The organism is Streptomyces kunmingensis, assembly GCF_039533535.1.
Taxonomy (GTDB): Bacteria; Actinomycetota; Actinomycetes; order Streptomycetales; family Streptomycetaceae; genus Streptomyces; species Streptomyces kunmingensis.
In genome coordinates, this window is record NZ_BAAATS010000022.1 from 226,944 (window position 1) to 282,077 (window position 55,134).

General features: G+C 68.4%; 56 protein-coding genes and 6 pseudogenes (2 of these 62 running past the window's edge). 25 read left to right on the forward strand and 37 right to left on the reverse strand.

All coding sequences use genetic code 11. The annotated features are described in order from the left end of the window. Window positions 1-52: the end of an SDR family oxidoreductase gene (locus ABD366_RS27125; protein ID WP_324765706.1), read on the forward strand. The gene continues 788 nt to the left of window position 1, outside the view; only the last 52 of its 840 coding nucleotides appear in the window; the start codon falls outside the window, past its left edge; the stop codon is at window positions 50-52. 492 nt (window positions 53-544) lie between these two features. Here ABD366_RS27125 and ABD366_RS27130 read toward each other — a convergent pair whose 3' ends face one another. Continuing rightward, on the reverse strand, window positions 545-1,708 hold the full coding sequence (locus tag ABD366_RS27130; protein WP_324765705.1) for a LeuA family protein: 1,164 nt from the start codon (window positions 1,706-1,708) through the stop codon (window positions 545-547). A 643-nt stretch (window positions 1,709-2,351) separates the two neighbouring features. Beyond that, the gene (locus tag ABD366_RS27135) at window positions 2,352-3,335 is read right to left on the reverse strand and encodes a TauD/TfdA family dioxygenase (protein ID WP_324765919.1); all 984 of its coding nucleotides are present in this window, start codon (window positions 3,333-3,335) and stop codon (window positions 2,352-2,354) included. A 468-nt stretch (window positions 3,336-3,803) separates the two neighbouring features. Here ABD366_RS27135 and ABD366_RS27140 point away from each other — a divergent pair, with 468 nt between their 5' ends. After that, window positions 3,804-4,079: a hypothetical protein gene (locus ABD366_RS27140; protein ID WP_324765704.1), complete on the forward strand. Its 276-nt coding sequence runs from the start codon at window positions 3,804-3,806 to the stop codon at window positions 4,077-4,079. Window positions 4,080-4,559: 480 nt separating this feature from the next. Continuing rightward, window positions 4,560-5,318: a dienelactone hydrolase family protein gene (locus ABD366_RS27145; RefSeq protein ID WP_324765703.1), complete on the forward strand. Its 759-nt coding sequence runs from the start codon at window positions 4,560-4,562 to the stop codon at window positions 5,316-5,318. Here ABD366_RS27145 and ABD366_RS27150 read toward each other — a convergent pair. Then, on the reverse strand, window positions 5,216-5,578 hold the full coding sequence (locus ABD366_RS27150) for a CbrC family protein (protein WP_344442625.1): 363 nt from the start codon (window positions 5,576-5,578) through the stop codon (window positions 5,216-5,218). The genes ABD366_RS27145 and ABD366_RS27150 overlap by 103 nt on opposite strands. Window positions 5,579-6,335: 757 nt before the next feature. After that, the gene (locus tag ABD366_RS27155; protein ID WP_324765701.1) at window positions 6,336-6,944 is read right to left on the reverse strand and encodes a TetR/AcrR family transcriptional regulator; all 609 of its coding nucleotides are present in this window, start codon (window positions 6,942-6,944) and stop codon (window positions 6,336-6,338) included. Between the two features lie 92 nt (window positions 6,945-7,036). On the opposite strand from ABD366_RS27155, the gene ABD366_RS27160 reads away from it, so the two are divergent. Then, window positions 7,037-7,783, forward strand: coding sequence for an SDR family oxidoreductase (locus ABD366_RS27160; RefSeq protein WP_324765700.1), 747 nt, complete (start codon window positions 7,037-7,039; stop codon window positions 7,781-7,783). A 566-nt stretch (window positions 7,784-8,349) separates the two neighbouring features. Here the strand turns inward: ABD366_RS27160 and ABD366_RS27165 are convergent. Beyond that, window positions 8,350-8,874 (reverse strand): DUF6584 family protein, encoded by a 525-nt coding sequence (locus tag ABD366_RS27165; RefSeq protein ID WP_324765699.1) that lies wholly within the window; start codon window positions 8,872-8,874, stop codon window positions 8,350-8,352. A 299-nt stretch (window positions 8,875-9,173) separates the two neighbouring features. On the opposite strand from ABD366_RS27165, the gene ABD366_RS27170 reads away from it, so the two are divergent. Further along, window positions 9,174-9,695, forward strand: coding sequence for a hypothetical protein (locus ABD366_RS27170; RefSeq protein WP_324765698.1), 522 nt, complete (start codon window positions 9,174-9,176; stop codon window positions 9,693-9,695). 536 nt (window positions 9,696-10,231) lie between these two features. On the opposite strand, the gene ABD366_RS27175 is transcribed toward ABD366_RS27170, so the two are convergent. The 4 genes from ABD366_RS27175 to ABD366_RS27190 form a co-directional block, all read right to left on the reverse strand. Further along, entirely contained in the window at window positions 10,232-10,570 is a 339-nt protein-coding gene (locus ABD366_RS27175) for a pentapeptide repeat-containing protein (protein WP_344442660.1), read from the reverse strand. Further along, window positions 10,564-11,508 (reverse strand): CU044_5270 family protein, encoded by a 945-nt coding sequence (locus tag ABD366_RS27180; RefSeq protein ID WP_324765697.1) that lies wholly within the window; start codon window positions 11,506-11,508, stop codon window positions 10,564-10,566. Before ABD366_RS27180 ends, ABD366_RS27175 begins: the two co-directional genes overlap by 7 nt. A 2-nt stretch (window positions 11,509-11,510) precedes the next feature. Continuing rightward, window positions 11,511-12,113: an RNA polymerase sigma factor gene (locus ABD366_RS27185; protein WP_324765696.1), complete on the reverse strand. Its 603-nt coding sequence runs from the start codon at window positions 12,111-12,113 to the stop codon at window positions 11,511-11,513. A gap of 349 nt (window positions 12,114-12,462) precedes the next feature. Beyond that, complete coding sequence (locus ABD366_RS27190; protein ID WP_324765695.1) at window positions 12,463-13,059, reverse strand: GH25 family lysozyme; 597 nt, start codon at window positions 13,057-13,059, stop codon at window positions 12,463-12,465. 363 nt (window positions 13,060-13,422) lie between these two features. On the opposite strand from ABD366_RS27190, the pseudogene ABD366_RS43510 reads away from it, so the two are divergent. The 3 genes and pseudogenes from ABD366_RS43510 to ABD366_RS27200 all read left to right on the forward strand — a co-directional run. Then, window positions 13,423-13,608, forward strand: a pseudogene (locus ABD366_RS43510) (SUKH-3 domain-containing protein); the annotation flags it as partial. Between the two features lie 74 nt (window positions 13,609-13,682). After that, window positions 13,683-13,820: a hypothetical protein gene (locus ABD366_RS43515; RefSeq protein ID WP_411293599.1), complete on the forward strand. Its 138-nt coding sequence runs from the start codon at window positions 13,683-13,685 to the stop codon at window positions 13,818-13,820. A gap of 19 nt (window positions 13,821-13,839) precedes the next feature. Beyond that, a complete protein-coding gene (locus ABD366_RS27200) occupies window positions 13,840-14,490 on the forward strand; it encodes an SMI1/KNR4 family protein (protein ID WP_324765694.1) in 651 nt (216 codons plus the stop codon). A 28-nt stretch (window positions 14,491-14,518) separates the two neighbouring features. Here ABD366_RS27200 and ABD366_RS27205 read toward each other — a convergent pair whose 3' ends face one another. Continuing rightward, the gene (locus ABD366_RS27205; protein WP_324765693.1) at window positions 14,519-15,460 is read right to left on the reverse strand and encodes an oxidoreductase; all 942 of its coding nucleotides are present in this window, start codon (window positions 15,458-15,460) and stop codon (window positions 14,519-14,521) included. Between the two features lie 425 nt (window positions 15,461-15,885). On the opposite strand from ABD366_RS27205, the gene ABD366_RS27210 reads away from it, so the two are divergent. Beyond that, on the forward strand, window positions 15,886-16,560 hold the full coding sequence (locus ABD366_RS27210; RefSeq protein ID WP_324765692.1) for a TetR/AcrR family transcriptional regulator: 675 nt from the start codon (window positions 15,886-15,888) through the stop codon (window positions 16,558-16,560). Window positions 16,561-17,255: 695 nt separating this feature from the next. Here the strand turns inward: ABD366_RS27210 and ABD366_RS27215 are convergent. The 3 genes from ABD366_RS27215 to thpR all read right to left on the reverse strand — a co-directional run bounded on the left by ABD366_RS27215 (window position 17,256) and on the right by thpR (window position 19,497). Beyond that, window positions 17,256-17,771 (reverse strand): hypothetical protein, encoded by a 516-nt coding sequence (locus ABD366_RS27215; protein ID WP_324765691.1) that lies wholly within the window; start codon window positions 17,769-17,771, stop codon window positions 17,256-17,258. Window positions 17,772-18,242: 471 nt separating this feature from the next. Beyond that, window positions 18,243-18,509, reverse strand: coding sequence for a hypothetical protein (locus ABD366_RS27220; protein ID WP_324765690.1), 267 nt, complete (start codon window positions 18,507-18,509; stop codon window positions 18,243-18,245). Window positions 18,510-18,825: 316 nt separating this feature from the next. Then, window positions 18,826-19,497 (reverse strand): RNA 2',3'-cyclic phosphodiesterase, encoded by a 672-nt coding sequence (thpR, locus tag ABD366_RS27225; protein ID WP_324765689.1) that lies wholly within the window; start codon window positions 19,495-19,497, stop codon window positions 18,826-18,828. Between the two features lie 155 nt (window positions 19,498-19,652). On the opposite strand from thpR, the gene ABD366_RS27230 reads away from it, so the two are divergent. Next, window positions 19,653-20,078 carry a pyridoxamine 5'-phosphate oxidase family protein gene (locus tag ABD366_RS27230; RefSeq protein ID WP_324765688.1) on the forward strand — a complete coding sequence of 142 codons (426 nt, stop codon included), beginning with the start codon at window positions 19,653-19,655 and terminating at the stop codon, window positions 20,076-20,078. A 230-nt stretch (window positions 20,079-20,308) separates the two neighbouring features. Here the strand turns inward: ABD366_RS27230 and ABD366_RS27235 are convergent, their stop codons facing one another. The 4 genes and pseudogenes from ABD366_RS27235 to ABD366_RS27250 all read right to left on the reverse strand — a co-directional run. Further along, window positions 20,309-20,689 (reverse strand): GntR family transcriptional regulator, encoded by a 381-nt coding sequence (locus ABD366_RS27235; RefSeq protein WP_324765687.1) that lies wholly within the window; start codon window positions 20,687-20,689, stop codon window positions 20,309-20,311. Continuing rightward, a complete protein-coding gene (locus ABD366_RS27240) occupies window positions 20,686-21,372 on the reverse strand; it encodes a hypothetical protein (RefSeq protein ID WP_324765686.1) in 687 nt (228 codons plus the stop codon). Before ABD366_RS27240 ends, ABD366_RS27235 begins: the two co-directional genes overlap by 4 nt. Window positions 21,373-21,886: 514 nt before the next feature. Continuing rightward, the gene (locus tag ABD366_RS27245; RefSeq protein WP_324765925.1) at window positions 21,887-22,081 is read right to left on the reverse strand and encodes a hypothetical protein; all 195 of its coding nucleotides are present in this window, start codon (window positions 22,079-22,081) and stop codon (window positions 21,887-21,889) included. Window positions 22,082-22,338: 257 nt separating this feature from the next. After that, a pseudogene (locus ABD366_RS27250) lies at window positions 22,339-22,458 on the reverse strand (transposase); the annotation flags it as partial. Between the two features lie 234 nt (window positions 22,459-22,692). Here ABD366_RS27250 and ABD366_RS27255 point away from each other — a divergent pair. Then, window positions 22,693-23,583, forward strand: coding sequence for a hypothetical protein (locus tag ABD366_RS27255; protein WP_324765685.1), 891 nt, complete (start codon window positions 22,693-22,695; stop codon window positions 23,581-23,583). A 221-nt stretch (window positions 23,584-23,804) separates the two neighbouring features. Here ABD366_RS27255 and ABD366_RS27260 read toward each other — a convergent pair whose 3' ends face one another. Further along, a complete protein-coding gene (locus tag ABD366_RS27260) occupies window positions 23,805-24,122 on the reverse strand; it encodes a response regulator (RefSeq protein WP_324765684.1) in 318 nt (105 codons plus the stop codon). A 104-nt stretch (window positions 24,123-24,226) separates the two neighbouring features. Continuing rightward, entirely contained in the window at window positions 24,227-25,060 is an 834-nt protein-coding gene (locus ABD366_RS27265; protein WP_324765683.1) for a DUF4184 family protein, read from the reverse strand. 177 nt (window positions 25,061-25,237) lie between these two features. On the opposite strand from ABD366_RS27265, the gene ABD366_RS27270 reads away from it, so the two are divergent. Both ABD366_RS27270 and ABD366_RS27275 read left to right on the forward strand, forming a co-directional pair. Beyond that, on the forward strand, window positions 25,238-25,582 hold the full coding sequence (locus ABD366_RS27270; RefSeq protein ID WP_324765682.1) for a PadR family transcriptional regulator: 345 nt from the start codon (window positions 25,238-25,240) through the stop codon (window positions 25,580-25,582). Next, window positions 25,579-26,484 carry a hypothetical protein gene (locus tag ABD366_RS27275; protein WP_324765681.1) on the forward strand — a complete coding sequence of 302 codons (906 nt, stop codon included), beginning with the start codon at window positions 25,579-25,581 and terminating at the stop codon, window positions 26,482-26,484. Before ABD366_RS27270 ends, ABD366_RS27275 begins: the two co-directional genes overlap by 4 nt. Window positions 26,485-26,592: 108 nt before the next feature. On the opposite strand, the gene ABD366_RS27280 is transcribed toward ABD366_RS27275, so the two are convergent. The 3 genes from ABD366_RS27280 to ABD366_RS27290 all read right to left on the reverse strand — a co-directional run bounded on the left by ABD366_RS27280 (window position 26,593) and on the right by ABD366_RS27290 (window position 28,957). Further along, complete coding sequence (locus ABD366_RS27280; protein WP_344442632.1) at window positions 26,593-27,381, reverse strand: glycoside hydrolase family 113 protein; 789 nt, start codon at window positions 27,379-27,381, stop codon at window positions 26,593-26,595. 328 nt (window positions 27,382-27,709) lie between these two features. Beyond that, window positions 27,710-28,258 (reverse strand): GNAT family N-acetyltransferase, encoded by a 549-nt coding sequence (locus ABD366_RS27285; RefSeq protein WP_324765679.1) that lies wholly within the window; start codon window positions 28,256-28,258, stop codon window positions 27,710-27,712. Window positions 28,259-28,630: 372 nt separating this feature from the next. Further along, window positions 28,631-28,957: an ArsR/SmtB family transcription factor gene (locus ABD366_RS27290; protein ID WP_324765678.1), complete on the reverse strand. Its 327-nt coding sequence runs from the start codon at window positions 28,955-28,957 to the stop codon at window positions 28,631-28,633. A gap of 150 nt (window positions 28,958-29,107) precedes the next feature. Between ABD366_RS27290 and ABD366_RS27295 the strand changes: the two genes are divergently transcribed. Continuing rightward, window positions 29,108-30,292: an MFS transporter gene (locus ABD366_RS27295; RefSeq protein WP_324765677.1), complete on the forward strand. Its 1,185-nt coding sequence runs from the start codon at window positions 29,108-29,110 to the stop codon at window positions 30,290-30,292. A gap of 373 nt (window positions 30,293-30,665) precedes the next feature. Further along, the gene (locus ABD366_RS27300) at window positions 30,666-31,085 is read left to right on the forward strand and encodes a hypothetical protein (protein ID WP_324765676.1); all 420 of its coding nucleotides are present in this window, start codon (window positions 30,666-30,668) and stop codon (window positions 31,083-31,085) included. Between the two features lie 260 nt (window positions 31,086-31,345). On the opposite strand, the gene ABD366_RS27305 is transcribed toward ABD366_RS27300, so the two are convergent. The 4 genes and pseudogenes from ABD366_RS27305 to ABD366_RS27320 all read right to left on the reverse strand — a co-directional run. After that, window positions 31,346-33,004, reverse strand: coding sequence for an amidohydrolase (locus tag ABD366_RS27305; RefSeq protein ID WP_324765675.1), 1,659 nt, complete (start codon window positions 33,002-33,004; stop codon window positions 31,346-31,348). 51 nt (window positions 33,005-33,055) lie between these two features. Beyond that, window positions 33,056-33,898, reverse strand: coding sequence for a mycofactocin-coupled SDR family oxidoreductase (locus tag ABD366_RS27310; RefSeq protein WP_324765674.1), 843 nt, complete (start codon window positions 33,896-33,898; stop codon window positions 33,056-33,058). Window positions 33,899-34,466: 568 nt separating this feature from the next. Next, window positions 34,467-36,308 carry a protein kinase domain-containing protein gene (locus ABD366_RS27315; RefSeq protein WP_324765673.1) on the reverse strand — a complete coding sequence of 614 codons (1,842 nt, stop codon included), beginning with the start codon at window positions 36,306-36,308 and terminating at the stop codon, window positions 34,467-34,469. Between the two features lie 717 nt (window positions 36,309-37,025). Beyond that, a pseudogene (locus ABD366_RS27320) lies at window positions 37,026-37,642 on the reverse strand (transposase); the annotation flags it as partial. 385 nt (window positions 37,643-38,027) lie between these two features. Here ABD366_RS27320 and ABD366_RS27325 point away from each other — a divergent pair. The 4 genes from ABD366_RS27325 (at window position 38,028) to ABD366_RS27340 (ending at window position 42,640) form a co-directional block, all read left to right on the forward strand. Continuing rightward, window positions 38,028-39,038: an iron-containing redox enzyme family protein gene (locus ABD366_RS27325; RefSeq protein ID WP_324765672.1), complete on the forward strand. Its 1,011-nt coding sequence runs from the start codon at window positions 38,028-38,030 to the stop codon at window positions 39,036-39,038. After that, on the forward strand, window positions 39,035-40,297 hold the full coding sequence (locus ABD366_RS27330) for an MFS transporter (RefSeq protein ID WP_324765671.1): 1,263 nt from the start codon (window positions 39,035-39,037) through the stop codon (window positions 40,295-40,297). Before ABD366_RS27325 ends, ABD366_RS27330 begins: the two co-directional genes overlap by 4 nt. Window positions 40,298-40,377: 80 nt before the next feature. Beyond that, window positions 40,378-41,313, forward strand: coding sequence for an ornithine cyclodeaminase family protein (locus tag ABD366_RS27335; protein ID WP_344442636.1), 936 nt, complete (start codon window positions 40,378-40,380; stop codon window positions 41,311-41,313). Between the two features lie 169 nt (window positions 41,314-41,482). Beyond that, entirely contained in the window at window positions 41,483-42,640 is a 1,158-nt protein-coding gene (locus ABD366_RS27340) for a hypothetical protein (protein WP_324765669.1), read from the forward strand. On the opposite strand, the gene ABD366_RS27345 is transcribed toward ABD366_RS27340, so the two are convergent. Further along, window positions 42,616-42,951, reverse strand: a complete 336-nt coding sequence (locus ABD366_RS27345) for a hypothetical protein (RefSeq protein WP_324765668.1) — start codon at window positions 42,949-42,951, stop codon at window positions 42,616-42,618. The genes ABD366_RS27340 and ABD366_RS27345 overlap by 25 nt on opposite strands. Window positions 42,952-43,251: 300 nt before the next feature. Next, complete coding sequence (locus tag ABD366_RS27350; RefSeq protein ID WP_324765667.1) at window positions 43,252-43,887, reverse strand: TetR/AcrR family transcriptional regulator; 636 nt, start codon at window positions 43,885-43,887, stop codon at window positions 43,252-43,254. Window positions 43,888-44,036: 149 nt separating this feature from the next. Between ABD366_RS27350 and ABD366_RS27355 the strand changes: the two genes are divergently transcribed. From ABD366_RS27355 to ABD366_RS27365, 3 genes are all read left to right on the forward strand, one after another. After that, window positions 44,037-44,795 (forward strand): SDR family NAD(P)-dependent oxidoreductase, encoded by a 759-nt coding sequence (locus ABD366_RS27355; RefSeq protein WP_324765666.1) that lies wholly within the window; start codon window positions 44,037-44,039, stop codon window positions 44,793-44,795. A 1,240-nt stretch (window positions 44,796-46,035) separates the two neighbouring features. Then, window positions 46,036-46,374, forward strand: a complete 339-nt coding sequence (locus ABD366_RS27360; protein WP_324765665.1) for a helix-turn-helix domain-containing protein — start codon at window positions 46,036-46,038, stop codon at window positions 46,372-46,374. A gap of 325 nt (window positions 46,375-46,699) precedes the next feature. Continuing rightward, complete coding sequence (locus ABD366_RS27365; protein WP_324765664.1) at window positions 46,700-46,873, forward strand: hypothetical protein; 174 nt, start codon at window positions 46,700-46,702, stop codon at window positions 46,871-46,873. Window positions 46,874-46,922: 49 nt separating this feature from the next. Here the strand turns inward: ABD366_RS27365 and ABD366_RS27370 are convergent, their stop codons facing one another. The 5 genes and pseudogenes from ABD366_RS27370 to ABD366_RS27390 form a co-directional block, all read right to left on the reverse strand. Next, window positions 46,923-47,546: an alkyl sulfatase dimerization domain-containing protein gene (locus tag ABD366_RS27370; protein WP_344442638.1), complete on the reverse strand. Its 624-nt coding sequence runs from the start codon at window positions 47,544-47,546 to the stop codon at window positions 46,923-46,925. Between the two features lie 53 nt (window positions 47,547-47,599). Continuing rightward, window positions 47,600-48,985, reverse strand: coding sequence for a glycosyltransferase family 2 protein (locus tag ABD366_RS27375; RefSeq protein WP_324765663.1), 1,386 nt, complete (start codon window positions 48,983-48,985; stop codon window positions 47,600-47,602). A gap of 89 nt (window positions 48,986-49,074) precedes the next feature. Then, on the reverse strand, window positions 49,075-49,236 hold the full coding sequence (locus ABD366_RS27380) for an LPXTG cell wall anchor domain-containing protein (RefSeq protein ID WP_324765662.1): 162 nt from the start codon (window positions 49,234-49,236) through the stop codon (window positions 49,075-49,077). A gap of 758 nt (window positions 49,237-49,994) precedes the next feature. Next, window positions 49,995-50,441: pseudogene (locus ABD366_RS27385) on the reverse strand (transposase); the annotation flags it as partial. Further along, entirely contained in the window at window positions 50,431-50,856 is a 426-nt protein-coding gene (locus tag ABD366_RS27390) for a recombinase family protein (protein WP_344442641.1), read from the reverse strand. The gene ABD366_RS27390 and the pseudogene ABD366_RS27385, both read right to left, overlap by 11 nt. A 268-nt stretch (window positions 50,857-51,124) precedes the next feature. Here ABD366_RS27390 and ABD366_RS27395 point away from each other — a divergent pair, with 268 nt between their 5' ends. Continuing rightward, complete coding sequence (locus ABD366_RS27395; protein WP_324765660.1) at window positions 51,125-51,694, forward strand: hypothetical protein; 570 nt, start codon at window positions 51,125-51,127, stop codon at window positions 51,692-51,694. Between the two features lie 66 nt (window positions 51,695-51,760). Here ABD366_RS27395 and ABD366_RS27400 read toward each other — a convergent pair whose 3' ends face one another. Further along, window positions 51,761-52,111 (reverse strand): helicase associated domain-containing protein, encoded by a 351-nt coding sequence (locus ABD366_RS27400; RefSeq protein WP_324765659.1) that lies wholly within the window; start codon window positions 52,109-52,111, stop codon window positions 51,761-51,763. 134 nt (window positions 52,112-52,245) lie between these two features. Here ABD366_RS27400 and ABD366_RS27405 point away from each other — a divergent pair, with 134 nt between their 5' ends. Further along, a complete protein-coding gene (locus tag ABD366_RS27405) occupies window positions 52,246-52,713 on the forward strand; it encodes a spore-associated protein A (protein WP_324765658.1) in 468 nt (155 codons plus the stop codon). A 222-nt stretch (window positions 52,714-52,935) separates the two neighbouring features. Here the strand turns inward: ABD366_RS27405 and ABD366_RS27410 are convergent. The 3 genes and pseudogenes from ABD366_RS27410 to ABD366_RS27420 all read right to left on the reverse strand — a co-directional run. Continuing rightward, window positions 52,936-53,133, reverse strand: a pseudogene (locus ABD366_RS27410) (IS701 family transposase); the annotation flags it as partial. Between the two features lie 92 nt (window positions 53,134-53,225). Continuing rightward, the gene (locus ABD366_RS27415; protein ID WP_324765657.1) at window positions 53,226-54,146 is read right to left on the reverse strand and encodes a CU044_5270 family protein; all 921 of its coding nucleotides are present in this window, start codon (window positions 54,144-54,146) and stop codon (window positions 53,226-53,228) included. Then, complete coding sequence (locus tag ABD366_RS27420; RefSeq protein ID WP_324765917.1) at window positions 54,143-54,757, reverse strand: RNA polymerase sigma factor; 615 nt, start codon at window positions 54,755-54,757, stop codon at window positions 54,143-54,145. The genes ABD366_RS27415 and ABD366_RS27420 overlap by 4 nt, the downstream gene beginning before the upstream one ends. A 222-nt stretch (window positions 54,758-54,979) precedes the next feature. Between ABD366_RS27420 and ABD366_RS27425 the strand changes: the two are divergent. Continuing rightward, a pseudogene (locus ABD366_RS27425) lies at window positions 54,980-55,134 on the forward strand (transcriptional regulator); its annotated part runs 191 nt beyond the window's last position; the annotation flags it as partial.

The following is a 55,134-nucleotide window of genomic DNA, read 5'->3' on the forward strand; positions in this document are numbered from 1 at the left end:
CCCGCGCCCCTTCAGCAGCTGGGTCGACCGCAGCATCGCCGCTTTCCGCTGAGGCGCAGCGCAACACCACGGCGGTGGTCGTCGTCCGTGCCGGGCCAGATCGTCCCAGTAGACGGACTGCGGTGGCCTCGGCGAGTGTGGCGATGAGCCCGCCGCGGGTGTAGCTGCGGCTTCGCACGAGCAGGGCGTCGTAGCCCGCGAGCGACGCGGGGGCCGGGCGGCCCAGGCACATCGACTCGTCGTTGATCCAGTCCATGTGCAGTCCGAGCGCCGGGGCTGTGCTGATCAGCTGTCGTTCCTCCCAGCCGACCCGGTCCGCGACGACGGCGATCATGCGTCGCATGTCACTGGCCCCAGTCGCGGAGTTCGGTCTCGACCATGTGGAGGGTTATCCGGTGCCCGGAGATGTCCTTGGATGAGCAACGTGAGAATGCACTCGGGACAGACAAGGGTCTCCGCCCTTGACCACCATCGGGACGGTCAGTTCTGTCTCGCACTCAGGGCAGGTACCGGTGAGCGTGTTTGTCGTCATGCGGAGTTCGCTTCACTCGTTGCGGCATCTGACGGACGGGAAGACGGCAGCGGCCTCACGGATCGCGTCCCGGTCGAGCAGCGGGTTACCGAGCAGCTCCTGCTGTGCGATGAGCCATGTGGTGAAAGCGCCGGTGTCCACGTCGATATCCGAGTCGGCCAGCGCCCAGGCGACGAGCGTCGGGGTGAGGCGACTGCGCACGCGTAACCGGCGCGTATTGCCGACGAGTTCGGGGGGCAGCGTCTCGTAGGCCTGCGGATGGTTGAGCTGTCCTGCCAGTTCGTAGGCGAAGGAGTGCGCGGTCGTCGGCCCCGGTTGGAAGGCTTCGCCGAGTCCGGAGCTCTGCAGTGCGAGGCGGGAGAGTTCGCTCAGGTGGGACAGGTCGAAGCGGGTGTCTGCGTGCAGGACGCGCAGCGCGGTGAGGAGTTCGGCCAACGGGGTGTTGCCGCCGCCCTCGCCGATGCCTGCGACGGTCGCCGAGATCCATCGGGCGCCTGCACGCACAGCGGCCAGGGAGTTGGCGACGGCCATGCCCAGCATGTTGTGGGAGTGGACCTCGATCTCGCAGCGGTCGATGGCCACGAGCTGGGCGATCAGCTCCTCCATCTGCCACGGCGAGAGGCACGCGACGGTCTCGGCCAGCCGGAAGCGGTCGGCTCCGGCATCAAAACCCGCGCGTACGTAGGGAAGGAGCCGGTCGATGGGGGTCCGCGCGCCATCCTCCCCGCTGAACGTGACATGGAATCCGCTCTCCTTGGCCTGCAAGACCGCCGAACGGGCCAGCGCCTGCAGGTACTTGAGGCTGGTCGAGCCGAGTTTCAGCTCCGCATGCCACTCCGAAGTGGGAAGTGAGCACATCACGTTTCGCACGCCCAGCCGTTTGGCTTCCGCAAGGGCCCGGGTGGCCTGCCGGCGATCACGTACGACGACCAGCGTCATGCTGCGCTCGGGTCCGACCGCCTCCTGCACGGCGAGGATGAGCCTGGCGTCCTTGGTCTCCGGCCCCGAGACCATGCCTACCTCGACGAGATCTACTCCGGTTCTGATGAGCAGGGCTGCGAGAGCCGCAGCATCCTTCGGGTTGAACTCGACTCCCGCCATGTGCGCGGAGTCCCGCAGCGTCGCATCCGATATCCGCGGCGTCCCTTCCACGCTCCCGACCGCTTCGGCTGCCATGTGCTTCACCCCTTGTCTAGAACGGATCGCACGTTCAACGGCCGGGCTCGAGTGCTGCCCGGCAGTGGGCGCACGCACGACGGCGTGATCTGGCAGGGGCCGTCGTCCACCAGAGCAATGGTGCGCCGGTCTCGGAGCCGCCCGGGCAGGCGTGTGTGACAGGCTGCGCCTTGACGTGCGTTGCAGCGGGCACGTCCGAACCCCTCTCTGTAGCCGCGGCGGGCTTTCGAACCGTGCCTGCTTCACACCCGGCTTCTTGCCGGCGATACGGCGCATCGGTTCGGTCCCCGGGCTGACCGTGGGACCGGAGTCCTTCATGGAGCTGCACTGACCCGGTCTGGACAGGCAGGCAGGCACGGTCCGCCGACGTCCGCGCCGCGCGGGCGGCAGCTCCGCTGAGGGCGTCGACCTTGTCCGGGTGACGCATCTCGACGGGGTGGGTGAGTTCGACAGCAACCATGCGGCCGGTCGCCCCGATCACTCCTACTTGTATGGCATCCATCCCACTCCTCACTCCTTCCGACCGCTGACGGACAGGCGCAGGGCTTGCTGGGAACTCGCTTCGACCGCACGCGAGGAGGCTTCCCGATGCCGACTCACCCCGGGGCGCGGTCCGTGTGTGGGCGCCGGTCTGGTGGCGCCGCTATACGGCTGGGGGATGGTAGTGCGGGCTTTCGCGGTGGAAGCGGGTGCGGGCTTCTGGTTGGTCCCAGGGGATGTAGGCGGTGACGAGGCGGCGGGTGCCGCTGTGGGGGTTGAAGGCGTGGCGCCCGTGCAGGATGCGGGTGTTGCGCAAGGCCAGGCACTCGCCGGCTTCGAACCGTCTGGTGATCCGGTAGGACTCGGAGCACAGGCGCCACAGGGAGTCGGGGCCGGTGACGCCGCCGGGCAGGCGGCAGGACATGCCGACGATCGCGATGGGCTCGTCGGGGCCGACGGTGGTGACGGGGCGGCGCAGGCGGTAGAGGTAGAGGTAGTGGTGGCTGGTGTAGAGCTGCTCGAACTCCACGGGTGTCTCGGCGAGCAGGGTGAACCAGGAGGGGTGCACTGTGCGGAAGTCCTCGACCGCCTTGAATCCGTCGAGAAAGTAGAACTCGCCGCCTATCGCCTCGTTTTCGACGAAGTAGCAGAATTCCAGCAGCGGGCCGACCGTCCGGTAGGGGTAGTCGGTGTGGGCGGTCAAAGTGAGGGACATTTCGGAGAGGTCCTCGGTCTCCGGCACCGCGGTGACGTCGGTGTATCTGCCGTATTCGGTGTGATGGACGGGGTCGAACTCGGCGAGCAACCGCTCCAGTTGCGGCACGGTGGTGTCGCGCGGCAGAGCGAAACCGTGGGTGAAGAGGTCATAGGTCCAAGGGCCGAGTCCGGCATGGAAGTCCGCGGCCTGGTGCGGGCGCATGTCCGCCGCGCCGGGTGTGGCGCTGTCCCGGAGGGTCTCTTTGATGAACTGTTCGCTGTCGCCGCGGTCCCAGGCGTGGTCGAGCAGCCAGTCCACCCAATACGTGCTTTCGGCGGTCTTCTGGAAGGAGCCCGGGTGCCGACAATCCGGGCAGGGGCAGCTGAAGCGCGGCCAGGGGAGTGCGATGGGTGTCTCGTCGAGGGTGGTGATGCCGCTGTCGAGAGTCATCAACGTCACGCTTCAACTCTTTCCGCGTCGCCGCGCTGGGCAACCCTTGGTGGGGCGCGGCCCAGCGGCCCAAGCCCCGCCTCTGGGGGCTGGACCAGGGCTTTGCTGGATTCCGGCCACATTTCGCGGAGACCCGCGCCGTAGGCAGCCCGCGGTTCCAGTGCGCGGGCCAGCGGCCACCCACTCTGAGGTCGTTGCTGACCAGGGGCGGGCGGCGCTGCGGTCCCTGACGTTCATTCGTGACGGCCTGGGTCCAGTGTTCCTCCACCGAGTCGGCAGAAAGTGTTGCCGGCGTTCTTCGCAGGGGCTTGCAGGCATGCAGGCCTGCCTCCGGTCGGACACCGGTGCCGCCGTACGGTTCGTAGCATCGGCTCTCGGTGTCGTAGCGGAAAGCGCGCCCGCGGGTCCGGCGGCCATCGAGGGCGGGAGGCCAGCGGCCCTCTTCACCTGCGCATCTATTGTTTTGGTGTGAATGACACGACCTCCGACCGACTCGTCTGGGAACTGACCGGGTGGGACACCGACGAACACCCGGTTCACGTCACCGAGCTCAGCCGAGAAGAGATCATGGGAATCCGTGACCTCTTCGACCGCCGTCCGACCCCGACGGGGACGGACGAGTGGCTTGCCTGCGCGGCCTACGAAGTGACCCATGACGTGCAGCTCCACGTGCTGGCCGCCGTTCCCCGACTGGAATTCAGGTCAGGACTGGACTACTTCGTCGAGGGATCTGTCCGATCCTGAATAGGCGATCAACCAGCTGCTCTCCGCGGCCGTCGCCGTGCTCGTCACTGTGATGCGGCCGGCGTGCAGGCACAGGGTCTCAGTGCCGGAGGGGCGCTGGCAGGGTGGCAGCGGGCGCATATCCGAACCGGCATGGGGCACTCGCTGCGTAGAGCCCCGCCGTGCATCCCCCGTCGCGGCGGGGCTCTACGCGTCATCACGATGGCTGCCGTAGCGCTGCGCGCTTACAGCGTTACCTCGCGACCCACAGCTTCGACCCGCCCACCGGCGGGCAGTCGTCCCGGCCGGGCCTCGCCATCGGCTTGCCCGTCACCTTTCTGGCCGACGACATCGACGGCCGCGCCTTGTTCGGTGGCCAGCAGAGCAACACGCCTCGCGCAGACCAGGGCCAAACAGCAGCGAGGCCAGTGAAAATCGTCTGTTCTGCCAGCGGCAGAACAGCGGCCGGACGGGGTTCGACGATCACTACAGTCCAGTCGCATGACGGCGTTTGCGACGTTTACGACGCGTACGGTCGAGTATCCGGCCGACGGTTTGACGATGATCGGGCATCTCGCGCTCCCGGCCGGTGTCGACCGCCGGCCCGCGGTGCTGCTCGGGCCCGAGGGGGTGGGGCTCAGCGATGTCGAGCGCCGTCGGGCCGATGCACTCGCCGAGCTGGGATACGTGGCGCTGGCCTTCGACCTCCACGGCGGGCGCTATTTGGGCGACCCCGAGGTGATGCTGGCCCGTTGCATGCCGCTGCTCGCCGATCCCGACCGGATGCGGGGCATCGGCCATGCGGCGCTCGACGTGTTGCGCGCCGAACCGCGGACCGACCCCGACCGGATCGCCGCCGTCGGCTACGGCACCGGGGGCGCCGTAGGACTGGAACTCGGGCGCGACGGCGTCAACCTGCGCGCGATCGCGACAGTCAACGCACTGACCACGGGCCGAACGGGCGAGGCAGCGCGCATTCGCTGCCCGGTGTGGGCCGGGGTCGGGTCGGAAGACCCGATCATGCCGCCCGCGCAACGGAACGCGTTCACCGCCGAGATGCAGGGTGCGGGCGTCGACTGGCGCCTCACGGTCTACGGCGGCGCCTTGCACGCCTTCCACCACCCACCGGTCGACCACCCCATGGTCCCCGGGGTCGGCTACCACCCGCAGCATGCGCGGCGAGCCTGGCGCGACGTCGTCGACCTGCTCGCCGAGTGCCTGCCCGTGACGGAGGATCTGAGGGTGTGCCCCAGCCCGTAGGAGCCGGTGAACTCGCTCTCGAATCGTGCGGTTGCTGTGCCGTCAGCGATGCACCAGAGGTAGAGGCAGCCCACGACGTCGTGTGCGGTGGAGAAGCCCGCGGTGTAGATCCATCCCTGTGCCTGGCCGCGGCAGGCGCAGGTCTCGCTGCCGGCGCTGATCGCTCCGGTTGCGACCGGGCCGAGCGGCGTATCGGTTGCGCGCGCCCTTTCGATGAGCTGCCAGAACAGGCCCGTGTCCATGGCGGATGACTGTGGCATGAGGTACTGACAGCGATGCCTGCGACTGCCCGCCGTGCACCCGGGTTGTCCGTGCCCGTAGCCGCCCGGGCCCGCTCGCAGGGCACGTTGCTCACACCACCGGACACAAAGAAGCCCTGGCTGGACGGGGGAGACCAGCCAGGGCCGCTGTGGTGTGGCGCGCGGAGGGCGGTCGCCTCGCGGCGAAAGGCTCCATGGGGCTTCAGCCGGACGATCGTCCCCATGGGCTATGGGTGAGGCCCGGGGACACTGTCCCCTCCGCAGCCACACTCCCTCCAACGCCGCACCCCTGCGCAGTGTTCCGCCCACGGGCGCCGTAGCCCGTGAACTGCAGCACACTTCCGACCGGCAGCCGACGCTGAAGCGAAGCCGGCGGGAACGTCTCTCACCACAGTCGGCTGGTGTGCCGCAGCTCGGCGGGGGCGCGGGCCGGCTCGGTCACGCCGCGAAAGGGAGGGCGCGCCTGGCTGAGTACGCCCGGCTCTGCTGCAGTGGACGGGGAGGGCACGGGCATTGACGCGATTGACGCGAAGACTGCCGAAGTGCCCTGGTAGTGCCCTGGCGCACTGAACCTTGATGTCCGTGGGCAGCGAAGTCAGCCGAGAGCGGTCCTACGACCTGCGGCGACTGACTTCATTTCGAAGCGGGTGCTCGTGATGGCCGACGATGGCAAGGTGGGTGCGGTTCCTCGCTTCCGCGGTTGCGACACGCTCCCGCGGTTGCGACACGCTTCTGCCGTTGCGACAGGCTTCCGCTGTCAGACGGGCGGCCAGTTTCGCAACGCCGCGTCGGCCACCTGCTGGAGTTCGGAGCGGCTGGCGCCGCTGGCGGCCTGAACGGCGATGCCGTTCGCCACGGTCATGACGTATCGGGCGAGCAGTTCCGCGTCCGCGTCCGCGGGCAGATCACCCGTGTCGATGGCCTGCTGGAACCGGTGGCGGAGGCGGGCACGGCCGTCCTCGCGCCAGGCGATCAGAGCGTCCTGGGCGACCCGTCCGGAGTCGCCGGCGGCCAGCGAGCCCTGCACGCCCAGGCACCCGACGGGGAAGCCGGGGCGGGTGGTCGTGCTGACCGCGCCGACGAGGAACGCCGTGGCCACCTCCCGGGCGCTCGGTTTCTCCAGCGCGCGGGCCGCATAGGCGGCGGGGCCTTCGGTGTAGCGCTCCAGGGCTTTGCGGAACAGCGTCTCCTTGTTGCCGAAGGCCGCGTACATGCTCTTGCGGGTGACGCCCATGGCGCTGGTCAGGTCGGTCAGGCTGGCGCCTTCATAACCCTGTTCCCAGAAGACCGTCATCGCCCGTTCCAGGGCCTCGTCGGCGTCGAAGCCTCGCGGGCGGCCGACAGGCGCTCTTCGGTTGATCTCCACGGCTACACCATACCGCCTCGATACCGATCGGTGCAGAAGTGCTACGGTCTTCTTCTGCACCGATCGGTATCTAATTTTCGGGAGTTCAAGCAATGGGACAGCTGCAAGGCAAGACCGCCGTCGTCACCGGTGGCAGCACAGGAATCGGCTTGGCCACCGCCGCGCGGCTGGCGTCCGAGGGCGCCCATGTCTTCATCACCGGCCGGCGCAAGGACGCCCTCGACAGGGCCGTCGAGTCGATCGGCTCCGCGGTCACCGCGGTGCAGGGCGACATAGCGGAGCCGGCCGACCTGGACCGGCTGTACGACGAGATCCGCGACCGGGGCCGGGGTCTGGACGTGCTCTTCGCCAATGCGGGCATGGCCACACTCGCCCCGCTGGCGCAGGCCACCCAGGAACAGTTCGACCAGATCTTCGGCGTCAACGTCCGGGGCACACTGCTCACCGTGCAGAAGGCATTGCCGCTGCTCAACGACGGCGCCTCGGTGATCCTGAACGACTCCGTCCGCGCCGACGACGGCCGGGAGGCCTTCGGCCTGTACGCGGCGTCGAAGGCCGCGATCCGGTCCCTCGCGCGGACCTGGGCCAACGAGCTGAAGGGCAGGGGCATTCGAGTCAACACGGTCGCGCCGGGCGCGATCGACACCCCCGGAGCCGACATCGCCATCGGCGAGGAGAACGCGGCCGCCATCAAGGCGGAACTCATAGCGGGAGTGCCGATCGGCCGCAGGGGGCGCCCGGAGGAGGTCGCCGCCGCGGTGGCCTTCCTCGCCTCCGCGGACAGCAGTTTCATGCTCGGCACCACCCTGCACGTCAACGGCGGCGAGAACCAGTTCTGACCCCGCCACGCGAAGTCGCGACCTGTCGCGGGCGATTCCCGGCCCGCGACACGTCACCTGACCCACACGAGGATCCGCGCGGCACGCCCGGGCCGGACACGGAGCCCAAGATCTACCCTGACCGGTAGGGCCACCCGGCATCCAGCACCCCGAGCGCCGCCTCGTACGACTGGGTTCGCCGGAAAGGAAGCCGGAACGACTGGGTTCACTGTCCAGCGCCGCGCTTGGATGACAGCGGACACTCGAGCACCGGGTTCGGCGGTGTGGGCAAGACCAGGGTGGCGCCGAATGCCGCCGCCGCGCTGCAGCTCCGCTTCCGCGACGGAGCGTGGCTGGTGGAACTCTCGCCGCTGCGCCGGCGGGGCGCTCTGTTGCCGCACGCCACCGCGGAGGCGCTGCCGCTCGCCGATCGGACCACGCGCCCGATGACCGAGGTGCTGGCGAAGCATCTGACCGGCCGGGAGCTGCTGCTGGTCCTGGACACCTACGAGCACTTAGCGCACCGCCCCCGTATCCTCAGCGCCCTCACACATCCCGCGGCGCTTCACAGGTACCGGTGCGGTGAGTCAGTCGAAGAGGGAAACGAGCCCGATCACCCAGATCGCCAGGAACAAGAGAGCCAGGGTCAGACAGCCGATACCCGCCAGCACACCGCCGACCGTGAAGCGCTGGGAGGCAGCCTCGTGTCCGGTGGGGCCGTCCTGGTAGGAGGCGGGGTCGTCCCAGTCGACGGGGTGTCCCAACTCCTCGGCGCAGGCGGCCCGTACGCCGGTCAGTTGCTCCTGCGCGAAGGCGGTGGCGGCCCTTGCCTCGGGGCCGTGCCAGGCAAGGGCCTTCATCCGTCGCCCGAAAGACCCGTAGCGCGACTCGAAGGCGGTGCTCTCCTCGGCGTCACGGTCCTCTTCGAGATACATCCAACGCCCCGCCTCAGCGGCATCACCGTAAAGCCGGTACACCTCAGCCAGGCGACGGCGGAGCGACAAGTCGTGCGGGAAGGACGAGAGGAGACCGCGCAGTCGTTGGCGCGCGAGGGGAACCCGGCCGGCGGCCAGGTCCGCATCGACTCGGGCAAGGGTCTCTTGCAAAGGCATGAACGCATGATCAACTACCGCACAGATCTACGTCGACCGGTTTTGGTGCTGGTCGGTTGCGCCTGCCGGTGTGTGCCGCGGCGGCCTGAGCGGCGGCGTCGTAGTCAAGGCGTCGGTGCGGTGTCCTGCTGATTCGGCATCCCGAACATTGGCGCTGCATGGGGCCGAAGTGCGCCCACCTCAGCCCCAGGTGCAACGCGGCATGACCGATTCCCCCACTACAGCACTTGGCATGCTTCCGTCACGATGAGAGGCGCGTCCACTGACCCGGGCGCGCCCACAACAGAGGGGGAAACAGTATGTCCTTGCGCAAGCTAGCGGCGGTCTCGTCCGCCATCGCGGCGCTGGTCGCGGGTCCGGTCCTGGCCGGTAACGCCTCGGCCACCACCATCGGCAGCCAGCAGGCCGCGTACGCACAGCAGGCACACGACGCGGGTCTGACCAACTCGCAGGCGGCGCAGCTGCAGCGGAAGGTGGACGCCGCGCTCGCCAGGCAGGCCGACTCCCGTCAGATCGGAGCCAACAAGCTCGCCATTCCCGGCGGCACCCTGACGCTCGCCGCGCCGGGGAAGTTCAGCGCGGCCATCGCCTGCAGCAACGGCCATCTGTGCATCCAGGACGGCCAGGGCAGCACCTGGGACTACTACTACTGCGGCTACTACGACTTCTACGGTATCGGCGACGGCGTCTTCAACAACAACCAGACCTCAGGCACCAGAGCCCGCTTCTACAACTCCAACGGCAGCGAGCGCTGGTCGAACGTGGCCAAGGCCACCGGCACGGCCTCGTGGACTCCCGTCTACCACATCCGGCCCTGCTGAACTGAGCGTTCGTAGCACGGCAGAGGTGACGAGTGCTGCTTCCGTCGCCGGGAACGGCACTTCCCCAGGGCTCCCGACCCGATGACCCAGGTCGGGAGCCCTGGGCGGGCATCGCGGCCGAAGCTCCCGCCTTGGCACGCGACTCAGCGTGCGGTCGGGTGACCCAATTGAAGGGGCCTCTGAAGGGGCCGCTTGAAGGGGCCGCATTCTGTAAAGGGTGCGGCCCTTTTTGACTTTCGAGCTGTCAACGCCCGTATCACGGGCGCGTGTTGGCGTTCACCGCTCGGCCCCCTCGCACCAGGAGGGGCCGGGCGTCGTGAAAGCTTTCCTGGACGGACAGCCGGAGCCTGACCGTCCTGTGCGCCGGCATCTGCGGAAAACGGCACAGACTCAACAACCGGTCGGTGTGCGACGGCAGCGTGTGATCGTTACTCGGCACCTCAGCGGAACGGGTACGGGCCAGTGCCGGGGCGCACGGTGATGTCCGGCTGCGGAGTACCCGCGCTGTAGATCTTGATCGCGCCGCCCGGCAGGCCCTACTCGTTCGCGCCGTGCCCGGGTGGCCACCCGATGACGCCTTCCGCTCGAACGTTGCGCAAGGACGCTCCTTCGAACCGGGCACCGGTGACGCAGGTCAGCCCGAGCGGTGGCACGCCAGTGTGCACGCTTCCGAACCTGGCGTCGGTCAGATCGGTGTCGCGCAGGTCGGCACCCCGCAGATCGCATCCGGCCAGGCTGACCTCGCGCAGTGAAGCCCCGCGCAGGTCTGCCCCGCTGAAGTCACAGAACTTGAACCAACACCCGTCCAGGGTGGCGTGGCGTAGATCGACCCCGCTGAACGAGCAGCGGGTCGGAGGCTCGCACCCGCTCAGGATGCGGGGCGGTCTCCCTTCTTGTCGACGAGGCCGGACGCGAGCAGGGCCGAGACCCGGCCTGGCTCACTGACCGACTTCCAGTGGTCGCCGTATCGCTTCAGCAGCCCTTCGCCGCTGTAGCGGTAGGTCTTGGGGTCGAAGAACACCATCACTCGCTGGTCTGGCGTGCGTTTGTCGGGGAGCGTGATCCCGATCGAGTCGCGGCCCAGCGCGTCGATCGTGCGCACGGCCCGTACCCCGGGGACGGTGGCAAGCGCCCGGTAAGCGGCGGCCAGACCCTTCGGATGGGCAGGGTTGGCCCGCGAGACGAGGACCCTCAGCGCTCGGTACACGTGCTGCGTCGAGGTTTCCCCTTCCGCCGAACCGCCGGCGTAAAAGTTTTTGGCGCGCTGCTTGACCTCGGCCGGGTCACTGCCCGGCAGAGCTGCCAGGAAGCGGAACATCTCACGCGGTGAATGGTCATCGCCGGCGTGCCCGTTCTCGAACTTCGGGTCGTCGTAGCGCAACCAGCTCTCCGCCACCCGGGGCCCGCCCTTCTCCTCGTCGGGGCCGTCCGCCTGCGACCGGATCTCGTAGACCTTGCTGTAGGCCCACTGCCCGGCGTGCGGCTGCGGCACCGGATCGTCGGCGACGGCGTCGGCGGCCTCGCGCAGGACCGGTTTGGCGCTGCCGAGGTCGAGCACGTACGCGGGTGGCGGGGCGGCGGGCAGCGCGGCGCCGTCGTCGTTCAAAAGATGGGGGCCCACGGTCGCGGCCGCCGTCAGCACCGCGGCGACGCCCACGGCCGCCAAGCGCCAGTTGGCCCGCATCCGCTTACGACGGCGCCCGGCATCCATGCCGTCGAGCAGGGCGCGCCGTGCCACGGCGAGCCGGGCCCGGTCGGCATCGGGGGCTTCGTCACGAAAAGCCCGCACCCTGTCCATCTCGTCGATCCGCACGGTCAGATCACCTCCGGTACATCGCTCATGTCGGTGCGGAACGCCGGGTCGGCGCCCAGTGCGGCCCGCACCTTGCGGCGGGCCCGGTTGAGCCGGGACCGCACTGTCCCGACGGGGATGCCGAGCGCCTCGGCGACTTCCTGATAGGTCAGGTCGGCCCAGGCCACCAGCAGCAGCACATGCCGGTCCCCGGCGGACAGCGCGGCCAGGGCGGCGGCGAGCGGTCCCTGCGCGGCGAGACGGCGATCGGTGTCGTCGACCCAGCAAGCGGCGATGGGATCGTGTCCCGTACGGGCGAGCGCGCGCAGAGCACGTACTTCGCCACGGCGCTGTTTGCCAATGAGGTGCGCCGCGATCCCGTACAGCCACGGCCGCGCGCCGGCCCGGGCAGTGTCGTAGCGGCCGCGGGCGCGGAACGCCGTCAGGAAGGTGTCGGCGGTTACGTCGTCGGCCGCGTGGTCACCGAGCCGGCGGGCGGCATAGCGGTGGATGTCGGCGGCGTACCGGTCGTAGAGCCGGGCGAACTGCTCCGGTTGTTCCAGGGAGCCTGCGATGATCCGGGCATCGCTGTCGTCAGCGGGATCAGTCGCGGGTGGTCCGGTCACGGGTCCTCCGTCCGTGGGCGGGAGTTGAGCCTGTCACCCGCTGTTCCCCGCACGCGGCGAAATGGTTCACGTCCCTCACGGGCCCCTTGGGGCGGACGGAACGCGGCTGCTGACGGTTGACGGTGATGGTCGGCGCGGTGATGCTGCTGATGGGAATGCTGCGCCTCGGCGCGGTGATGAGCTTCGTGTTGAACGCCGGTCGCGGCTGCCAACGCCGGCAGCGGCGCGGTGACGAGGTGGCAGGGGGACGTCTCGGCGCCGGTGTTGAGGTGGGCGCCGTCTCCTCGTGCGCAGACTGCCTGGCCGCAGACTGCCCGGCCGCCGGCCGCCGGCCGCCGCGCCGATCGCGCTACAGAACCTTCGGGGTGGTGGGCGGCACGGTGAGGGGGCCTGGGGTGTTGGCCCAGTGGTGCAGGGCGTTGGTGTCGGGGAAGCGGGCGACGTTCTGGCCGTGGGGGTGGCCGGTGTACTGGTGGAAGAGCCAGTCGCTTTGGATGCGGGGTTCGCCGGGGGTGGTGTGGTCGGCGATCCACAGGCCGTCCGCGTCGTAGGCGCCGGAGTTGGTCTGCAGCCAGGTGTCGTAGGTGGCGTACAGGACGATCCGGCGGCGGGGCCGCAGTTTCTTCAGGCGGCGGATGAAGCGGTCCTTGTCCTGGCTGGTGGCCCGGCTGCCATCCGCGGTGGTTTCCCAGTCCACGATCAGGACGTCACCGTCCCGGTCCGGGATGTGGGTGAGGAAGTGGCGGGCCTGGGCGCGCGGGCGGCCCGGCAGGAGGAAGTGGCAGAAGCCGACGACGAGGTGGGCGCGGCGGGCGGTGCGGGTCAGGGCTTCGAGGCGCGGGTTGGTGTGAGTGCGGCCTTCGGTTGCCTGGAGGAAGACGAACGCATGGTCGTCGGTGGGGTAGGAGGGTGGCTGGTAGGCGTTGAGGTGGAGGCCGTGCAGCATGCGGTGCTCCTCGCCGTATTCCGGGCCGGGCGCTGCCCGGATGATGCCCGGTGTTGGCTGCGATCACCCGCGGCGCCGGTCTCCGCACACCAGGATTGGTCTTCGGGCGCGGATCCTGGAGGTCTCTGCCCGACCTTCGCTCGCCGTGTATCTGGAACCGTCCGTGTCGCTGGCCCGTGGCGCCCGGGGTAACCCGCTGCAGGCGTCGCCCGCCGCACAGGTCCGCCGCAGCGGATATGCCGGCTGTGTCGGTTCCTGAGGCTCTGGTCCACTTCTTCTTGTGGTGCGGTCACACGCTGTTCTCTCTGGGGTCTTCTGCTGGGATGATCGCGTCATGCTTCACGCTGGGGGACTGGGCCTGTCATGAGGGAGTGGTCACCGGAGGTGCTTGAGGTCCTGGAGGCTTCGGGATGGAATGCGGGCAGGCGGGTCGACACGATCGGCTGGCGGTCCAGGTTCGAAGCGGTCGGCATCGTCATGCATGACGCTGCCGAGAAGTTTCTCCAGGAGTTCGGAGGGCTGACCGTGAGCGTCGGCGGCCCGGGAACATCACCCCGCGCATCGCGCGCAAGGGCGTCGAGGCCTTCCAGTGCCTGGGGCCTCATCGCTGGACCGTGGAGCGGATGGTCGCCTGGCTTGCCGGATGCTGCCGCCTGCACCGTCTCTACGGACGCAAGGCAGGACACTTCCTCGCCTTCGCCGGAATCGCCGCCGCTCTGATCCGCTACCGCAGACTTGCGACGGTCAGCAACTCGTCGTGATCCGTAAAGTACGGCTCCTATGGCGCGGCCCGACGCGATGGACCGCACCGCGTACACCGTCGAGGAACCCATGACTGACTACCTGGCTGCCGTGATGGCGATGCTCGGCCCGGCCCAGAACCGCTACGCGGACCCGGCTGCCTGGGACCGTCTCCACGCAGAGCTCGGCATACAACTTCCCACCGACTACAGGGCCCTCGTGGACGCATTCGCCCCCACCCAGATCAACGGGCATCTGTACCTCGCCCACCCCGCGACCGAACGATGGAACCTGGGCCAAAACATCCGCAACAAGATCACGGCGTGGTCCAAGGTTCCGTGGGACGACCTCGATCTCGACGCGGACGAGGACCCCCGTCAGCTCTTCGGACTCGACGAGCTGCGCTTTGGCACCCGCAACGGGCTGTGGCCGATCGCCGGCACCGACCGGGGAGAGACCATCTTCCTGCTCGCTGCTCCCGACGCTCCGAGACTCCTGGTGAACTATGACGAAACCTGGGCAGAGCACCACATGAGCTTCGCGGAATGGATCTACCGCTACCTCATCGGCGAAGACATGAGCGGGCCCAACCGTGCAGCCTTCTACCCCGGCCCCGTGCAGTTGCAGCGACTTCCGATGTCCTCTGACGAACGCCCCGAACCTTGGTACGGCCCAGACCGCGGCATGTGAGACGCACCGCTCTCGTCACAGCGGCACCCTATGAGACCACTTCTTGGACAGCGGCCTCGGCCTCGAGGTCGAAGGGGACACCTGTGAGCTGTTCGCTCGACGCCCACAGCCGTCTGCCCTGTGCGGGGTCGTCGGCGCCTGTGGGGAGTTTGGCGGGCTTGGGGGTGCCGGAGGTCTGGTCCCGTCCGGCGGGGCCGATGAACTGGCCCGACTGGGCGTAGGGGCCGGTCGCCGCGTACAGCAAGGGCCAGGCGGCGCCCTCGGCCGAGCCCATGAGGAGGCGTGCGGCTATGGGAGTGGCCATGCGGCTCAGGGTGCCGGTGCCGTGCTGCTGCAGGCCGGTCATCGCCGACCCCGGGTGGACGACGAGCGCCTCGACGGGGCTGCTTGCGGTGCGGCGCGCGAGTTCGAGGGCGTAGACGATGTTGGCGCGCTTGGACTTGGCGTAGGCGCCCATGGCGCGGTAGCTCTTTTCGCTCATCAGGTCGTCCAGCCTGCCCATCGGCCATCGTGCCGCGATGGCGCTGACGGTGACCACGCGCGGTGCGGACGAGCGGCGCACGGCGGGCCAGACCTGGGCGTCGAAGGCGAAGTGGCCGAGGTGATTGGTGCCGACCGTCATCTCGAGGCCGTCGTGGGTGGTTCGCCGCTCGGGCAGGTTCATCACGCCGGCGTTGTTGAGGAGCAGGTCGACCGTCTCGGTCTCGGCGATCCGGGTGGCCGCGTCGCGGACGGAGGAGAGGTCGGAGAGGTCGAGCACGAGGGTGTCCGTCCGGGCCTCGGGGGTCGCGGCGCGTACGGCCTCTGCGGCCCGGTCCAGCTTGGTCCGGCTGCGGCCGGCCAGGATGACGCGGGCTCCGTGCCGGGCGAGCGCGCGGGCGGTCTCGAGTCCGATCCCGCCGTTTCCGCCGGTGATCAGCGCGGTGCGGCCGGTCTGGTCGGGGATGTCGTCGGGAGTCCAGTGGTTCACCGTGGCCTCGCTCCTTGGGTTCGTTGATGGTGTGCTCCGCATGCGGTGCTCGGCAGGGTCGTGGTGCCGAGTCGGAGAGCGTGCCGAGGGTGTCCTCGGCGAAGGATTCGGCGGCGACCTGGATCAGGTTCAGGCGCATGCCGCTGCAGGCGCCGGCGGCACTGGGCCGTCATGAACTTCCAGCAGGCGTCGGTGCCGCTGTGTTCTCCCGGGCTGTTGCTGCTCCAGATCGTGTCGGCCGCCCGAAGTTGGTCGACGACAACGTCGGGACGGCCCCCGCCGACGACTTCGTAAATGAAGGGCGTCAATCCTGGTGTGCAACCCGAGACCTGCCCCCTTTCAGACCGGTGGTCTGTTGTCTGTGCACCCAACTTAGGAGACCGCTGGTCTGATGTCAAAAGACCGGCTGTCTGTAATCTGGGGGCATGACGAACTTCCAGCGCGCGCGCAGTGAGGAGCAGCGTGAGGCACGGCGCCGGGCCATCCTCGACACCACCGCCGCCATGCTCGAGGAGATGCCCATCGGCGAGATCAGCCTGAACGAGCTGAGCCGCCGTGTCGGGCTGGCGAAGTCCAATGTGCTGCGCTATTTCGAATCGCGTGAGGCGATCCTGCTGGAACTGCTCGACCGCGCCTGGCGGCAGTGGGTGGCCGACTTGCCTGCCCTTGTGCACGCCGGTATCGACCAGGACGCTCCGGTGAGCCGGCGTGCAGAGCAGTTCGCCGCCGTCATCGCGGGCTCCCTCGCCCAACGGCGGGTCCTGTGTGACCTGTTGAGCGCGCAGGCGGGCGTGCTGGAACACAACGTTTCCCCGCAGGTGGCCGCCCGCTACAAGCGCGCGGCCGTGGCCAACGTCGCCGACATCGCGGCCTTGGCCCATCAGCAGCTTCCTGAGCTGGGCGACAGCGCACCGCAGTTGACCGCAGCCATGATCATGGCCGTCGGTGCCGTGTGGACGCACGCGCGGCCCTCCCCGGCGATGCTCGCTGCCTACGAAGCCGACGCCTCACTCACCGCGTTCAAGCTGGACTTCGTGACTGCCCTGCAGGACATGCTGGCCACGCTCATCGTGGGCACGATCGCCCGCGCCTCCGCCTGAGCCCGTTCTGCCCCCTTCGCCTTGCTGCATCCGCGCCCGTCATCATCATGGGTGCGGCACCATGGTCGCCCCCACCGCCCGCACTTCGGTCTCCACCGGTGCCTCCGCCGCCACCGGCTCCTGCAACGGCGCGCAGTCCCGACTCTTGTCCTGTCCGAACTCTCCGACCGCACCGACCTCCACAACGTTCAGCTGCGGCAGCCGTTTCAATACGTCGTCGCACACCGGCAACATCCCGCCAGGGCAGCGGATGTCGCGAGCCGGCCGAATCGATCAACGCCCACGACAAGTTGCATGAGCCAGGATCCTGCGAAGGGGAACGGGGCAACGTGGCGTCTGGGGTGCGTTGCAGTCCGCCTGGCCCGGGCGGGGAGGGCGTCAAGTACGTCTCGGTTCAATGCGATCCGCCATGCGCCGGGCAGCGGCTCGGCGACGGCCCGCCGGATCAGCTCGTGCCGAAAGCCGGCGCGCTCGGGGGTCACGGTCAGCAGACCGCTCTGCTCGGTTCGGGCCAGCACGGCCACCCCGTCCTCCCACTGTGCCTGTCCCAGCTCGCCTAAGACACTGCCCGCACCTCCGACGAGTTCACGGAAGGGGCCGAGCGGACGCCGCGTATCCAGAACGTCGCACTCGCCGCCCGCCGCGGTCCGTCTCCCGGAAGCGACGGTTTTGCGGCGCGCGGCGCACCGGGTGGCTCAGTCCTGCTGCTCCAGCGTGTCGGCGAAGGCGCGGAGGGCGTCGGCCAGATCCTTCTTGGTGGGCAGTTCATCGACCTTCTTCTCGAGACCGTCGATGCGTTTCGCCAGTTCGTCGAGGTCCGCGGGGGCCGTGGGAGGCGTGGTGGGCACGTCCGTGGGGGCCGGGGGATCGGACGGCTCCGGGGTCGGGTCCGTACCGCCCGAGCCTCCCGCATCCGTACCGCCCGAGCCTCCCGTATCCGTACCGGCCGAGCCTCCCGCATCCGTACCGCCCGAGACGCCACCGGCCACGCCGCCACTGCCGTCGGAGTCACCGCCGTCGGTTCCGCCCGACACACCAACGGGGCCGCCGTCACCGCCGCCGGTGTCGGCACCGACGCTTCCTCCTCCGTCGGACGGATCCGCGGACACAGCGGTAGGGCCGGAGGCCGCTCCGCCCTGGTCCGTCACGGCGATCGCCCCGCCCACACCCAGCACCATCGCGGCCGCCGCGCCGATCAGTGCCACTGTCATCCGGCGCGCCTGAAACTTCCTTATAATTGTCATGTGACGGACACTAACTATCGATCTGCGCGGAAGGATCCCTTCCGAGATTTCAGCACCGAGCTCTCTTCCTCGCGTACTCGCAGGAGTTCGGCCGGCCTACGCCGACGCCTCATAACGGCCACTGATATCTGCGGCTCGCGCGATCGAATCGATCATCCATTCAAAGGAACCGCACTCTAATCGGATGACGGCGGCGTCGCTCGGGCGCTGGTGGCAGTAGCGGAGCGGAGCGATGCTCCCAGAGGTCGTCGGGAACGGGGTCTGATCATCAGGTACAAGAGCTTTCGTCCCCCTCGTTTGGCTGCAGCGGTGCAAACTGCCGCAATGCGCTATTGCGGATCATCCACAGGCGGAAGGACCCCTCCTCCTGAGCCATCGCCAGGAGCTGTACCGGGGCCAGAGCAGCCAGCCGACCCGCGTACACGTGAACATGGCCGGCTACACCTCGTTGAAGCCACGCGAAGCGTCGTAGATGTCGGTCTCGATGACGACCACGAAGAAGCTCGTCACGACGTAGTGGACCATGACGCTGTCTTCCCAGGCCGAGCGCGTCACGGCGTCGTTCGTGTAGGCCAGGTGACTGCCGGCGCCGAAGGGCTCAGCCGCGATCCTGTCGACCAGACGCAGAAACTTCTCTCGATCTGCGGCCGGCATGTAGTCACGGAATCGCGCCACCTGTTCGGTGAACTGCACACGTTTGTTCATCGAGGCGGGATTCTAATAGGACTGCGTTACTGACCTTCTCGGGATGAGACAACCACGATGGTGAGCCATTCCTGCTCGTCCGCGTACCGGCGCATCCCGGCCGTCCGGTGGGTGTTGCGATGGTCCTAGAGAAGGACGATGGGGGCCTAGAGCTGGATGTGGGCGCGGACGCTGAGGTCGCGGTGGTCGGTCCCGGCTCCTCGTGCGACAGATGACCGTCGGCGTACGCCCCCTGCACGCGCCCCACGGTGGTGTCGCGTGCGTCTTCATCGGAGTGCGGTGCCGGGTTCTGAGGGGGAGGGGGCTCCCTTTCGCCCTACCTCCGGTCGGTGAGAGGGCGCGGCGCTCCGGAACGATGCGGCCCAGGGGCCGTTGTGCGGTGGGGGCCCGAGCCTGTTCCACAGCTCGGGACGGTGACCAGGGTCCATGCGTCGATGTCCTGATAGCGCCGCGGGCCCGAATGGCCTCTTATCGTGCTGCCGACCAGGTGGAGGCGTTCGGTCCGCCAGGGGCTTCCGGTGAAGCCGTCGAGGCAGGTGGCCGCCGCCGTCACGGACGCGTTGTCGTAGCGGCGAGCGCGGGCCAGCGTGAGGTGGGGGCGCAGCGGACGTTCGGCGAAGGCGACGTCGCAGTCCCTGATCCGCGCCCTTACTGCCGCGGCCAGCTCGTGCAGTCCGTCGAGATCGCCCTCGATGCCGCTCCACAGCACCCGCCCGTCGAAGTGTCCGCCCCCGAGCAGTGCCAGTTCGAGAGAGGGGCGGGCGGCCGCCAGGTCGGCGAGGGGTGAACGAAGGCGGTGGACGACGTCCACCGGCAGCTCGCCCAGGAAGGCCAGGGTGATGTGCCAGTCCTCGATGCGGTTCCAGCGCAGGCCGGGATGGGCGGCGTAGGCCGGGCTCAGCGCGTGCGCCAGCTCGTTCTTCGCATGGTCGGGCGGCGCGAGGGCGATGAACGCGTGCTGGGCAGCGGTCTGAGGCGGTTCGGTCACGGATGTTTTCTACCTCATGCGTTCGCCGTCCTCCCGCGTGCCCGGACTTCGGCGACGGCGGAATAGGACGGTCGCCCGGGGCCTTGTGCAGGATGCAGGACCGAACCGCCCGACCGCGTGACCGCAGTGGCATCCACCTCCGAAGGAGCAGTTCCATGGCCCTGACCCGCGAAGAGCGTGAGCAATTCCTCGCCGAGCCGCACATCGCGGCCCTGGCCGTCGACGCGGGCGAGGGAAGGGCGCCACTGACCGTGCCGATCTGGTACCAGTACGCGCCCGGCGGCGACATCTGGATCCACACCGTCAAGGGCTCGCGCAAGCATGAACTCATCGCGAAGACAGGCCGGTTCACGCTCATGGTCGACCGCGTCGAGCCGACCGTCCGCTACGTGTCCGTCGAGGGCCCGGTGATCTCCACGGTCCCCGCCACCCGCGCGCATCTGACCGAGATGGCTACGCGCTATCTGCCGCCCGAGAAGGTCGACGGCTACATCGAGTTCGCCGAGGCGACCCACGGCGAAGCGGTCATCATCACGGTCCGCCCGGAGCGCTGGCTCTCCTCCGACCTCGGCAGCGTCTGACCGGTCAGGGCAGGCGTTCGGGGGTGCTCGCAGAGCAACCCGCCGGCGTAAAGGCCGCTGCCCACAAGCCGTCTCGCGCGACAGACCTTGCGGCGTCCCACAGCCGTGGCAACGTGTCTTCGCGATGACCTATCCGAAGCCGTTCCGTTCGTCGAGCAACCGCGCTGGGCACAGGTTTTCCTGGGCCAGGAGCTGCACCTTTCGCGTCGCCGGCCTCTGAGTATGTGGCTTCAGCTCGGAGAGGGGCCGGAGAGAGCGATGCGGACGGCTGTGAGCAGTTGATCGTCGGTTGCCCCTGCGCGACGCCCGTCTGCGATGTACGTGTGGGCGGCCTCTGCCAGCTGTGTCTCGCGGGAGCGTGCGGGGCGTGGGGTGACGCGTGTTCCTGCTCCGCTCCGGCTGATGACCAGGTCGGCGGCTTCCAGTTCCCGGTAGGCGCGGGCGACGGTGCCTGCTGCCAGCCCCAGGTCTGCTGCCAGCTGTCGTACGGCCGGAAGCCGGTCGTTCGCCGCCAGATGGCCGCCGAGGATGAGGTCGGCCAACTGCAGCCGCACCTGTTCGTACGGGGGGACGGGACTGGAGGTGTCCACACGCACGGTCGGTTGGTTCATGCGGCGGCCTTCCGCGCTGTGGACAGGCGTGCCAGGTGGACCAGGAGGTGGATGAGTGCGGCTGCGGATCCGGCGATCAGGAGGTAGGAGGTGACCTGGAAGGGCAGCAGCCCCGAGACGTTGCACGGGGCGGTGGCCAGTACGTCGGTGTAGGCGTTGGCCAGCAGGGCGGAGGCGAGCAGCGATGAGGCCACCAGGCATCCCCATGCCAGGGTCACCGCTTCGGTCGAGGCTGCGCGCAGTGCGTTGTCCATCGTGCGTGATGGCGAACTCGTGGGAAGCGCGGGCCGAGCCGCGATTTTGCGTAGGGCGAGCAGGCACACGCCCCCTCCGCCGACGACCGAGACGAGCACGCCCAGGGCCGGCGACAGGGCTGCTCTTGGAATCTCCATGACGGAGCCGTTCGGGCAGGAGTAGCTCAGGAGGCTGCCGGAGGCGGCCATCCGGCTGGTCACTGTCATGAGGGCGGCGGCCACCGCAGCCTGCGCCACGAGGAGCAGCCCGAGCAGGGGGCCGTGGCGCCGGGGGAGGTAGTCCCGTACTCGGCGAGGCGTCAGTCCTGCCGTGCGGACCGCCCCCGTGGGGCGCGTGATGAGGAGTTCACTGGCCAGAACCGCGGCTACGACGCAGGCGCCGAAGACTGGGCCGGCCAGCCAGGGATCCGGGCCGAGGCCGCCGTACATGAGAACGACGGCTGTGGCCAGGCCTACGATCAGGCCGACTCGTCGCCAAGTTTGCGCGCGCCGGTGATACCGCCCGAGCGTGTCCTCGAGTGGGAATTCTCCGCGGCGCCCGGTGCACAACACCACGATTGTTCCTATGGCGAAGGGGGCGGCCAGGGTTGCGTTGAACGGCAGGGACACTGAACCTCCAGCACTTGTATCAAGTCTCTGACACAAGTTGCCCCGCGGAGGTCAATGTGTCAAGTGCTTGGTACAAGCGTGCACCGCCCTCGCTGTCGTCCGGGCCCGCGCCGCGACACGGGTCCCGTATCCGGCGGGCAACGCGGTGGCGTGCCGGGGGGGATGCGGTGAAGGCCTGGGCGGTATGAGGGAGGACCTCGAAGAATTTCTCGGTGACGTGAGAGCGAGAGAGCGGCTCATTGTGGGGACTTGAGCGACTGGTACCGGGAGGGGGCCTGGTGTCCGGAGGCCTGGAGACCGTCACCGACGCGAACAGTGCCCTGGACGGCACCATTCAGCGGGCCCTCTGATCGTCGGGGCGGCCGTGGACGACCTCGACGCCGACGTTCAACAGTGTTCCGTGGATGAGGACTTCGTCCTTGAAGACCTGGTCCACCAATGCCTCCTCCAGGCGCATTCCGCACCGCTCGGCAGCCTGATCGAGCAGGATGGTGCCGGCCGTGTTGTCGTGGGCCGATGCGGCCGGCATGACGACGCCAGTGATCGGCCCAGAACGTCGCCCGCCAGTCTCCGCTTGCGGCCCGAGGCCTTCTTGTCGGCGTCCAGTCCTGTCGTGGTCCTCGGGACACCCGCGGCCGCGCGGAGGGACCGGGTGTCGATGATCATGAAGGGCGGGGCCTCAAATCGCTTCGCTCTCTCCCGCACCTGGCAGCGCAGGAGTTCGCAGATCCGCTGGTCGAGAACGTCCTGGCGCCACGGGCCGAAGCAGTAGAACACCGCCGACCAGGCCGGGAGGCCGTGGGGTAGGTAGCGCCACCGACAGCCCGTCCGTTTCTGATGGAAGATCGCGTTCACGACCTCCCGCAGGTCGCACGCTCCGGGATCCCTGGTCGCTGACCGTGCCACCCGGTCCTGCTATGTCGAGTAGGCGGCGTGCGTGAAGATCAGTACCACGATCGAGCGATCACGAACCATGGAAGATCGGACTTGACGACCTCTCAGACTTGAACGATGTGCCCTGCGCGCGTGACTGACTGGCTGTCACAGCCCCTGATTGCAGAGCGAGTTAACGCCATCTCGGATGCAAGGTGCACGTCAAATGTTAGCCTCCTCCCCTTATCCACAAAGGGGAGGCATCGAGTGAAGAAACTACAGAGTTTCGCGTCCGTGCTGGCACTCTTGACCGGAATCGCCACTGCCTCGACAACGTCCGCCCACGCCGCTACGGACAGGAGTGGGGCGGAACGGCTGAACATCCCGAACAGCAGTGCATGCAGGGCGGGCCGCACCGTCATGCAAGGCATGGTCGCGGGGTCGGGCGGCCAGCTCTACATCATTTTCACCAAGGCGGGCGGGGCGGAGCCGGTCCTGTCCAGATGGTTGCGCGACGGCTCGACCTGGGACGGTGCCAGCTGGACCTGCGCCGGGGCGCCGACCTCCATACCCGCACTCGGCCACGGCAACGACCTCGCCTACCATCCGGACTATCGGGGCCAGGGTGCTGCCCTGATTGCCACCCAAGGAAGTCAATCGGCTTACCCGAGCGCCGATGTGACGGTCATTCACCTGGACTCGTCGGGATCTGTTGGCGCAAGCGAGGTGGTCCATCTGCCCATCGGCAATATCAGCGGCCTCTGCTACAGCGCGACGGCGGCCGACGGAGCCGGCAAATATGCTGCCCGCCGCTTGGGCAACCTGTGGACCCATCCCGGTGCCGGTTCGCTGACGAGCGGATGGACGCTGGTGAAGAGCAACCTGACGAGTCATGACAATCGTTCCGACCAGGGCATGGACTGCTCCGAGAACTACATCTGGAACACCAAGTCCATCACAACTTCAACGCCCGATACCGGGTGGAACTGGGTGTACCAGTACAACTGGTCCGGAGGTGACGTGGAGAGCGATATCGGAATTCCGGGGAACGGCCTGACCGACGAGATCGAAGATGTTACCCACATTGGGGGCGACTTCTTCATCGGCGTCAACCGAAACGGCGGAAGCGCCGACTCCGTGAAGGTTTTCATCGAGTGAAGTCATTCCCTCCGCCCAGCTGAGAACGCGGCACCGTCCAGCGATCCGCACACGCGAACCGCCGTCAGCGAGGCCCGGTTCTGCCAGGAGGAGTGGAAGGGCCCTGACCTGCTGTGCTCACACTTGCCTGGGACACGGGAGGCCAGATCCTCCCGGAGAACTGTGGGCATCTCGTCGCGTGGCAAGGCTCCTTACGCACTGCGCCGCAGAACGCCGGGTCGTCATTGTGCTCGCCGTCCAGTGCCGTTTTCGTCCACTGCGGTAGGAGCACCTCGGATCCACGGCCGGTGAGCGCGTGGCCGGGCGGGAGCGGCCCGTCGCCCGAGGGTGTGCGGCCCGTCGCCCAGGGGTGTGCGGCGGCGGGCGAACTCGGCGATGACCCGCCCGGCGACGGCCTGGTCGAGCAGGCCGTGGTCGTCGGTGGGGCGGCGGACGGCGTCGACGAGGTCGTCCGGTGCGGCGTCCTTCAGGAGGAAGCCGACGGCCCCGGCTTCGAGCGTGCCGAACACGTAGTCCTCCAGGTCGAAGGTGGTCGCCATGAGCACCGCCACGCGTCGGGCCCGGCTGAGACGATCTGATGCCAGGACTGTTCCCCGTGGTGCCAAACCTCGGAAGGCGCGGCGAACGGCTGACGCTGACCCGTTCAGAGGGCAGTGCGCGCCTGTCGGCTCCACCACACCACCGCGTAGAGAAGCAGTGCCGCGATCAGGACGGCGCCCGCCTCCTTCGCGGCGCCGGACAGGAGGCTTTCGGCTGCTTGGGCGCGTGTCAGTTCATGCGCGTCCGCCAGGTTCCTGCGCCCGCCGTCCACGATGCCCGCTATGGCGATCAGGGCGAAGGTCCACCGGGTTGCGCGCACCCTCCGTGAAGCCGGCCGCCCTGCGCCCCCGTGGCCGTCAGGTCGTGGGCGGCGTCGCCATAGATGCACCGCAAGGGCCGCCAAGCCGGCGACCGTGCTCACGTGTTGCAGGGCTCGGGCCCACGTCAGGTCCCCGACCAGCGGGTCTCGCAGGAGGGCCAGGCGGGACACGGCGTAGCCGTCGCCATGGGTGAAGGAGTCCCACACCAGATGGGTAGCTATGCCGATCAGCAAGGAGAGCGGCACCCACAACACCGACCGCCATCCTCCTCCGGCCGACGTTTCTCGCTCGCGGGGCGGTGGCGGAACGGGCTGGGACCGAGCGTCGGGTGCGCGGGACGGCAGCAACGCCTTGAGGGGACGACGGAGGGCCCGTTGCAGTCCGTACAGCGTCAGTGCGTACGGCAGGGCGACGGTGACCATCCCGGCCGGCGAGTGCGAGGTGGTGGCGTTCAGCAGAGGCTCGTACCAGGACTGGGCGTTGACCGGGATGCCAGTGCTCGCGGCGAAATACGGCATGTCCGGGGCCAGAGATCCGGCAATCAGTGCGGAGGCCGCGAGGGGTCGCCGTCGAAGGAGTGGCAGGACCGCTGCGGGGTGGGACAGGGTGAACGGCATCGTGGACCTTCACGGTGGAAGACGGCGGCGGGCCGCACCAGACCTGACGGCCGGATGCTCCACCGAAGTGTATATGCCGATGAACAGACTATGGCGGGACGAGGGGAGTAGAGGCGTCGATGCCCGTCAGGAGCGCGCAGGTTCCTCTTACGTAGATGAACGGCATATGTTGCTCGTATGAGTGAGCGCGTGATGCAGGAGCCGACCCTGATGGTGTTGACTGCCCTGGCCGACGAACCCCGGCACGGCTACGCCATCGCGCAGGAGGTGAAGTCGATCTCTCAGGGGCGGGTCGTGCTGCGGACCGGCACGCTGTACAGCGCGCTGGAACGGCTGGCGAACGACGGACTGATCGAAGTGCACCACGAGGAAGTGGTGGACGGGCGCAACCGCCGCGTCTACACCCTCGCCGCGGCGGGGCGGGCCCGCCTGGCCCAGGAAGCGCAACGGCTTGCGGACTCGGCCCGCGAGGCACGGAGGCGACTCGGCCTGGCAGTCGGCGAAGCCGGAGCCACGGCGTGATCGGCTACGTTCTGCGGCTCTACCCGCGAACGTACCGCGACGACTTCGGCGCGGAGCTGCGGGACGCCTACGACGAGGCGACGGCTGGTGCTTCGCCGGCCGCGCGGGTGCGGGAGGCGGCGGACATCGCCGCGCACGCACTGCGCACGCGTCTGCGGCTGACGTCCAGCGACCCGGCCGGACGCATCGCGCCCGCCGCGGCGCTGCTGTCCCTGGCCGCAGCGGCGGCCGTCTGCGGCCTGCATCTGAGTCGCGTGTACGTCGGGTGGGCCTCCTCTCCCGGACATGTGCCGATGGCCGTCGACACCTGGACTGCGATGGCCCTTTGCGCGCTCCTGGTGTGCGGGGGCGCCGCCGTCGCGCTGGCGCGGTGGTGGCGCTGGGGCTCGCGGCTCGCTGCTGTGGGTCTGCTCGGCTACGCGGGCGCGGCCTACGCCAGCGGTCCGGCCTTCGCCGACCCGGTCGTGACCCCGGCGGCGTGTGCTCTCACCGCCATAGCCGTGCTCGCATGCCCACCTGATCTGCCGCCCTCGGCCACATTGATGCCTGCCGCCGGGGGAGTGGCAGCCGCGATCTGGCTGCCCTTGACTGCGGTCTACGCCGGGGCGGTCCCCGTCAGCACCGACTACGGCTACTGGCCGTTGTGCGTGCTGCTGGCGGCCGGGCTCTGCAAGACGCTGCGCACCCCGTCGCCCGGGCTCTGCAAGACGCTGCGCACCCCGTCGCCCGGGCTCGCGAGTGCCATGGCAGCACTGCCGTCCTGTCCACTGCTGATCGCCCACGGCTACACCATGGGCGGGCAGGTGACGACACCGCTGCTGGCGTGCTGCGCCGTGCTGCTCACGCTCACCGCCGCCCCCACGGTCCTGCGCAGAGGCCGACGGGCCGTCGCCAAGCGTTGAGATCAGCTGCGCCGTACGAGACTACGGCGTCGTCCTTGAGCACCAGCGTGGTGACGGGGTCCTTGGTGTACGGAGGAACGTGCGCACCGATGCGGTAGGCAGTGGGCCTCAGTCAGCTTGAAGACGCAGGTCAAAGAGCTGGTGTGACGGTCGTTCGGGGTGCTCATGCTGGTCAGCGGAGCCGCGTTGGTATCTGGCTGCCATCGTGTGGAACACCTTCTTCGGTTCCCAGCGCTTCTCGTCGAGCATCCTGACGACACCGTAGGAGCCAAGGTCTTGCTCCCCGGGCCTGCTGTAACCGGCGAAGGTGAACCAGAGCGCGGTGTCCACGCCTTCCTCCTCGAAAATGTCCAACAATTCGGTGAGGTAGCGCGCCTGCTCGTCTTCGTCCGGGACCGCGCCGTGCGGCACCTGCCAGGCCATGCCGCCACGTTCTCCCGCGCCCTGGTACGCGCAGGTTCCGTACTCGGTCACCGCGACCGGTTTGCCGTGGGCGAGGTGCCCGCGCAGCTCGTCACGGAAGCTGTCGGCGTTGTAGGCGGCCCGGTAGGCATCGACGCCGACGAGGTCGAACGCGCCCCAGTCGACGGACTCCCAGGGAGCCGATGCGTAGGTGACCTGCCCGCCGAAGTGCGTACGGACGGTCGCGGCGACCTGGGAGAGGAAGTCGTTGAGGCGTTCTTGCACCGGTCCCAGGGAGGACCACCACTCCATGTCGGCGCCGGCCATGGCCCGCATACGGTCGCCATAGGTGTCGCCAGGGAGGAAACCACCGCAGAACGCGCTGATCTCGCAGCCGGCGACGAACACCACATCGGCGCCGGCCTCCCGTACGGCTTCGGCCCGGGCGGCGCAGTCGGCGAAGAACGGGAGCAACTGGTCGCGGGGAAGGTCCACGGGAAAGGGGGCGAACCAGACCTCGAGGCCGGCGTCTGCAGCGTGTCTTGCGGCGAGGCTCAGCCGTTCGGGCTCTCGTCCCGAGATACGAACGGCGTCACAGTGGAGATCTCCGGAGATCACCGCCATGTCGTGCCGGACCGTCCCAGGGGTGAAGCCCTTGCGGGAGAGTTCTTCCCCTGGGAGGAACCCTGTGTCGTAGTTGATGCCCCGTGCGCGCACGTCTGTGTCCCTTCGCTGCCGTTGCCGTGTTCGAGCAAGTCAAAGCCGCGCTCGGGGTCCTTGGCCAGAGGGCGGCTGCCAAAGGTGACGTCGCCGAAAACTCGGATCAGGGGTCAAGGCCCGACGGCGTGGCTGCGGGCCGCATGCCGAGCCACTGCTCAGCGTTCCAGGCCCGAAACCGCTCCACTTCGGCGAACCCCAGCTTTGCCGCGAGGCGCATCGAGTTGACGTTGGCGGTCTGGGTTGCGAGTACCACCGGCTCGCCAGGAAGAACGTCATCGAACCAGTCAAGGGCAGCCGCGCATGCCTCGGTGGCGTATCCGAAACCCCACGCTTGTGGCAGGAACAGGTAGCCGAGATCAGCCTTCCCCACGGCGGCCGGACGATGATGTTCCGCAGCTCTCCTGAGGAGGACTTGGCCGATCATCGCCCCGTCGAGCTCGATGACGAAACTCCCCGGCCAGCACTCGGGCACCGGGGGCAATTCGAGTTCAAGCTCGTCACGCGGCCGGGGGCCGCCGAGGTAGGTGTGCACTTCCGGCGACGCCAGCAGATCGATGAACGCCTTGCGGTCCCGGACCGCGGGCTCACGGAGCACGAGCCTCTCGGTCGCGATCGGGGCGGGCGGCCAGGCAATGGGTCCGAGGTCGGTCATGCCGGCCAGTTAAGCAGGGGGGATCGGACCGCTCGAACTCACCGAAACGCCGGCTGCCGTTGAGCTGTGGAGAGGGTGCTGTGCCCGGCAACGATGAGGCTTCGACACGGCAGACCGAGGATGAGGCTTCGACACGGCAGACCGAGACGGACCGAGGGCCGAGACGGACCGAGACGGACCGAGACGGACCGAGACGGACCGAGGTGGGGCAGGGGCCACGTTTCTGGTCGTGCCGACCGTGGACTCTCGCGGCGGGCCACCGGGATCGCCCTGGCACTGCTTGCCGGAGCGTGGGTTCCCCTGCCCTGATCGGCAGCGCCATCGGCGCCGTCGTGTGGACACCGGCAACGTGCCGACCGGCTGGGGAGGCCGTCAGCCCTCTAGCTCCATGGCCGCCATCAGTGCGTCCAGTAGACCCGGCGCGGCCTTTTGGAGGGCGGTGCGGCGGAGGCGGTGCCCGCGCGAAGGCCCGACCATGACCGGGTGGAAAACGCCCGCCTCGACCAGGATCTTGAAGTGGTGGGTCGCGGTGGACTTGTTCAGGCCCTCGTAGAGGTCCGAGCAGGGGGCTTCGGCGGCGGGGTCCACGGCCAGTCGGCGGACCATTTCCAGGCGTACGGGATCCGCGAGTGCGCGCAGCAGTTTCTGGACCGGGGCGACGGGCGGCAGCTGGTCGGAGGGGGTCTCCCAGGGCGGCATCAGACGACTCCAAGTTTGACGTGCATCGTACTTCTCCCTAGCATCCACGAAGTACGACACACATCATACTTCCCAGGAGTCCTTGTGCCGGCACTTTCCCCGGGGCGACGTCCCCAGCCATGGAGCTATGCGACCCTCCTCGTTCTTCTCATGCTCGGGCAGGCGACGTCCGCCATCCCCTCGCCGCTCTACTCCCTGTATGCCGAGAAATGGGACTACCCGCCCTTCCTCACCACCGTCATCTTCGCCGCGTACGGGGCCGTCGCGGTCGTCGCGATCCTCCTCTCCGGGGCTCTGTCCGACCGGTACGGCCGTCGGCCCGTGCTTCTCGTCGCCGTCCTGCTGCTGCTCGCCGGGCTGGCCGTCTTCGTCTTCGCCGCGGGTCCCGGACATCTCGTCGTGGCGCGGATGCTCAACGGCCTGGGGATCGGCGCGATCGTCGTCGTCGGCGGGGCTGCTCTGCTGGACGTGAGCCCCGAGCGGGCGGCCCGCAGCGGGACTCTCACCGCCATCGCGTTCAACGTCGGCATCGCCGCTGCCGCGCTCGGTACGGCGGGCCTCGCCCAGACCGGTTTCCACCCCCTGCTCCTGCCCTACCTCGCCGACGCGTTCATCGCCCTCGTCCTGTTCGTCCTCCTCCTGGTGATGCGGGAGCCGCACCCCTCGGTCGGGGCCGCGCCTCTGGGAATCCCTCGTCCGCACGTGCCCAAGGAGATCCGTGGACGCTTCGTCTTCGCGGTGATCGGCGCCGGAGCCGCCTGGGCCGTGCTCGGGGTCTGCTTCTCGCTGGAACCCTCGATCGCCGCCCACGCGGCGCATGTTGACGGACCCTTCTTCGGCGGTGTCGTCATTGCGGCCGTGGCCCTGGCCGCCGCCTGCGCCCAGGTCGTCAGCGCGCGCTACCCGGCCCGCACGGTCGCACTCGTCGGCGACACGGCGCTCGCCGTGCTCATGCTGGCCGGGGTGGCCGGCTTCGCGACCGGCAACGCCGGCGTCATCATCGTCACCGTCGCACTCCAGGGCGGCGCCTACGGGCTCGCCTTCGGCGGCTCCCTGCGCCACCTGACCGCTCACATTCCCGCCGAGCGGCGCGGAGCTGTCATGTCCATGTTCTACCTGCTCGCGTACGGCGCGCTCATCACGCCCACGCTCCTCGTCGGTATCGGCGCCACGGTCTGGAGCGACACTGCGATCTTCCCCGTCTTCTCCGTGCTCGCCGCCCTTCTCTGCGTCTCCGCCGTGGTCGTCGAGCGCGTACTGGGGCGTCGAGGAGGACAGTCTGCGGTGACGGCGGCGTCGACGGCTGAGGCGCCCCGGATGAGCGAGGCCGACTGACCGGTGACCTCGAAGCTGCCCACCTCGGCAAACCGCCGCGATAAGCAACGACCGAGCACGAAAGGGCTCACCGGAGGAGAGCTACATCCATGCTCGATCGAGGAACACAACTTGCAGGGCGGGGCTTTCGTCCAGATGGTGAAGACCGTCAGCAGGGAGATGTGCGTCGGGGTCGAAGTCGACAGGCTGACCGGGCACGCCCGCATCGCACGCGGCCGGACAGAAATCCGGACAAGACCCCGACCAGGTCGGACGGACAGCTGACTGTCCGGGACAGGCAACTCCTCTGGACCTCCGTCAGCTCGCCCTCGCAAGCTCTGATCTGCCCCGCAAACAAGCGGGCCAGTGACTCGGTAATCATGTGGGGGAAAGCGTGTCTCACACCATCGGAAAAATCCTGGGAACTGCCGCGGTGGCCACCGGCCTTGCGGTACTCCCGTCCGCAGCGAGCGCGGCACAGGGGCCGATCAGCGGCGCAAGCTACCGCGGATGCACCACGGTGACCGGCACCTACGGCTGGGAACTCACGAGCGCAGGCCTGGACATGTACCGCACGTGGGGCAGTGCCCGGCTCGTCAACCATCCCTCCAAGTGTCCTACCGGTTTCACGGCCGGCGTCCTGCAGCGCTCGACGACACACACCACGGATCACAGCTGGAACTTCTACGCCGCGGTCGACCCCGGCGGGACTTTCACGCGCGATCTAAGTGACACGAATGTCCGCGGTGTCCGCTTCCGCATCTGCAACGTGCACAGCGGCGGCGTCATCGACGGCTGCGGTCGGGTCCAGTAGTCGCGGACAACCAAGTGGTAGCAGCCCGTGTCTCGGTATCGGTATCGCAGCAGGAAGAGGACGCGGCACTCACCGCACGGCGCCCTGTCCTGACCTGACGTGACCGGGCTGCGAACCGTCAGCTGGGCTTCTTCACCGCGGTGATGGTCGTTCTCTTGAAGGCGGCGACCGGCGCGTTTGTGAAGTCGCTGATCTCGCCCCACTGCACGACGGTGTTGGTGCCCAGCAGGCAGGGAACTTCCGGTGCCGTGGCGACGGCATCACTTCGGGCCTCGTTGTCCTTCGGAGTGGAAGACCATCTCGCCCTCGACGAACGTCATCCTCACCTGCGTGGCGTGCACTTGGGTGATCGGTACGTCGAAGGGGTTCTGGTCGACGACGATGACATCGGCGAGCATGCCCGGCTCGATGCGTCCGACCCGGTGCGCCATTCCCTCCTGGCGCGCGGAGTTGACCGTGAAGAGGTCGAAGGCATGCTCCAGGGGGATCGCCTGGTCCGGGCCGAAGGAGTCGGGGCCGCCTCCCGGTTCCCGGCGGGTGACGAGGGTCTCGATGGCGGCCCACGGGTTCACCGACGGCACGACGCACCAGTCCGATCCCGCGACGACCAGCGCGCCGCCTTGGAGCATCTCGCGCACCGGCCATACGCGCCGGATCGCGGCCGGGCCGACGGCGGCCGCGATGTCGGCGCAGATGGGGGAGGGCCGCCACAGGTAGGGGGAAACCTCGAACGTGGCGCCGATCCGCGCGGCACGCCCGATGTCGGACTGCGTCACGAACGTGCAGTGCCCCACGTTGTGCATGCAGGGACCGGGCCCGTTGGCCGCGCGGGCGGCCTCGATGGCGTCGAGCGCCGCCCTGACCGCCGCGTCGCCGGCCGCGTGGAACTTCACGGTGATGCCCATCCGGTCGAACCGGGTCACCGCCTGGTTCAGGACCGCCCGCGCGACGGCGAGCATCCCGTGCCGGCCCACCTCGTCGTCCCGGCCCTCCACCGTGTCCGCGTAGGGCTCGATCATCGCCGCGGTGTGGTTGTCCGTCGGCACCCCGTCCAGGAAGATTTTCACGCAGTCGGGCGCGATGCGGGCGCTCGCGTAGAGGTTTCGCATGGCGATCAGGTCGTCGCACCCGGGGTCGTACGGAGACCACACGAGACTCAGGCGCACCCGCTGCCTGACGGCTCCTCGCGCCGCGAGACGAGTGTAGGCGCGCAGTTCGGAGTGCGGCCCGGCGGTGAACCCGACCGCGGCCTCGGTGAACGACGTGATCCCGTAGGAGAGCATTTCCCCCAGGGCCCACTCCAGAGCCGCCTCCACCTCCTCATCGGCAGGTTTGGGTGCCGAGGCCGCGAGCAGCTCGGCGGCGGTCTCGCGCTGTATGCCGCTCGGACAGCCCGCGACGTCCCGCTCGAAGATGCCCCCCGGAGGGTCCGGTGTGCCGGGGCCGATTCCCGCGGCCCTGAGTGCCGCGCTGTTGACCCATGAACTGTGGCCGCTGGTGTCCTCGAGGACAACGGGGTGGTCGGGGGCGATGACGTCGAGCATGCTCCGGTCCGGGCTGATGCCGAGCGCGGACGCGTCCCACTGCCCGCCGAGGACCCATGCGCCGGGGGCGGCCCGGGCCACGTGCTCGGCGACGATGCTCAGCGTCCGGTCCAGGCTTGAGCCCTGGGGGACCTTGCAGCGGCGTTCGCGGACCCCGGCGTAGATCGGGTGCACATGCAGGTCGTGCAGGCCCGGCAGAACGGTGTCCCCGGCCAGGTCGATCACCCGCGTGTCCGGTCCCCGCCGTTCGAGCACCTCCGCGCCGCCGCCTACCGTCTCGATGACACCGGCGCGCACGGCGAGCCCCTCGGCCCGGCCGGAAACCGTCCTGACGTGCCCACCCACCAGGATCGTGTCCGCGTACCTGTCGGTCATGGGCTGGCGCACCTCCGGCTCGCAGACTCCGCGGCTCAGCGACCGCGCGGCTCAGCGGCGGTTGATGAATCCGGCGTCGACAGGCAGCGTGACACCGGTGACGTAGCGGGCTTCGTCCGAGGCCAGCCACAGGATGGCGTGGGAGACGTCGAGGGGCTCGATCACGTCCACCGGCAGGGCGTTCGGCGCCCCCGCGGACAGCATCGGATCCTGGGCGACGAACTCGGCCATGACGGGGTCGGCGACCATGGGCGTGGCCACGCCGGTGGGGTGTACGGAGTTCACGCGGATGCTGTGCGGGGCGAGGTTGTTGGCGTACGTACGCATCAGCCCGACCAGGCCGTGCTTGGAAGCGGCGTAGCCGAGGCCGCCGTTGCTGGCCCCGCCGATGCCGACCAGCCCGGCGGTGGAGCTGACGATCACGATCGAGCCGCCCTGTTCGGCGTCGACCATCGAGGGAATGGCCGTTTCGATGGTGTGGAAGGTGCCGGTGAGGTTGACGTCGATGGCGTCATGCCACGCCTGCACCTGGTCCTTGACGAGCAGCGGTGCGATCCCCGCGTTGGCGACCACGACATGGATCTGCCCGAACTCGGCGAGCCCCGCGTCGTAGGCCTCCCGCAGGGCGTCCCGGTCGCGCACATCCGCCTGCCGCGCCACAACGCGGCGGCCCAGGTCCCGCACTTCCCCGACCGCGTCGCTCAGATCCTCCGGCGTCGACAGCGGGTACGGCACGGTGTCGACGGGCCGGCAGATGTCCACGATGACCAGGTCGGCGCCTTCCCCGGCCATCCGGCGCACGACATCGCGACCAAGACCTCCGGCCGCCCCCGTCACAAAGGCCACCTTGCCGCCGAGACGCCCCTGGGCTGGTTCCGCTTCCTCATCGGACATGTCGCGAGTCCCTGCCATCCAAAAGGCGGGACGAGCCCGCCGCGCGGAGTCTTATGGGTGATGTACCGCGCGATGGTCGGGCTGGCCAGGGGCCGGTCGAAGCCGCCGAGAAATGCGTCTACCCGCACCGCGGATGCTTGCGCGCCGTGTCGGACCCGCAGCCGGAGGAGCCCCGGAAGAGCCGGAGCCGGCCACGTCATCGTCCTGGCCGGCAGGGCATCGGTTCGCTGAACGCACCCGCACCCGAGCACGCCACCATCCGTGCTCTCCTCGCCGCCGGTTCCCGTCCTCGCCGCCGGTTCCCGGCGCAGGCGGACAGGGGCGGCGAGCGGTCATCTCCCGCCCGCAGCCTTGCAGTTGACTCCTACCACCGGCCTACGACCAACCCGCCCCGCTGTCAACGTGCGGGATGCGGCCGCACGGCGAGCGTGATCAAAAATTCGCAACTGTGGCCCGCGTTCGCCGGTTGACGCGGACCGTGCAGTAGGTGGCGCAAAGGAGCTCCACGGCTGTTCCGTGCTCGCAGCGCTGGAGAACAGGGACAGGATGGGCGTCGTGGATCAGCGCATCACTCGCCGCCGCCGTTGCCGCTGCTCCACAGATCCTCCCCATCCTTGGCTATGGCGACGGTACCGTCGGCGCGAAACTCAAGAAGCGCACCGCCCTCGGGATACCCCGTGTTGGTGGCCCATACCGGCTTGTCGTCGGCGGTGTAGACGACCAGGTTGCCGTCCTCCTGGAACACCGCCGTGTAGTTCTCGCCGGACGTGTCGGAGGCCCAACGGCGCCGGTCGTCGCTGTAGGCGACCAGGTTGCCGTCCTCCTGCATCACCAGCTTCACATGTGCCGTCTGGAGGAAGTCACCGGTCTCCAGCGTCTTGCGGGCGCGGACCGACATCGTCTCCGGGAGCCCGGCGACCGTGTCGGTGCTGAACAGATCACGGCCGTCCTTGGTGATGGCGACGTCGCCATCGGTGCGGAGTTCGAGGACCGCCCCCTTGGAGGCGCCGGTGTTCGAGGCCCAGACCTCCTCGTGGGCGGCGTTGTAGACGACCAGGTTGCCGTCCTTCTGGAAGACCGCCTCGTGGTTCTCGCCGGACGTCCGGGACGCCCAAGTGGGCTGATTTTTCTCGTCGTAGGAGACCAGGTCGCCGTTCTTCTGCATGACCAGATTCACATGAGCGGACCGGAGGGACTGGCCGGCCTCCAGCACTTTCCGGCCACGCACCGTCAGCGACTGCGGCAGTTCCTTGCCCCCCGAACCGCCGTCGGAGTCGCTGTGACTCCCGGACGCCTTCGGTTCCTTGGAGTCCGCGGCCGAACCGGAGCTCTGGAGAGCGACGACGGTCGCCGCGATGACCGCGACGACGGCCACCGCGCCGACGGCGAGGAACGGTGTGCGGCGGTACCAGGCCGGTCGCGTGCCGGGCCCGGACATGGTCGCGGACGCACCGGCCGGATCCGCGTACGTCGGAGGCGGCAGGAACCGCGTACCGGCGGCGACCGTGGGAGCCGGGTGCGCCACCGGCGCGGTGGGTGCGCCACCCGGGGCCGAGGGCGCGGGCGCGGCGGAAACTGCGCCGGGTGGCAGGGGACCGGCACCGGCGACGGCCGCTGTGTCCTCCTCGGAGCCGGACGGCGTCGACGCGGTGATCCGCTGGTAGGCGGGGTGCCGCACGACGTCGATCTCGCTGTCGCACAGCTCCACGATGCGCTGCGGCTCGGGCCGGCGGGCCGGGTCCTTGTCGGCGCAGGACCGTATCAACCGAGCCATTTCCTCAGGAACGCCCGCGAGGTCCATCTCCTCGTGCACGGTGCGGTAGGAGACGGTGGCCACCGAGCCCTGGCCGTACGGCGCTCGTCCGGTGAGGCAGTAGGCCATGGTGACGCCCAGCGCGAAGACATCGGAGGCCGGTCCGGTCTCGCCCTGGGTGAGGGTCTCCGGCGCGATGAATCCAGGGGTGCCGATGGCGGCACCTGCCAGCGTGATGTTGGCCATGGCCTCGCTGCGGGCGATACCGAAGTCGATGAGCTGGGGTCCGGTGGCCGAGAGGATGACGTTCTGCGGCTTGATGTCACGGTGCAGCACGCCGTGTACGTGGATGTCGGCCAGCCCCTCGGCGAGAGCCGCAAGGACGGCGCGCGCGAGGTCGATGGGGAACGGCCCGGAGGCGTCGACCGCGTCGGCCAGCGTCGGTCCGGGCACGTACTCGGTCGCCATCCAGAAGGGCGGGGTGGTGACTTCGGCGTCGATGAGGGCGGCCGTGAACGCGTTGCGGACAGTGCCCAGGGTCTCCACTTCCCGCCGGAACCGGTCCAACGCGTCGGGATCGGCCTGGAGATGGGTATTGACGACCTTCACCGCGGCGGGTCGCCCGCCCGGAGTCCGTCCGAGGTAGACGCTTCCCATCCCCCCCGGATCCGAGCCGGCCGAGCAGCCGATAGCGACCGATGTGTGTCGGATCGGACTCTTCCAACGGGTGCACTTGACACGCCCTCCAGGCAGGTCGAACGCAGGGATCCGCACGGCACGGATCGCGACAACGAGGCAGGTGCCCAAGACTTTCCGCAGCGGAGTGCCGGTTTTCCGGCGCCACCGGCCGTGAGCGCGCAGGTACCGTCCGCGATGCGCCGACTCCCCTGTTGACCTGCACTCCTTCGACCCTGCCCCCGTCCGTAACCTTATAGGGACTTCGCCTGTCCGGGGCACCGGACGGGAGGTCGCGTGCGGGGCCGCATTCGAGCACGGGCCGCGGATTTCGCCCACCGGCCCTGCCCACCGAGACCGCGACACAAGTTGCCCGTCGCCTGAACCGCACGCCCCACCTCGCCGCCCACCTCGCCACGGCCATCACCACAGCAGTCTCCACCAGCCAGCTCAACACCGCCCGCGTCCAAGGCGCCGCACTCGACGGCACCACCATTGCTCTCCACGACCGCCACAACGAACGTCAGGGCTGCATGACCCACCCCATGCCCGTCAGAGCCCAACCCCGTTTACTCGCCGCCGTGTTCACCCACCGCCTCACCACCGCAGAACGCAACAGCCCGCTTTTCCACTACCTGTTGGGCTCCTCTGACCCACCGGGTCCGAGGGACCTTGTGCCGGGTTTCTACTGAAGAGGCGCAGACCCACGCCCTGGTCAAGCAGGCCGTGGACGTGATGCCGGGGTTCCAGCGTCGTCTGGGCTCGGGGCCCGTCATAGATGGGAGCGTCCAGCAAGGTGGCCCAGCAGGTGCTGTGCGCCTTGACCTTGCTCGGGACGGCTTTGCACAGGTTGTGCCACAGATGCCACCGGTCGCCGATCTGCGTCGCGCGGGGCAGGACACGGCGGATGGCCAAGGCGTAGGTCGCGGAGCCGTCGAGGCGCGACGCGAGGTGTCCGCCGCGAGTATCGCCGGCAAACGTGCCCCGGCCCGGCGCGCCAACTCCGCGATCACGGCCTTGATTTGCCTCGTCGGACGGGTGGTGCGTCGCTGGTATCGGTCCAGGACTCCAGACACTTGCTCGCGGAAGGTGTGGCAGCAGCCGCATGTGGGACACACCGGACGCCGCACCGCACACGGACCACCACCCGTCGTTCATCGACCGGCCCATCGGCCACCGTCCGCCGGTGGTAGCCGTGCACATGCTCCGACGAAGCCCTGCACATCCGGCACACCGCGGCGCCCAGGGGAGTTCGTGCCCGCACCACAATCCGCGAACCCTCATCGACCACGTTGCTCGATGACCAGCGGAGCCAGCCCGAAAACACCGCCTGGAGCCGCACCCGCTCCGAATCAGCCATCCCGCCCGGACACCGGAGTTGGGGGAGCCGCGTGTTCTAGCACGTCCGTCAAGGACGCACCCCCGGACAAAGGTGCAGGGGTACATGTACATGGCAGGCGGCGTGATGCAAGATCGATCGGGCTGCCAGGTATTCGCCTGACGGCTATTCGGGATCCGACAGAGAGGTGTTGCACATGTCCATCACCATCAAGCCCGTCCAGAAGCCCACCATGAGCAAGGTCGCCGGCGCTGTTCTCTGTGGCTGACCCTCAGGGGAAGCGGTGAAACGGCGCGGGAGGTTGCTGTACGCGCCTCCCGCGCCTTCTCGGTCCGTCACCAATCTGTCCGGAGGATCTAGTCATGGCGGTTTCGCTGAACATGGAGCAAAAGCCTCAGCTGCGGCACTGTACGTTCTTCGTGCCCAACCAAGGGAAAGTGCTGATGATCGTGGGCGATCAGCACTTCGAGCTTGAGCAGCACGGTGCGGAACTCAAGGACTTCCTCAATTTGAAACGCTACCTTGACGGGCGTCACAGCATCGAAGAGATCGCCAAGATAACCGGCGTCGCCGTTTCTGATGTGCAAGGGATCGTGCAGAGCTTCGCGGAGCAGAACCTCCTCCGTCAGGAAGACGCATCGCTGGAGAAGATCCCCGCTGATGCCTTCCTGCGGCAGATCGACAAGTCCACGGCGATGTGGACCGAGCAGATCGGCTATCACCGCCTGTGGTCAGGGCTGGAGAACAAGGGCTTCCGGCGCGAGGTCTTCCTTGGCCTGATCATGGAGACGTACCACTACATCAACTCCGCCAGCAGGCACATCTCCACGGCGATTGCCCACTGCACGGACCCTCACTGGAAGCGTCTGCTCTCCGAGTACCTCGCCGAGGAGTACGACCACGCGTGGATGGCCCGGGACAGCCTGGTGAATATGGGCTTGTCGAAGGAAGAGGTGGAGAACGCGCACCCCGTCATCGGCACGTGGTCCTGGATCAACAACCTCTGTGAAATCGCCCGTGAGGATACTCTCGGATACCTCGCGTGTACCAAGCTTTTCGAAGCTCGGGGTACAGAGACCCTCGAGGGCGCCGAGACGCTACAGCGACTCGCCGAAGAGTACGGCTACCCCAAGGACTGCCTGTCCCCCCTCGTCTCCCACGTCGCCGAGGACGTGAAGGCGAACCATACGGGCCTTCTTGAGGAGGCACTGGAGCACCGCACCCACATTCCTGCCGTGCAGGCCCATCGAGCGGTGAACAATCTCCACGACCTCAAGCACTCGTTCGACCAGTACAACGACGGAATAATCCTCTACTACTCGGACGTGTCGAACTACATCCCGCGACTGAAGGTCGACTACTTCAGCCTGTGAGCGAGTTCGCCGGTGCCCAGGCCCCCTCCGCAACAGATCCTCGGAAGCTGACTTCCGGGCCGTTCGTCCGACTGTGGACTGCCTACACGGTCAATGTTGCCGGAGACGAGTTCTATACCCTCGCCGTGCCCTTGATTGCCTATCAGGCGGGCGCCTCGGCGGGATCGATGTCGCTGCTCTACGCCTGTTCGCTGCTTCCGCAGGTAGTCATGGGTGTATTGGGCGGGGTCGTGGCGGACCGAGCCGAGCGAGTGAAGATCCTTCGCATCAGCTACCTGTGCTCGGCTCTCACCCTCCTCACAGCGTGTGCGATCTTCGGTCTCACAGGAGTCCACCTGGCCGGACTGGCCGCAACGGCTGTTCTGCTGGGCGCGACCGCCCCCGTTGCCGCTGCGGCTTTCGACAGTTCGATCTCCCTGTATGTGGAACCCGCGGGCCTGTCCCGTGCGAATGCGATGACCGAGGCATCCCGCACCGTATGCGTGGTTGCCGGGCCGGCGGCGGCAGGAGTGCTGCTGGGCCACACGGCGCCACAGTACGCGCTGCTGGTGAACGCCCTCTCGTTCATCGGAGCCTTCCTCGTGCTCCACTCCGTGCGAACCAGGGCACGTAGCGCGGCAACGCTTGGGAAAGCGCTCCCGGACGGGTTCGGCACCGCCCTGAAGGCCGGTCTCCGGCATCTTTTGAAGGGCCGCGGCTCCCTGCGGATCGGGGTGGCGCTGAGCACGGTCATCAACCTGGTCTTCGGAGCCTACGAACCACTGGTCGTCTACCGGCTGCGTGACCAGGTGCACGCGTCCAGCAGTACCGTGGGTCTGGTGATGGCATGTGCCGGTGCCGTCTCGTTGGCTGTGGCACTGCTCCTCTCCTGGAAGGCTCCGTCTCGGAGTTTCATGTCCGTCATGGGCGTGTCCACAGCAGCGCAGGGGCTCTCGGTCGCCGTCGTCGCGTTGAGTGACTCCGTCGTACTCATCACCTGCGCGCAAGCAGCGTTCGTGTCCGCGATGCTTGTGTACACGGTCTACTGGCGGGCGATGCGCCAAGCCAACGTGCCTTCCGCCTTCCTCGGCCGGGTCTCCGGCGCATGCCGGGCCATCGCTTTCGGCGGGTCGTTTCTCGGCAGTGTCGTCTCCTACTTCCTCCTGAACGGAATCCTGGCTGTAGACATTGCCTTGCTCGCAGCCGGCGTGATGGTGTTGGCCCTCGGAATCTTGCTGACCGCCTGGACGGCGGTCGGCCGCAAAACTACAGCGATGTGAACATGACCTTGCTCTTGGGTGCGGCTGAGCTGCACCAACTCCTCGACGTCCCCTCATGTCTGGCAACCCTCCGACAGGCGATGGTCGCCGCGGCCCGCCATGCGTCCGACGATCGCACCCCCTCGGCCGCCCAGCGAGTGCAGCACGACTTGCCGGCCCCCGGACGAATCGCGGCCGTATTCCCCGGCCTGCTCCCCGGTGTGCCCGCTTACACGGTGAAGGTGAATGCCAAATATCCCGCCTCGGTGCCGGCGATCTCGGGTGTGATCTGCCTGCACGACCTACAGACCGGACAACTACTGGCGGTTCTCGAGTCCGGCACGGTGACGGCGTGGCGTACCGGGCTGTCCGCCGCTCTTGGCACCGTCGAACTCGCCCACCAGGACCAGAGCTCCGTGCGGACCGTCGGAGTCATTGGAGCGGGCGAGCAAGCACGTCTCACTCTTCGCGCCCTGCACCATCTGACAGGGTTCGACCGGTTGGTCATTCACGACGAACGCCCGGCCGCAGCACGGCGCTTGGCGCAGGAGTGGGCGGCACTCGGCGTTTCCTCCACCGTCGTGGACACTCCCGCGGCCACCGTTGCTGTGGCGCGGACCATCGTGATGGCCACTTGGTCACGTACTCCTCTGCTGGAGCGGGCAGATGTGCCGGACGGCAGACACATCACGTCCTTGGGCAACGACGAGCCGGGGAAGCAGGAGGTGGCGTCAGACCTGATACATGCCTGCCGACTGTTCGTGGACGACATCGGACTCACTGAGTCCGGAGGCGTTCTGCGTGCCTCAGGTGTGGATCCGCAGAGCGTCGGCACCCTCGGAGACGTGCTGGCGGGCCGATATACGGGACGGCGCAGCGCGCAGGAGATCACCATGTACGCGCCGGTCGGTCTGCCGTTCCTCGACCTGGCCCTGGCGTGGCATGCCTATCAGGCTGCGGACGCGACGGCCCTGGGCACGCACTTCGACTTCGTGGGCACACGGCAGGATCCGCCTGCGACGGCGCCCCAGTCCTGAAAGAGGCAGCATGACAGCGGAAACGGAATCCTGGCGCCTCACAGCGGTTTCGCCGGCGGACTTTCCACCCACTGCGCTCTACCAGAGTCCGTGGACCGTATCGCTTGCGATTGCCTTCGCCTTCCGCGGAGTCGGCACCTATGTCATCGATGACATCGACAATGCGGGCGTGGAACGCGGCAACGAGGAAGAGCCGATCTTCCGAGTGGTCCGTAAGGAAACGATGAGCAAGAAGGGGTGGACGAACTGCCGCCCCCTGTCGGCGTTCTGCCCCGACGGCTTGTTGCATCCGCAGCTGGCGCGTGCCGACTACGCGGGCCTGGATCGTGTCACCCCGCTTGCTGAACTGGCCAGGGCACGCGGTACCAACGTCACCCGCTTCCTGCGTACGACCTCACGAACGCACGGGCTGTGGAGCCTGGCCGGCCCGGACCGTGCCATCACCGCCGTTCCTCTCGCGGAAGCGGCGGCCGGGATCTCTGAGATCATCACGCGTCACGAAGAGGCGGTCGTGCGCACTCTGCCACGCGCGCAGGACCAGGGCCCTGCCCTGCGGCGTTTGCGGCACCTCATGCCTGATCCGGACGCCGGGCACACCCTGCTCGACTACTTCCGGACCTGTATGGAACGGGCTCTGGACCTGGTGGGCGCACGGTCCGAGGTGCTCTCCGCGGCGCGAGACCTGCTGACAGGGGACGGGGGCAAGCTGCTACCGATCTTCCGAAGCGGCAGTTCCCACGCCGTCGACGCCTACAACACCGCGGCCCGGCTCCAGGGGAGCCGCAGTCTCTCCCCGGACCATCCGCTGCCCTACTACGTGGTGGACCTGCGCGACGGCCGCCGCCTGCCCATGGATCACGGCACCACCGTAGGCCGGCATCAGATCATCGCCCCGAAGATCCTCGCGATGGAGGGCGTGACCAACATGGCGCTGCCCGTAGCCACCGCCTCCAGATCGACGATCCGCGCACGCGAGATCGCCTACCGGGAGCTGCACTCCGGATCGAGCCAGACGTTCTATGACACCAACTGGCTGCAAGCGCTCGCCGGCTGCCGTGTCGAGGTCGCCGTCCATGACCTGTTCCGGCCGTTCGTCAAAGGACGTGCCACGGCGCCTCTGGAAGACCTCGCCGAGGCGCTGCTGCGGGTCGGACCGCCTGCCCCCGGACAACCGGATGTGTGGAACCGATGGGCAGCCGCCGAGACACTCAAGGACCTCGCGACATGGCACTACCCCCTCCTGATGTGGGCCGTGGCCGGAGAGGGCTGGCTCGCCCAGCTCAAGATCCTTCAGTACGCGACCTACGCGGACGCCATACCCGCCTGAACACGGGGCGCAGCACCACGTACAGGAAAGGACCGCGCGAACACACGCTGGAGACAGACAAGAAGAAGATCCTGCGCGATCTGGACGGTGTCCAGTACCGGTCGGCTGACGATGCGCAGCAGCTTCCGGCGGCGCTCGAGGCCGAAAAGGCACTCCTGGCCGCCGGGGTCAGTTTCGAAGGCGTGGACGACGGCGAGGTCCCCTGGTTCGTCGCCGCTCAGGCACTCGGCCCGGACGGCGCCCTGGCAGCCCGGATCGAACGGTTGGGACAGGGAATGTTCGCCCTGGCCGACACCGTCCAGAAGCTGCACTCCCGGGGAAACCCCACCGTGCACGACTACGCAGTTCCCGCTCCTGCTTCTCTGTTTCAGAGTGGTCAGCGAAACAGTCCCGCTGACCACCCGGGAGGGCAGTAGCGCGATACCTCCTGGCCGTAGGGGTCCTGTGGGACGCGCGCCGGTGACCGACCGCCTTTCAAGAACTACCTCGACCAGCGCGAGATGCCCCGGCCGAGATTCTGGCGCACCCTGGGCAGTTGACCTCGGCCACCTCATGATTCCCGACGGAGTCAACCTGACCGCACGAAGCGTCGCGCGCGCGAGCGAGGGCGACTACCTGTGGTGACCGGTGGCGTAGCGCGCGAGCATCGTCTCCACGGCCTCGTCGACGGCTTGGTCGGTCTCGTCTGCGGCCGGGTTCCAGTCGGTGAGCAGCATCCGGGGCCACAGGACGAAGTTGGCGATCATGCCGAGGAACTGGTTGGCGGCGCTCTCCGCGTCGGGCACACGCGCGGTGCCGGCCTCGTGCTCGGCTTGCAGGTAGAGCCGTACGGAGTCGAAGTAGGGCAGCTTGCCCAGCTGAAACTGCATCCTGCCCAGTTCGGGCAGGCGCGGCAGTTCGGCGATGACGATCCTGAACAGGGCCGTCATTCCGGGCCGGCCGACCAGCTCTGCGTATCGGCGGCCGATGGCCGTCAGGCCCCCACGCAGGTCGCCGGCCGGGGGCGGGGTCGAGGCGTGACCGGCCCCCTGCTTCCACGACTCGCTCACGATGGCCTCGAACAGGGCCGCCTTCGTGGGGAACTGCTTGAACAGCGTGGACTTCGACACCCCGGCCGCCTCGGCGATCCGGGCCAGTGACGTCCCTGCGTAGCCGTGGTCGAGGAAAAGGGCGGTGGCGGACGAGGTGATCGCCTCCCGCTTCCGCTGCGCCAGTTGTCGGTGGTGGTCGGAGAGTCCTTCTGCCATGGGGCCAGTATGCCCGCCACTACGAGGCGAGTCACTTGACTCGCCTCTGGGGCGGACCTACGGTGGAAGAGGCGAGTCGGTCGACTCGCCTCCGGCGTCGGGCCGTGAGCCCCGCAGCGTTTCCCCCATCCCATCCGAGGAGCAGTTCCATGGACAGCAAGAAGATCGCGCTGGTGACCGGCGCCAACCGGGGGCTGGGCCGCAGCGCGGCGCTGGCCCTGGCGCGGCGGGGCATCAACGTCATCCTCACCTACCGGGGTGATGGGGTCGGGGCGCAGGAGACGGTCGAGGCGGTGCGGGCGGCCGGGTCCGATGCCCTCGCGCTGCGTCTGGACATCGCCGACGTCGCCTCGTTCCCGCCCTTCGTGGCCGGGCTCGGCGAGCGGCTGCAGCCGTGGGGCGCCACGCGGCTGGACATCCTGGTCAACAACGCCGGTGTGGGGATCTTCAGCCCCCTGGAGCAGGTCGGTGTCGCGGACTTCGACGCGATGATGGACACCAACGTCCGTGGGACGTTCTTCCTCATCCAGGCACTGTTGCCGCTGATGGCCGACCCCGCCAGCGTCATCAATGTCTCCAGTTCCCTGACCCGCCACACCAGCCCGGCCACCGCCGTCTACTCGGCGTCCAAGGCCGCCGTCGAGGTGCTCAGCCGCACCCTGGCCCTGGAACTGGGCCCGCGCGGCATCCGGGTCAATTCCATCGCACCGGGACCGACCGCCACCGACTTCAACGGCGGTGCCATGCGCGATGACAGCGACATGCGAGCGGGGCTGGCGGCGCAGACCGCTCTGGGCCGCGTCGGCGAGCCCGCCGAGATCGGCGACGCCATCGCCACGCTCGCCTCCGACGGACTGCGCTGGGTCACCGCCCAGCGCATCGAGGTTTCCGGCGGCGCCCTGCTCTAGCGGGACACCGTTGTGTGCCAAGGCCGGCCGCGCTCTCGCCCCGGCACAAGGGCTCGCGCCACGCCGGGTGGGGGAGTGCGGCCCGGACGGGCGCCCCCAGCAGCTGGCGTTCCGGCTTCCCGACTGTCGTACCGTCCTCACCCAGACCCTCACCCCGATTCTGGCCGCGCAGGTCACGCAGCACCTGACCGAAGCGGGCCCGGCGCAGTGGCCCGCACCAGCGCGGGCGACAGCTACGCCACTGTGGCCGGCGGCTTGGTGTGGCCCCTTCGCTGAGCGCATCGTCCTTTGCGGCGTGCCGTCGACGCCTGCCATGGGTCGAGGACGGCTGGAAGCGCGACGCGGGAGCCGACGAGAGAGGCGTGGGCGGGTCGGCCCTGTTCCGGGCAGGGCTGTCTGCCAGGCCTGGGCGGGGTGCTGCTCGGGGATTGCGTCTCGCTCCGTCTCCGTTCGAGGTGGACTACCTCGCTGTCGAACACGCGAAAATCTATGTTGGCCGGAGTAGACATCGGGGGGTGGGCTGGGTATGGTTTCTCTCGTAGCCGAGATCAACGGGCCCGGCAGAGATGAACTGCCGGGCAGCAGTTCAGGAAGTTGCAGTACGCAGGACGGTGCGGTGGCGGAGTTTCGAAGCCAGAGCAGGTGCAGGACGGCGACGGGACTGGCGGCCGGACCGGGTGGCCCGCGGTGATCAGGGGCCTCCGCTGAGCAGGATCGCGGGTACGTAGTGGCGGTACCTGCGAGAGAAGTACGCAGTACCCCGCAGTGCAGTTGGTGAGTGGTACCTCGGTGAAGGCGTCGGCTGCGGGCGCGCGCGCCGGGAAGTTCGGCAGTGGGGTTCCAAGCCAGAGCAGTTGCAGGACGGGCGACGGGGCTGGCTGCCGGAGCGTGGCGCTGTCACCAGGTCACGAAGCAGTTCGCAGCACCAGCAGTACAACGCAGGAGAAGTGCGGTACCAGCAGTAGGCAAGTGATCGATCCCAGAGGGAAACACGGAGGAGCCAGGCGTCATCAGGATCGCCCGGGCGGATGTCTGAGCCCGGGTACCGCAGGACATCGATAGTGAGGTGGTCTGAGGTCAAGCAACCGCGATCCCCGTACCCCCGGCGGCAGTTCGGCCGGGCTTGCGGACACAGAAGGCCGGCGCGGTCCCAGGGCCGGCAGTTGGTGTAGCAGTTCCTTCGGGGCCCGGGTGCCACAGGCATCCGGGCCCCTCCACGCGTTCATGCAGAAAGGTGCCGATGACAGCAGACGACTCCTTCCACCGCCTCGAGGACGAGGACTACCCCGCCTACACGATAGGCAGGGCCGCCGACATGCTCGGCACTACCCAGGGCTTCCTGCGCGCCATCGGCGACGCCCGCCTCATCACCCCGCTGCGCTCCGACGGCGGCCACCGCCGCTACTCCCGCTACCAGTTGCGCATCGCCGCCCGCGCCCGCGAACTCGTCGACAAGGGCACCCCCATCGAGGCGGCTTGCCGCATCGTCATCCTCGAAGACCAGCTCGAGGAAGCGCAGCGCACCAACGCCGAACACCGTCGCACCGCCGGCCCCACGCCATCCGCGGCGGCGGGCTGAGACAGCCCCAGATGACAGCCTTCCGGCCGCCCGGGTGGGCGGGCCGTAACGGCACACCAACAACCTGCCCCCTGGACCCCGGCGGCGGTCGACGAGTGGCTGCGACGCGCACCGGACGACAGTCGTGAGAGCCGCGATCTCCACAGCGCGCTGCTCGACAAGGTCCGCGAGCGCGGCTACTCCCTCCTCGCCGCAGAGCCGCAGCTGCTCGAGCGCCATCGGGCGGCACTGTCCGCATTCGAGCAGTCCGACCGTCTGCCGCGTCAGGAACGCGCCGTCCAACAGGCGACCGTGGAAACTGGCCGAGCTCTTCTGCCCCGACCTGGTGCCGGGGCGGAACTACGACCTCGCTTCGATCGTCGTCCTCATCCCCACGAAGGCCGACCTGCCCCCGATGGCCCTCCGTATGACGGGTCTGCCCGGTGCCGCGTCGACGGCTCAGGTCGAGGCGTGGATCGACGACATGAAGCGGGTCGCCCGGAGCGCACCTTCCGGCTGATCAATAGAGACGATCAAGGGCCGTGTCGGGCATGGCGGGCGGGGCGTTGTCAACGGCGCCGAGAATCGACTGCAGCTGCTCCAGGGTGTCCAGTTGGGTGGCGGCCGGCACCACGGACAGAGTCCCGCGGAGCGCCGCGGTCGCTGCGGTGGTGATGGCCTCGGCGGTTGTGACTCCCGCCGGCGTAAGGCGCGCGTTGTGACTGCGCCGGCCCTGGGGGTCGGGCCGTGCTCGGCGCGCGGTGCCGGTCGTCCGTGCCGGTCGTCCGTGCCGGACGGAACTCAGCGCTCCCAGCAAGCACCCAGCAAGCGGCGCGGCAGCCGCCCTGCTGCGCACCAGCGGCTACCTGCCCTTGCCCGGCCTGCTCACCGCGGCGGGCCTGGCCGCCCTGCGGCAGGAGACCCACCGCCTGGAACAGCTGGTGAGGTGCTCGTCCCAGGCTCTGGGGCCGTCGACATGGACGGCGAGGGCGTCGAAGAGCATGGTGGGGGGAGATGGGCGACGATGTCGGGCGATGCGGTGGTGGGGGCGCGAACCGGCCCTTTCGCAGTTCGGCTGCACCGCGGAGGTAGAAGTTGCGCCAGGTTCCGTTCTCGCTGCTGTAGCCCAGCTGTTCGAGGGTGTCGGCGAGCAGATGCCAGGCCGCGGTGTGCTCGGGGTCGGCGAAGACCACGTGGGAAAGGACCTCGGCTGCCCACCGGTGGTCGCCTACCTCGAACGACTGTCTCAGGCCGGCTGCCGACGGGCCGTACGGGTGACTTCGACGCCTTCGCGGGTGCCCCAGCGGCTGACGCGGTGGCAGGTGGCCATCGCGTAGAAGTACAGCGGTCGCAGGACCAGGACCCGCCAGAGGGAGGTCAGCGGAGCGAGGGTGAACAGGAGTAGGGCCTGGCGCAGGCGCATGTCGGTGCGGTGGACGGTGAACAGGCGCAAGGCCATCAAGTAGCTCATGGCGGTGCCGATGACGACGCCGGCCAGGACGAGGGTGCCGGTGTGGGCGCGCAGGTGCGGGTCGGCGAGGATGACGCCGGGGATGGCGATACCGAGCGCGATGTGGACGTACTCCGCGACCGTGGTCCAGAAGACGATGCCGTTCAGCGGCATGTAGCGCAGCCACCACAGGTGGCGGACGGTGGTGCCGCGCATCCAGCGCATCTGCTGCCGCAGGTAGTGCGACCAGCGTTCGGGGGCGAGGGTGAAGACGAGCGACGAGGGCTGGTGGACGGTGTCCCCGGCCAGGAGCCCGTAGAAGGTGAGCATGGAGTCGTCGTTCATCTGCATCGGGCGGCCGCGGAACGTCTCGTGCTCGTAGGCGCCGGCCGCCTCGCGGACGATGTGGGCCCGGTAGAAGGCGAGAGTCCCGGAGTTGATGGTGACGCGCCCGAGCACGGACTGGGCGGAGCGCAGCCCGCGGGTGAAGGGCAGGTACAGCAGGTTGATCATGCGAGTCAGGGTGTTGGCGTCGTGGTTGAGTACGACGACCTGACCGGCGACGGAGGAGACTTCGGCGTCCGCGAACGGCTTCAGTCCCTCGGCGATCGCTTCAGGGTCGAGAACGGAGTCGCTGTCGAGGGTGACGAAGACGTCCGCGTCGTCCGTCGCCAGCACCCGCATCTGGGCGTGCCGCTTACCGCGGTTGGGGGTGCGGTCCCAGGTGACCTCGACGCCGCGGGCGGCGGCGCGTTCGAACAGCTCGGCGCGGACGTCGTCGTAGGTCATGGGGCTGCCGTCCTGGTGGACGGAGCCGTCGTCGACCACCCGGATCCTGTCCACGGCCCGGGTCTGTACGAGCAGGGAGTGCAGGCAACTGCGCAAGGCCGCGGCGTCCTCGTTGTAGACGGGGATCTGCACCGTCACCTTCAGCCGGTCCAGCTCGGCCTGTGCGTCCGGCGAGACGGTACGGGGCCTCTCCAGCCAGGACAGCGGCACCCACCACAGCAGCATGAAGGAGACCAGCCACGGCACCACCGCGTCGCGGCCTCCGCCCGCCAGTGCCGCGATCGTGCTGTAGACGTGGGCCACACCCCAGGTCAGGAACACCGTCAGCGGCACCGCCCCCAACAGGACCAGGCCGAAGGACGAGGCGTGCCAGGCGCGGGGCAGCGGCGCCACCCCCGGCCACCGCTTCGGTACGGGTTTCGCGGTTACGGGTACGGGTGCGGCGCCCGATCGCCCGCGTACACGGGCGAAGGTGCACGGGGTCACCGCTCGACCGGGCCCTTGCCGCGCCGGAACGACGTCCTGACCAGGGCCGCCCCGGCGAGCACAGCGACGAAGCTGATGACCACCAGCCACACCTGCCCGGTGGCCAGCCCGGTAGCGGCCAGCGTGCTTCCGGGACCCACGATCGAGCCGTAGGACATAACGCCTCCTGAAGAACGAACCCAGAGATGAGCAATCGATAAGCCCTATATATGCCCTTTCGCCCCCAAGGGCTCACTGAGCCGTCCTACTGGGGGACGCTCGCGCTGGACGCCGACCGGGTAGCAAGCTCTTGGCCCTACGCGATCCCCGGCCGTGTGATCGATCGCGCGTTCTCCATGCCGCTGGCCCGGGAGAAGCTCAATCATCAGTACGCGGGACGGCTGGTGGTGAGGGAGGCGGCTGTGCGACAGCTGGCGCGCAGGATCGTGCCCGGTTGTACCGGACCGTGGTTGTGACGTCACGGGCGTGTGGGTGTCGGGATGGGGCAGATGAGTTCGGGACCGCTGGTGGCGATCGCGCCACTGTCGACGGGGACGATGGCGCGGGTGATGAATCGGGCGTCAGTGGAGGCGAGGAAGGCTACCGCCGCGGCGCGACGTCGGGGGTGCTGTGTGCGCGTCACCGCTCTACCTAGTGCCGTGACGGCCCAAGTCAGCCGGGTGAGACGAAGGACCGTGGTGTTTGTGGAGATCACCTTCGTGGGGCTGCCGATCGACCATGACGAGGTCGAGGAGGCGTTGGAAGCGGCGTTCGAGCTCGACGGCGAGATCGCGGGCGCGGGCAGCGGCATGGGTCGTTGCCATCTTGACCTTGAGATTGCGGAAGGCTCGGACGCGATCGCGATCCTGGAGCGGCTCCGGGCTGTGCTGTCTGAACTGGGAGTCGCGGACCACGCGACTCCGATGTCAGCGAGTGATCAGGCTGCCATCCGCGCTCGTCCGCCCCAGCGGACGCCCTTCTCGCTGCGGACCCGGGCGCGCTCGCGGCGTTCGGCCGGCCGGACATCTCGATGGCGGGCGTTGGCGTTGGCGTTGCGCCAGCGCAGGTAGGCGTGCAGAGCCCGGGTCCGGACCGTGTGGTTGGGGTGGTTCGAGTTGGCGATGGTGAACTGCCGCAGCGGCCCGAAATGCACCTCGATCGGGCTTGCCCAGAATGTGCAGGTCGGTGTGAAGCACAGTTCGACCCGGTGCTTTTTGGCCCAGGCGCGGATCTTCTCACCCTTGTGCGCGGGCAGGTTGCCCAAGATCACATAGATGGGGTTGCCGTCTGGGCGGGCCGCCCGGATCGACCTGTGGGCGGCCGGCGTGTTGCCGGCGCCCTTGTTTCGCCGGTTGATGCCCCAGAGCGCGTCGTCACCGATCGAGAGGTGAGCTGGCGGGGGCGGCCTCCCGCCCAGCGGAGGTCCAGACAGGCCAGGCCGATCTCGTGCTCACGTGACCAGGGCCCTGGCCGACCTCCGAGACCAGCCGCTGGAAGCCGGGCCGGTCCACCAGACCGGACGCCGAGTGACCGAGGTCCTCGACGATCACCAGGACCTGAGACGGCGCCCAGCCCAGATCGACGGCACGCTGGGTGAGCCCGTACTGCAGCCTCGTCGATTCCGCATGGTCGAGGATCTGTTGCGGGATTGACTGGCGGACATGGACAACTGCCAGGCGGTCGAGAAGCCAGGGCTGGATCTTGGCGTCAAGCCGTTCCCACGGAGCTGTCACCGTCACGAGGTCACCCCCGTTCCGTCCGGCCATGACCGTCCGGGGCATCAGCTCGGCCGGCAGCACCACCACCAGCTGACGGCTCAGCTCCGGAACCGTCTCCCACCGGGGAATCTGAGGAGGTCCGCGACGACGTCTTCCGACACCACGACTCACCGTCCTCGGCCTCATCGGCTTCCCGCTCCCGCAACTGCCACACGACAGCCGCGGCCCTTACGTCTTCCTTGGCACTGTCACCGCAGCGTCACTTGCAACATGGCTCCGGTCCTGACAAATGCGAGGCAGGCCAGCGGCCGCTCGGGCCTGTCTGTGAGTGCCGTCTTATGGTTCCGGGATGAGCAACTCTGCTGCGGCTGCGGTCCTCACAACCACCGACCTATCTGAAGCGATACGTGCGGTGCGTACCTTGCTGGGCCTGGCAGACATCGATCAGGGAGAGGTCGACTTCGAAGCCGTGATCAGGTCGCCGGATGTCCTGGCGCAAGTACGTCACGTACTGCCCGACCTCGAATGGTGGGCGTTGGCCGGCGAACAGCACGGGTCTTCGAAGGCCAACGACAACCCTGCAGACTGTCTGCCGATCCGAGTGTTCGACTGGGGGCGTCCGCTGGACCGCGCTGAGCCCTTCGTCGCCGCTCTGGGGCCGGACCCCGCGGCTGTTCGGTGGGATCTGAACGCATGGCCTGCGGTTCCCGAAGCCGGGCTGGAAGCGATCTCGCAGAAGTACGCCTACCTCACGCTGACAGTGAATTCCCGGGACCTCTACCAGGACGAACCGTCGCAGGACCACACCGTCCACGTTCACGTCCGGGATCGGAACGGCGACCAGATCGCCCGCGTCCACTGGCTCGCCGATCAAGTGGGTGGCCGATTCACAGGCAGGGTGGAGTTGGCGCCTCTGTAACCCCTCAGCAAGCAGCCAGGACCGGTGTTTCTATCTGCCTCTGCCGCATGGCCGGCCGGACAACTCCTAAATCCCTCTTCGCGCCCGCCGCCAGCGCATGCGAAGTTCGTCGAGTGCCGCGCGTCGTTCGTCGGGGAGTTTGTCGGCGCGGCGGCGGACGTACGCTGCCCACATGCCGAGGTCGACCAGGACGGTGTCCTCGGGGGCGATCTCACGGCCGGAGGCGCCGGGTCCGGCGAGACCGACGGGCAGGGCTTCGACGTGTTTGCGGGGGATGTTGAGGTGGCCTTCGCGGGCCCGGTACTGTCGCGCGGCAGCCAGTTTCAGGGCCCACTCCCAGTCCTGGGTCCGCTTCACCGGCCGCTCGGACGGTGTGGCGTCCTGGGTGCCACGGCCGCTCTCCCGACCGCTTCGCACCGACTGTCCCGGTTCTGTCACAGCTGCGTCCCCCAGGACAACGGCACGCCCCGGTGCCGGGTCTGACGACACATGGTGCGGGTGACTCACCCGCGCCCTTCGGGAACAGCATCGACCGACGGGGGAACAACGAAATGATCGCTCTTGGACGGATCATGGCCGTGGCCACTGCGGGACTGGGCGCGGCCTGGCTCGCCGGCGGCACCGCTACAGCCGCCACACCGCTCACCGCGCCCACCGCGACCGTCAAGACCGCAGCCACAGCCGCAGTGGCGGCCTACAACGGGTCCTGCGGTGCGGGATACGCCGTCGTCAACTCCGCCGACATCGGCAGACTCGGCACGGTGTACCTCACCTACAGCGCCACCACCGGAGAGAACTGCGTCGTCACCGTGCGCGCGGTCAAAGGCGCCGCAGTGCACATGGTCGCTTCGTTGGGGCTGGGCACCAACACCGCCGACGTCATCGACGACGGCTACTACACCAGCTACGCCGGGCCCGTTTTCCTCGACGGCCGCGGGATGTGCATGAGTTGGCGCGGTGAGATCAACGGTGAGGTCGCGGGGAAGAACTGGACCAACTGCGAAGCGCGCATCCGTTAGTACTCCATCAGGACTTCGCTGTCGGACCTGCGGCCTTGGCCGGGCGGCTGGAGTGTAGTGGGCCGGGACATGGTCAGGGAAGGTCTCATGGAGGCCCCCCCTCGAATGTGCGACATCGCCGCCGGTAATGACAGCGACGGGCGACTGCCTGGCGCGTCCGGCGCCAGTTCGACCAGTTCACCGCGTGGTGTCGGCCTCGGTGTCCGCGCAGGTGCGGGGGCCGGGGTAACGGCAGACTTCGTACTGGTCCAGCCCGCACTCGTTCTTCGCAGCCTGAAAACACTCCTCGATGGCCCAGCGCGATCCGGCGATCCGCACCAACTCCCGGACGGTGACCTCCAAGGGGGTGTAGGCGAGGTAGTAGGCGATCTCGTCCGGGCGGGACATGCTGCGGCGGGCCGGCGCCCACCCCATCCGTCCGCCGCGCACCCCGCTTCCGAACTCTCCGCGACACAGCCGGATTCGCCAGCGCTTGACCACCCAAGACCACCAACGGAGTCACGGCACTGGCTCTAGGGACGCTGCCCCGGCTTGTCGACGACGGCTCGCTCGAGGATCGCGCTGGACCCGGTGAGCTCGCCCTTCTTCTGCCCGTCCGGCAGATCTTCCACGGCGACGGTGCGTTCTCCGAGGAACTGCTTCGTCTTCTTGTCGAAGATCAGCTCTTGACGCTCGCCGTCGTTGACGCGCGCGACGGCCACGCCACGGCGCCCCGCCGCATCGACCGCGTCCGGAACGACAACCACCCCGGGGATCTTGGCTGCGGCCCTGTAGAGGGCCGCACTCTGAGCGGCCGGCATCAGGCTCTCGAACGACAGGTCACCCACCTGGACGAAGGTGTTCTGGTCCTTGCTCTCGCCCCCGGCACTGACCCGGTGAAGCCACTTCAGCATCGCGTCGGGGTCGGTCGGCAGTGTCTGCAGGTTGCGGTAGTTCGTTGAGCCCTCATAGAGCGGAAGATCGGGCTTCAGCGCCTCCTCACCCGCGAACCCGTAGTCCGGCTCGCGGATCAACCCTGTATGCAGGCCGTCCACCGAGAGCCAGACCTCTCGCTTGTGGACGGGGTCCAGCTTCGCTTTCTTGCCTTCCTGGTGCGTGGTGTAGCCCACCTTGCTCTCGATGTATACGAATTGATCGTCGCGGATGCCGCCGGGCACGTTCTCATGCGCGGCCGCCAGTGCGATGTCCTCCAGCAACGCCACGGCCTCCTTGGTCGGCGGTTGCGCGTTCGCGCCTTCGCCGGACAGCGGGAGGAACACAAAGGTGACGGCCGCCGCGGTGGCGACGGACGCCGCCGCGAGCGCGGGCCGCAGCCACTTCTTGTGTACGGAGGCATGCGCGGGCGCGTCGGACTGCCGGATCTCGGTCATCAGATGCTCCTTGAGGAGTTCGTGACGGCCCGGCGGAAGGCTTTTCTCGGGAAGCTCAGTCATCGGTTCCCCTCCTTGATGGGCCTGACCGCAGTGGTGCGGTCACCTCTCATCTGTCCGCGCCTGGAGGGCGGTTCCATATGTTTCGCGAGTCTTGTTCTTGCTCGGGAGAGCCGCGATCGTACGGTTCCGACAGGCACCCCGAGCGCCTGGGCCGCCGCCGCGTAGTCGAGCCCCGCCCAGACGCAGAGCGCCAGTACCTCCCGGTCCGCCCTGCGAAGCTCGGACAGGGCCGTTCGTACGAGGGCCAGTTGCGCCGAGTCATCGAGGCGCCCGGCGATCTCTTCGGCGAAGTCGGGCTCGGTCTCCTCGGGCGGCAGACGAGCGAGGGCCGCCGCGTGTCTGCGTGCCGCCCGGCGTGTGTTGCGCGTGACGTTGGTGGCGATCCCGAGCAGCCAGGGCCGCAGCGAACCACCGTCCTCATCAACTCTCTCGCGCAGGCGCCATGCCTCCAGAAAGGTCAGCGACACGACATCTTCGGCCTGCGCCCAGTTGCCTGTGAGCCGGAACGCATGGTTGTAGACGGAACGCGCATACGCGTCGAAGAGCTCGCCAAAAGCGCCTTGGTCCCCCGTGCTGATGCGTTTCCGCAGAGTCGTATCCACACCCTCCATCTGTCCGTACGACGACAGCCGGTTCCAGTGACCCACGCCACAGAGGGGTCACGAGGCGCCATACCTGACAGACCACGTCACGAACATCGACTTTCGCCGCCTGAGAGCCTGACTTCGAACCCCCGCCTGCGCCCCGACGCCCGGCACGCCGAGCGCACGCACCGACCGCCGCTGCGCCCGCGCTTCGCGCCGACGACGGGAGTTCGAAGACAGCCTCTCGGGCGTGGTCTGCCGGCCCGTCTGAACTACTTGACCCGTTCGGACAAGAGCCCGCGCGCGGTTCGGGCCGCCGGTCTGACGGTCACCCACCGCACCCTCAGGTCGTGGCAGGAAATTATTGTTCGCCGTCGAAGGCGAACCTGGAGCGCATCGAGCGC

Coding starts and splice junctions, on each gene's coding strand:
- ABD366_RS27130 (WP_324765705.1), bottom strand. CDS start 1,708: ATGGCAGCCGAAGCGGTCGGGAGCGTGGAAGGGACGCCGCGGATATCG.
- ABD366_RS27135 (WP_324765919.1), bottom strand. CDS start 3,335: ATGACTCTCGACAGCGGCATCACCACCCTCGACGAGACACCCATCGCA.
- ABD366_RS27145 (WP_324765703.1), top strand. CDS start 4,560: ATGACGGCGTTTGCGACGTTTACGACGCGTACGGTCGAGTATCCGGCC.
- ABD366_RS27150 (WP_344442625.1), bottom strand. CDS start 5,578: ATGCCACAGTCATCCGCCATGGACACGGGCCTGTTCTGGCAGCTCATC.
- ABD366_RS27160 (WP_324765700.1), top strand. CDS start 7,037: ATGGGACAGCTGCAAGGCAAGACCGCCGTCGTCACCGGTGGCAGCACA.
- ABD366_RS27165 (WP_324765699.1), bottom strand. CDS start 8,874: ATGCCTTTGCAAGAGACCCTTGCCCGAGTCGATGCGGACCTGGCCGCC.
- ABD366_RS27170 (WP_324765698.1), top strand. CDS start 9,174: ATGTCCTTGCGCAAGCTAGCGGCGGTCTCGTCCGCCATCGCGGCGCTG.
- ABD366_RS27190 (WP_324765695.1), bottom strand. CDS start 13,059: ATGCTGCACGGCCTCCACCTCAACGCCTACCAGCCACCCTCCTACCCC.
- ABD366_RS43515 (WP_411293599.1), top strand. CDS start 13,683: ATGGTCGCCTGGCTTGCCGGATGCTGCCGCCTGCACCGTCTCTACGGA.
- ABD366_RS27200 (WP_324765694.1), top strand. CDS start 13,840: ATGGCGCGGCCCGACGCGATGGACCGCACCGCGTACACCGTCGAGGAA.
- ABD366_RS27210 (WP_324765692.1), top strand. CDS start 15,886: ATGACGAACTTCCAGCGCGCGCGCAGTGAGGAGCAGCGTGAGGCACGG.
- ABD366_RS27215 (WP_324765691.1), bottom strand. CDS start 17,771: ATGACAGTGGCACTGATCGGCGCGGCGGCCGCGATGGTGCTGGGTGTG.
- ABD366_RS27220 (WP_324765690.1), bottom strand. CDS start 18,509: ATGAACAAACGTGTGCAGTTCACCGAACAGGTGGCGCGATTCCGTGAC.
- ABD366_RS27230 (WP_324765688.1), top strand. CDS start 19,653: ATGGCCCTGACCCGCGAAGAGCGTGAGCAATTCCTCGCCGAGCCGCAC.
- ABD366_RS27235 (WP_324765687.1), bottom strand. CDS start 20,689: ATGAACCAACCGACCGTGCGTGTGGACACCTCCAGTCCCGTCCCCCCG.
- ABD366_RS27240 (WP_324765686.1), bottom strand. CDS start 21,372: ATGTACGGCGGCCTCGGCCCGGATCCCTGGCTGGCCGGCCCAGTCTTC.
- ABD366_RS27245 (WP_324765925.1), bottom strand. CDS start 22,081: ATGCCGGCCGCATCGGCCCACGACAACACGGCCGGCACCATCCTGCTC.
- ABD366_RS27260 (WP_324765684.1), bottom strand. CDS start 24,122: ATGGCGACCACCTTCGACCTGGAGGACTACGTGTTCGGCACGCTCGAA.
- ABD366_RS27265 (WP_324765683.1), bottom strand. CDS start 25,060: ATGCCGTTCACCCTGTCCCACCCCGCAGCGGTCCTGCCACTCCTTCGA.
- ABD366_RS27270 (WP_324765682.1), top strand. CDS start 25,238: ATGAGTGAGCGCGTGATGCAGGAGCCGACCCTGATGGTGTTGACTGCC.
- ABD366_RS27285 (WP_324765679.1), bottom strand. CDS start 28,258: ATGACCGACCTCGGACCCATTGCCTGGCCGCCCGCCCCGATCGCGACC.
- ABD366_RS27290 (WP_324765678.1), bottom strand. CDS start 28,957: ATGCCGCCCTGGGAGACCCCCTCCGACCAGCTGCCGCCCGTCGCCCCG.
- ABD366_RS27295 (WP_324765677.1), top strand. CDS start 29,108: ATGCTCGGGCAGGCGACGTCCGCCATCCCCTCGCCGCTCTACTCCCTG.
- ABD366_RS27305 (WP_324765675.1), bottom strand. CDS start 33,004: ATGACCGACAGGTACGCGGACACGATCCTGGTGGGTGGGCACGTCAGG.
- ABD366_RS27310 (WP_324765674.1), bottom strand. CDS start 33,898: ATGTCCGATGAGGAAGCGGAACCAGCCCAGGGGCGTCTCGGCGGCAAG.
- ABD366_RS27315 (WP_324765673.1), bottom strand. CDS start 36,308: ATGGGAAGCGTCTACCTCGGACGGACTCCGGGCGGGCGACCCGCCGCG.
- ABD366_RS27325 (WP_324765672.1), top strand. CDS start 38,028: ATGGCGGTTTCGCTGAACATGGAGCAAAAGCCTCAGCTGCGGCACTGT.
- ABD366_RS27335 (WP_344442636.1), top strand. CDS start 40,378: ATGGTCGCCGCGGCCCGCCATGCGTCCGACGATCGCACCCCCTCGGCC.
- ABD366_RS27350 (WP_324765667.1), bottom strand. CDS start 43,887: ATGGCAGAAGGACTCTCCGACCACCACCGACAACTGGCGCAGCGGAAG.
- ABD366_RS27355 (WP_324765666.1), top strand. CDS start 44,037: ATGGACAGCAAGAAGATCGCGCTGGTGACCGGCGCCAACCGGGGGCTG.
- ABD366_RS27360 (WP_324765665.1), top strand. CDS start 46,036: ATGACAGCAGACGACTCCTTCCACCGCCTCGAGGACGAGGACTACCCC.
- ABD366_RS27380 (WP_324765662.1), bottom strand. CDS start 49,236: ATGTCCTACGGCTCGATCGTGGGTCCCGGAAGCACGCTGGCCGCTACC.
- ABD366_RS27395 (WP_324765660.1), top strand. CDS start 51,125: ATGAGCAACTCTGCTGCGGCTGCGGTCCTCACAACCACCGACCTATCT.
- ABD366_RS27405 (WP_324765658.1), top strand. CDS start 52,246: ATGATCGCTCTTGGACGGATCATGGCCGTGGCCACTGCGGGACTGGGC.
- ABD366_RS27415 (WP_324765657.1), bottom strand. CDS start 54,146: ATGACTGAGCTTCCCGAGAAAAGCCTTCCGCCGGGCCGTCACGAACTC.
- ABD366_RS27420 (WP_324765917.1), bottom strand. CDS start 54,757: ATGGAGGGTGTGGATACGACTCTGCGGAAACGCATCAGCACGGGGGAC.